Origin of the sequence: Bacillus sp. FJAT-42376 (assembly GCF_003816055.1) — a bacterium.
Taxonomy (GTDB): Bacteria; Bacillota; Bacilli; order Bacillales; family Bacillaceae; genus Metabacillus_B.
The window spans coordinates 3,324,444-3,382,114 of the sequence record NZ_CP033906.1; the positions used below are offsets into that span (position 1 = coordinate 3,324,444).

Sequence of the window (57,671 nt, forward strand, 5' to 3'; positions counted from 1 at the left end):
GATTCAGCTGCTCGAGAGCATCCGCTCCGGGCTGTACATCGCCCGGGAATACGAAAATTCCCTCTGCATATTCCTTTGGCACAAGCTTTCCTTCTACCCCAAGCTCCTGCAGAGAACAGATCATGCCGTTCGATTCTTCTCCGCGAAGCTTTGCTTTTTTAATTTTAAAATTACCCGGCAGAACCGCCCCAACTGTTGCCACCGCTACTTTCTGGCCTTTATCCACGTTAGGGGCTCCGCAAATAATTTGAACCGGTTCTTCCCTGCCGATATCAACCAGGCATTTATTCAATTTATCTGCATCCGGATGCTGCTCTTTTTCAAGCACATGACCAATCACAACTCCGCTGATGCCGTCATTCAGAACGTCAACACCTTCGACCTCGATTCCGCTCCGGGTAATTTTTTCTGCGAGTTCCTCCGCAGTGATTCCGCTTAAGTCCACATAGTCCTTAAGCCATTTATAGGAAACGAACATGTTTTTCCCTCCTGTTACGCTCTTTTGAATTGTTTAAGAAAACGAAGATCATTTGTATAGAAGTGACGGATATCATCAATGCCGTACTTCAGCATAGCAATTCGCTCAGGTCCCATACCGAAAGCAAATCCCTGGTATTTTTTTGAATCGAATCCTGCCATCTCGAGCACGTTCGGGTGAACCATTCCTGCGCCGAGGATTTCAATCCAGCCCGTCTTTTTGCAGACGCTGCAGCCTTTTCCGCCGCAGTTAAAGCAGGACACATCTACTTCTACAGATGGCTCGGTAAACGGGAAAAAGCTTGGGCGCAGGCGGATTTCGCGTTCATCACCAAACATTTTTTTCGCAAATACTTCAAGTGTTCCTTTTAAATCGCTCATGCTGATTTTCTCGTCAATGACAAGACCTTCAATTTGAGTGAACTGATGGGAGTGCGTCGCATCATCATCGTCCCGGCGGTATACTTTACCCGGGCAAATAATTTTTACAGGACCTTTTCCTGCGTATTTTTTCATCGTTCTTGCCTGAACAGGTGAAGTGTGGGTGCGAAGAAGAATTTCGTCTGTAATGTAGAATGAATCCTGCATATCGCGTGCCGGATGCCCTTTCGGGAGATTCAGCGCTTCAAAATTGTAGTAATCAATTTCGACTTCCGGTCCTTCTTCAATGGAATAGCCCATGCCGAGGAACAAGTCTTCGATTTCTTCTACAACCGCTGTAATTGGATGACGGTTCCCCGTTTTGACCGGACGGCCTGGAAGCGTCACGTCAATGGTTTCGGCAGCAAGTTTTTTCTCAACCTCTGCTTTCTCCAGACCTTCCTGCTTTTCAGTGATTTTTGCTGCGATCGCTTCGCGGACTTCGTTCGCAAGTGCGCCCATTTTTGGACGTTCTTCAGCAGAAAGCTTTCCCATCCCTCTTAATGCTTCCGTAATCGGCCCTTTTTTCCCGAGATAGGCAACACGGATGTCGTTCAGGCTTTTTAAACCATCTGCCTCTTCAATTTTTTGAAGTGCTTCTTGCTGCAATTCTTTTAATTGCTCCTGCATGGAAATCCTCCTTTTATACGGCTGTTTGGAAAATAAAAAAACCCCGTCCCCGGTAAAGGGGCGAGGTTTGAATTCGCGGTACCACCCTTGTTCAAGACTTTTGCTCTGCAGCAAAAAAGCCTGTCGCTTTGGAACGGATAACGGTTTTATACCGGGGCACCTTTACGCACTTCTGCGGTCCCGGTGCCGGCTAAGGAGGTGAATTCATTTGCGCCGTCCAAAAAAATGCTTCCAGTCTAAGGCATTTTCTCCCTGTTTGGCTGATTTCTGCAAACTACTGTTCTCCGTCAACGCCGATTCTGATATTTTTATTTTACAGCTTGAATAGCTTTATTATATTGAAAACAAGCGTGCTTCGCAACCTTATCCGCGCAAATGGTACAGAAGAATACCGGCTGCAATCGCGACATTTAAAGATTCTGCTTTTCCGTGTATAGGAATATACAGATTTTGATCCGTCTTGGCAAGATGTTCAGGTGAAACGCCATTCCCCTCATTTCCAAGAAGCAGGGCAAAATGAGGCTGCGGCTGAACCTCCCTAAAAGCAAGGGAATCGTCAAGTGCCGTTCCGTATACAGGAATCTCCATGCTTTTCAGTTTATCTGTCCACTCTCCAATTTTCCCCCGCAGTACCGGAATGTGAAAGATGGAACCTTGACTGGAACGAAGTGTCTTTGCATTAAAAGCATCAACGGTGCCATCTCCAAGCACGATGCCGTCCATTCCTGCAGCATCGGCGGTACGTATGATCGTACCAAGGTTTCCCGGATCCTGAACGGCATCAAGCAAAAGCACTCTTTTCCAATGCTTCCACTCATCTGCAGAGTCGTGCTGTCGGTATACGGCGAAGACTCCCTGTGTCGTTTCTGTTTCCGCCAGAGAATGTACGATTTCATCCGTTACGAAATACAAATCCACTTCATCGAGATTCCAATAGTTCGGAAGGCTTGTTTCTTCTCCCACAATCAATTCAAGGATTTGCTGTTTATTTTTAAGCGCTTCTTCAATGAGGTGGAACCCTTCAATAAGAAATGTTCCGGTTTTATCGCGCTCTTTTCTTGTATGTAATTTTCGCCACTGCTTCACTCTTGTATTTTGGACCGATTCAATTCTTTTCAATGGTTCATACTCCTTTTTTAATGCTTTCTACATTATATCCTTTCTTCCGTACATAATAAAATTGAATTTAGCAAAACCTACGGTCAGATTGATAATCCAAGGAGGAAATCTCGATGAATTTAAATTTGCGCAATGCCGTACTGCACAATGTAACCGGCAATTCACAGGATGAGCTAGAACATACGATTGTCGATGCGATCCAAAGCGGCGAAGAAAAAATGCTCCCGGGACTCGGAGTCCTTTTTGAAGTGATCTGGCAGCACGCCGACCAATCCGAAAAACAGGAAATGCTTGAAACCCTTGAAAGCGGATTGAAAAAGTAAGGTTGACCACTAGACTTGTTATGGCTGATTTCCGTTCTAATCAGCCTGTACCAGATTTGTTCAAAAATCCCCCTGGATGCTCACAGCGCTCAGGGGGTTTTGGTGTCCATTTTTTTCAACTTTTTAGAATACCTCTGTTTTGCTGTCATCCATTTCTCTTCATAGACTTTTCCCTCTTTGCCTCTGCCTGTTTACTCAATCCGCAAACGAAAAGCGCCCATCCTTTAATAGGCGGGCGCTCTTTTCAATCAGTCAAACGTAATGGAATCAACCGTGCTCCGGTCAAGACGTTTAATCACTTCTACAAGCAATTTAACCGTATTTTCATAATCATCGCGGTGAAGCATCGCTGCATGGGAATGAATGTAGCGGGTTGCAATGGTAATGGATAAAGCCGGTACGCCATTTGCCGTTACGTGGATGGCTCCCGAATCTGTTCCGCCGCCTGCAAGAGAGTCATACTGATAAGGAATTCCGCATTCATCAGCTGTATCTGTTACGAGTTCGCGAAGACCTTTATGGGAAACCATAGAAGCATCGTAAAGAATGATTTGAGGTCCGTCTCCCATTTTGCCAAGTGCTTCTTTTTCTGTAACGCCCGGAGTATCTCCTGCGATTCCTACATCAAGAGCAAATGCAATATCAGGCTGAATAAGCTGAGCGGATGTTTTCGCACCGCGCAGTCCTACTTCTTCCTGAACGGTTCCTACTCCATAGACGATGTTTGGATGCTGTTCTTCTTTCAGCTTTTTCAGGACATCAATGGCAATGGCACAGCCGATGCGGTTGTCCCATGCTTTGGCAAGAAGCATTTTTTCATTTTTCATCACCGTAAATTCGAAATAAGGAACAATCTGGTCTCCAGGACGGATTCCGAATTCCATCGCTTCTTCCTTGCTTGAAGCACCGATATCCACGAACATATCTTTAATGTCGACCGGTTTTTTTCTCACTTCAGGAGGTAGAATGTGAGGCGGCTTTGAACCGATAATCCCCGTTACGTCTCCTTTGCGCGTTACAATCGTAACACGCTGTGCAAGCATCACCTGTCCCCACCATCCGCCTACCGGCTGGAAACGGAGGAATCCTTTATCATCAATGCTCGTCACCATAAAGCCTACTTCATCCAGATGTCCGGCAAGCATAATTTTCGGACCATTTTCATCTCCGGTCTTTTTCGCGATTAAACTGCCGAGTCCGTCGGTTGTAACTTCTGTTGCATATGGAGCTATGTATTTCTTCATGACTTCCCGCGGTTCACGTTCATTTCCGGGAATTCCTCTCGCGTCGGTTAAATCCTTTAGCATTTGCAATGCATCATCCAATTGTGCCATTGTACTGCCCCCTTTTTTGATGGTTCACCTTATTATACTCAATAACTGGGCAAAACAGCAAAAAATCCCTAATAGCCTTTATGCTGTCTTTCATGGTTGATTTCATTTTTTAAAAGATAGGCCTTCTCTATATCATCTGCTGAAAATCCAAGCATTTGTCCAAGATACAGGTATTCCCCGAAAACGGTCAGATAGGCAGATAAACTCTGGTCTTTATCAAATCTTGAAATGGATTCATATACCATCATAAACTGATGAGTCAGAGAAACATCCCTGCTGTCTTGTTTTACATCGATGACTGTCTGCTCCGAAAAGTTATGTTCCAGACCGAGTGAAAGAATAAAGTGAATACCGTCCACGTATTCCTCAAGGATGACTTGTTTTTCAGAAGGCTTTTTCGTACTCCAGAATTTGAAGCACCTTGTTTCATTCGCAAGTTCTCCAAGTTCCACAAGCAGGGCTAATGTTTTTCTCTGAACGAGATTTTCGCGTTCCAAATGGTGCTGGCGTTCAATTTTCCCGTCTAATTCCTTTTGCATGGAAAATAGGGCAGATAAGTTCATTCGGTATTCCCCTTTCGAAAAGATTTTTTCATTAATATGAAACCTTATGAAATGCATAAACGTATGTAAGAAAAAACAGCTGGAGGCCTGAACATGTTTGTCTTGCTCATTCGACTCGCCCTTATTGCCTTGATCTTCTTTCTCCTTTACCGCGGAGTTAAATTTATCCTTAATCCAAAACGAAAGCTTGAGCTCGCACAGGAAAGAAAAGAACTCTTTTTTCTTGATGACCGGGAGAATGTAAGGAAAAATTTTCTGCTCACCTATAAAGGAGCTCTGTTCGAAGGCGAAAAATATCTTGGCACAACCGAGAATTCCTTTGAAGTCATCTCCATTTTCATCTGGAGCAGCACGGTTTCAAAGCTTCAGGGGCTCAGCATCGAAGATTTCCGCTATCTGGAGAGCTTAGTAAAGGACCGGTATCCATTTGCAAAAATTGACTGGAAAAGCCCGATTCATGAATTTCTCGGCGAAAAGCCATCCGGTCAATCGATCAGGCCCAGCAGATAGACAGCGAGAACGGCATGGCCTGCGGCAAGCAGCGGCATGCCGTATTTAAATGCGGCATGTTTTGTTTTATGTCTGACACTGTACATGCCGATAAGGGAGCCCCACGCGCCTCCCGCAGCAGATACGAGCCACAGGGTGCGTTCACTGATTCTCCACTGCCCTTTTTGGGCTTTTCTTTTATCCGCTGCCATCAGGATATACCCTGCAGCGGTAAGTACAGCATAAAAAAACAGCAATGCTTTCATCATGATTCCCAAGCCTCCCGTTATGCAAAAAGAGGCCGATTCCTGACAGAGAGATTTCACCGCATGCCCCTATTTTAAAGATATAGGAGATGAAGCAATCTGTCACTCTGTCATAGAATCAGCCTCTTGCTATTCAGCTTACTTGTCTAGTTTCGCTTTAGCAGCATCAGCAAGCTGAGCGAATGCTTTTGCATCTGCAACAGCAAGATCAGCAAGCATTTTGCGGTTTACTTCGATGCCGGCAAGCTTCAATCCGTGCATTAGACGGCTGTAAGAAAGACCGTTGATGCGCGCAGCTGCGTTGATACGAGTAATCCATAGTTTGCGGAAGTCACGTTTTTTCTGGCGACGATCGCGGAAAGCGTAGTTGTAAGATTTCATTACTTGCTGGTTCGCTACTTTGTAAAGCGTGTGTTTGGAACCGTAATAACCTTTTGCTAATTTAATGACCTTTTTACGACGTTTGCGTGTTACTGTACCGCCTTTTACTCTTGGCATGTCATTTACCTCCTAGTTTTGTTTCCGATCTATTTTGAACTTATTTAATGTTATCAAGCATGTGGCGAATACGTTTGAAATCGCCTTTGCTAACCAATGAACCTTTACGAAGCTTACGTTTCGCTTTTGTAGATTTGTTAGCGAACAAGTGACTTGTGTAAGCATGGGAACGTTTAAGTTTACCAGATCCAGTCTTTTTGAAACGTTTAGCAGAGCCGCGATGAGTTTTCATTTTAGGCATAGGGGTTTCCTCCTCGTGTGATTACTTTTCGAATTTCGGTGCTAATACCAAGAACATGCTGCGTCCATCCATCCTAGGCGAAGACTCGATAGTTGCCACGTCAGCACAAGCTTCAGAGAAACGATCCAGAACGCGCTGTCCGATTTCTTTGTGGGTAATAGCACGGCCTTTAAAGCGGATAGAAGCTTTTACTTTATCGCCTTTTTCAAGGAATTTGCGTGCATTTCTTAGTTTCGTATTAAAATCATGCTCGTCAATCGTCGGACTGAAGCGAACTTCTTTAATACTGATGATTTTTTGGTTTTTGCGTGCTTCTTTATCTTTCTTCTGCTGCTCGAAGCGGAATTTACCATAGTCCATGATGCGGCATACAGGGGGTTTAGCTCCTGCAGCAACCATCACTAGATCCAGGTTCGCGCGGGTAGCAATTTCCAATGCTTCCTGACGTGATTTAATTCCAAGCTGGTCACCATTTTGTCCGATTAGACGCACTTCACGAGCACGAATGCCATCGTTTACCAACATGTCTTTGCTAATAGTTAGCCACCTCCATGGTTTATTACTGAATAGTGTTTGGTGACAGCACAGCAAGCTGTCATCCATCCTGAACGTTTCTTTGCGATTTTTAAGCATATAAAAAGTGCGGGCGCATCATACACCCACACTACGAATTCAAATAACCATGTTTTGATCTCGTCATACCTGCTAACTGCAAATTGCGTCAATCAGGTGAGAAGCGGGTGCTTCTGCTTTTTCATCAAACAACTATTCAATTAACCTCAAACATCATATCACCTAAGTGACAGGAAGTCAAGGACCAGTACTGAATCACTGTTTTTGATTCTAACAGACAGATGCAGCATTTGCAATAGAATTTTTCGCTTTGTTTCAGCCCCTGCAGATAAAACCGTTCTGCATCTGGGTTTTTCAAACAGGCTGGCTAAGAATCAGCATCATTCGTCCGCCATTCCTTTTACCGGCTGCCCTCATTTTTCAGGAACAGACGCTGCCGCCGTCTTTTGCCGAAGCGCCTGTTTCATGAAATTACCTGTTTACTTCTTTTGAAATCATTTCAGCAAACTGCGCGTAAGGAATCGTCTCAGATTTCTGCTCTCCGTATTTACGGACATTGACTGCCTCTTCCGCTGCTTCGTTGTCTCCAAGGACAAGCATGTAAGGAATCTTTTGAATTTGTGCTTCACGGATTTTATAGCCCATTTTTTCATCGCGTGTATCAAGTTCTGTGCGAAGACCCAGTGCCTGCAGCTGCTCCTGTACCTTTTTCGCATAATCCAAATGCACGGTCGGTGATACAGGGAGAATCTGCACCTGGACAGGGGCAAGCCAAGTCGGGAAGGCACCTTTGTATTCTTCAATCAGGAAGGCAACAAAGCGTTCCATCGTAGAGACAACTCCGCGGTGGATGACAACCGGGCGGTGCTGCTTGCCATCTTCCCCTACATAGTTCAGGTCAAATCGTTCCGGCAGAAGGAAGTCAAGCTGGACAGTCGAGAGCGTCTCATCCTTGCCAAGAGCTGTTCGTACCTGTACGTCAAGCTTCGGACCATAGAATGCCGCTTCTCCCTCTGCCTCGAAGTAATCATGCCCAAGATCGTCCATCGCTTCTTTCAGCATGCTTTGCGCTTTTTCCCACATTGCATCGTCATCAAAGTACTTCTCTTTATCCTCAGGATCTCTGTAAGAAAGACGGAAAGAATAATTTTCAAGCCCGAAGTCCTTATAGACTTCCTCCACAAGCCTTACAACGCGGATGAATTCTTCTTTGATTTGGTCAGGGCGGACGAAAATATGGGCATCGTTCAGTGTCATTCCTCTTACACGCTGAAGTCCTGACAGAGCTCCAGACATTTCGTAGCGGTGCATCGTTCCAAGCTCCGCAATCCGGATCGGAAGTTCACGGTAGCTGTGAATATCATGCTTGTAAATCATCATGTGGTGCGGGCAGTTCATCGGACGAAGGACAAGGTCCTCATTATCCATGCTCATCACAGGGAACATATCGTCCTGATAGTGATCCCAGTGACCGGACGTTTTGTATAAATCCACGCTTCCCATTACAGGTGTGTACACGTGATCATATCCGAGGCGGACTTCTTTATCGACGATATAGCGTTCAATAATGCGGCGGATTGTAGCTCCTTTTGGAAGCCACATCGGCAGACCCTGGCCGACTTTCTGGGAATTTGTAAACAAGCTTAATTCCTTGCCGAGTTTACGGTGGTCACGCTCTTTTGCTTCTTCAAGAATTCTCATGTGTTCATCAAGGTCTGCTTTCTTGAAGAAGGCTGTTCCATAAATACGCTGCAGCATTTTATTGTTGCTGTCGCCTCTCCAGTAAGCTCCCGCTACGCTCAAAAGCTTAAATTCCTTCAGCTTGCCTGTGGAAGGCACATGGACACCGCGGCACAGGTCAAAAAACTCACCCTGTTCATAAATGGTCACCGTTTCATCTGCAGGAATGGCTTCAAGAAGTTCGAGCTTCAGCTCATCGCCGATTTCTTCAAAGCGTTTCTGTGCTTCACTTCTTGATACTTCTTTGCGGACAATCTCAATATTTTCGTTTATGATTTTTTGCATCTCTTTTTCGATTTTCGGCAGGTCTTCCGATGAAATGGATTCTTCCATATCGATATCATAGTAAAATCCGTTTTCAATGACCGGTCCCACACCGAGCTTCACATCTCCGTAAAGTCTCTTGATGGCTTGAGCCAGCAAGTGGGCAGAGCTGTGGCGAAGAATTTCAAGTGCATCCGGAGAGTCCTGAGTAACGATTTCAATCACACCATCTTCTTGAATCGGTGTGCGGAGATCAATAAGTTTACCGTCAAGCTTTCCTGCTAAGGACTTCTTTTTAAGACCCGGGCTGATCGATGCCGCTATGTCTTCTGTTGTGGTTCCTTTCACAAACTCCTTCACTGCTCCGTCTGGAAATGTAATGTGTATGGCTTCTGACATCCTGATCACTCCTCTTGTTTTTGGGAAAATAAAAAACCCGTCCCTGTAAAAGGGACGAGTTATGTATACGGAATTATACAAAGCTTCATCGCGGTTCCACCCTAGTTCCCGGCCAGGCTAAAAAAACCTGTACTCGGCTCTATCATCTGTAACGGGAAAACCCGTCAGTCCTTAGTGGGGGGGAAACCTGTTCACGACTGAAGTTCGGAGGTGGTAAGGTGTGCGTTTCCGGTTAAAAAGGTTTCAGCCAGTGCCTTTTTTCTCTGGGAACCATTCATGCATCCTCATATCCTCGTCAAAACTGTTCAAGGTTTGAATTTGATTCGATTATAGTCTTTTTCTGTATGGAAATCAAGAAGCTTCAGGGGATTTTTTTTGAGTTTAAATAAAAGGACACCTCTGGATGGAGAATGACTCTTTCCTGAAATACATTTTGAATGGTCTGGATCATTCCGTGGTCCGGATCATCTGAATAGACACATATCCGTTTCGGCGCGATGCTGACAAGGGGTGCAAGCAGGGCTGTGTCAATATAAACGGGATGATGGTAAAGCAGCTCTCTATCGGTCATTCTGCGCAGCTCTGAATCAGTCAGCTCGCTGTAATCTTCATTAAACAAAAGGAAATGCCTGCGGTGAAATACATGAATTTCCGGCATCACAGCGTGCTTCTGATGCAAGTAGTCTCTCAGAAGCTGAATGAAACTTTGATACTCCTGCTCAAGTTTATATTCCTCGATTGCAGCTTCTACATAATTTTTTAACCGCTGCAAATAGTTTTGGAGTCTGAAAAGGATAAACGATTTAAACGAAAACTTCAGGTCCGGTTTTATAAAGTCGAGCAGCGCTTCTTCAATACAGGCCTTTTTATCCGAAAATCCCCTTAAGTTCGGGATTTCCGTTCTTTCCCCCTCCATAATCGAGTGGGCAATGCTGAGGATCTGCTGCTGTTCATCTTCGTCTGTAAAATAAAATTGTGTTCCCATAATGGAGACGATCAGGGCATCCTCCATGTTTCCGGCAATATAGTCAGCAACAGCAGGAACAAGGAACCGCACCAGCGCTTTCTCATCTGCCGGCAGAACAATTTGTACGGACATCGTTTGTCCCTGCCGGATGAGCACTCCGGCTTTTTCTTTCATGCTGTTCAGCCAAGTATAGAATAAGTGCGCTTCTTTTTCCGATTCAAAGAATATCTCGAGCAAAGTTTGTCCCCCCTCAATAGCGAACATCTGCTTTATGTATATGGAAGGAGCTGAGGGTTTAGAAGATTTTTTTCTGATTTGCAAAAATTATTTCTCCTCCGCATGCAAGAAAAAAAACTGCCCCTTCAGGACAGTTTACTGGCGGCGGTTTGATCCTTCGAGCTTGAAAGGAGTAGCCAAATATTTAATTCTTTCGATGATTCTTGCAGCCTTCACCTTTTCTTCTTCTCCTCTTTGCGTATAAGAAAGATGATGTTCAAGCTCTTTCAAATCAAAATTCGAAGTAAAAAACGTTGGAAGGTTCTCTGTCATTCGATATTGAAGAAGCACTCCGAGTATTTCATCTCTCGTCCAGCTGGACATGGATTCAGCTCCTATATCATCCAGCATAAGCACCTTTACTTTTTTCACTGCGTCCATTTTTTCATCCAGAGTGGAATCCTGAATGGAGTTTTTCAGTTCCCGCATAAACTCCGGCAGATACACGAGCATGGACGGAATATTTTTATGAGCCAGTTCGTTAGCAATAGCACCCATAATATAGGTTTTCCCTACCCCAAAAGAGCCGTGAAGATAAATGCCCTTTTGTCTCTTTTTCTGATCGGCTGCATTTACAAACTCCTGAATTAATCCAAATACATTAATCCGGCTGCGGTCATCAAATTCAATATCCTGAAATTGGGCTTGAAGGACATCCTTTGGAATATAAAGACTTTTAATCAATGACTCATGCTTCTTCCTTTGATCAGAAATGATTTTAGTAGGACACTGATCGTATTGCAAATCAATTGTTTTTCCCTGCAGCACCAGTTCAGGATGATACCCTTCAATGATATTTTTGCATTGGGCAAGGCTCGGGCAATCCCTGCACTCTTTGCTCTGCTGTGTATATTCATAAAGTTTAATAAGACTTCTCTCAATCACTTCATCATCGATTCGGCTGCTGTTTGCAGAAAGGAAGGCCTGAATATCAGGATTTTCCATTACTTGTTCCTTTATCGAACTCAGCCTTTTTTGAAAATCAGGCCGGTTGGTTACATTTTTCATTGATTTTCCTATGGGCTCCATTTGCTTCACCTCTTATCCGGATTCAGAATTCTTTAAGTACTCGGGTTTTTAAAATTTTTAATCCATTCGGCAATTTTTTCTTTTTCGGCTTCAAGGTCTGCATCCGATTTGGCTTCAGGCTGTTCACCCGCAGCATTCTGACCCTTTTCCTGTTCTTTCAGCCAATCAGGCACAATTTCGCTCCTGATTGGTTTTCTCCGGTTCGAGGCCGGTTTACTCTTGGCTTCCGCCCATTCGAGATACTTTTTATTTTCAGTTTTAGCGAGCTCCATCGCTTCTTCAACGGTTGTTATTTTTTTTCTGGCCCAGTGACCGGCTATTCGCTGAACGTATCCTTTTGACAGTTTCATGTCTGATTTGAGCATAACATAATAAATAAGGACATTCGCGACGCCGGGAAGCAGTTTCTGCTGAATCATGACCTCTTCAATGATTTGCATATCAGCAAGTGTAGGCTCGACCCCTTCATACAAATCCTTCATGAACTGGTATGGGGAAATCGTTTCCAGCTGGCGGATGATCATTTGCTCCTTCGTCAGCTCGCTATCCTCAGGCACCGTTCTCTTCATGACCGGCTGAATTTTGTTCATTTCAATAAGCTTCGGAGTCTTTTTCCCGTATTGGAAATCATACCAGTCTCTTGCACATTTGCGCAAAAGCTCCGTGTCAATCGTTTCATTCGGCAGGAGCGAGTCCATAAGGAGGTTTTGCATATTTAACGGATCAATTCCGTAAACGTATGAAAGCTTTACAATGGTTTCCTTAACCGGCTCTGTAATGGATTTTTTCGAAACAACGGATTCGGAGAGTCCTTCAAATAGCAGCTCAAAGTCAAATACAGCCTCCGACAGCTTCGGTTCAGAAGCGGGTGCTTCACCGATGTATTCATTCGCAAATCCTGGTCCTTCTTCACTCTGTATACTCATCTCACTTGGCTGAAGAGATTGAAACACTTCATCAAAGGAACGCGTCACATTTTCTGCTGTTTTCCGTTCTTCGTCTATGAAATAGCGTTTCAGCTGCATATACGTGGTATGCCCCACCCGATTATATAAATAAATGTTCAGCATCCCGTCATTGAAAAACTCAAGAGGCTTCAACGGGGCTTGGAGTTCATAAATAAAGCTCCGTGCATCATCCGCTTCCTGAACAAAAGTCGTGAGAAGCCCGATTCCCTCAAGCTTAATTCTCTCCGAATAAAAGCTTTTCAAATTCATTTGGGTCAGGGTCATAAGACGGTGGTGTGTGTGTTCTTTTCCCCATAACCGGTCCTGTTCAAGCTCTGCCCATAGAGTCATATACAATCCGAGAGCAGCTGTTCCGAGCAGAGGCTGATACAGCATCGTGACAAGCTTGCGGTCGTATTCATGCAAAATCCCGCTGCCTCGTGCCCGGTAACGGTCTCCGGGTATCAATTCTTTCCAATGATAATCCTTCACTCCGATTACCTCCCCATTTATAGGATAACGATGGGGAAAAGGAGCCGGAAAATCAGTGTTCCGAACTCCTAATTGCTTTCCCTCTTAATCAAATCTTTTAACTCATCTATAAAGACATTAATATCCTTAAACTGCCTGTATACGGAAGCAAAGCGGACATACGCGACTTCATCCACCTGTGCAAGGCGGTCCATGACCATTTCTCCAACACTTCCGCTTTTCACTTCAGACACTCCGTTATTTCGAAGTTCTTTTTCAATATCCTGAACAATTTCCTCCAGTTTAGTCAGAGGAACCGGTCTTTTTTCGCATGCTTTAATCAAGCCCCGCAGCATCTTTTCTCTGCTGAACTCTTCGCGCGTTCCTTCCTTCTTCACTACAATGAGCGGAATCTCTTCCACTTTTTCGAAAGTAGTAAACCGATATTGGCATTCCTCACACTCTCGCCTCCTCCGGATGGCTTTGCCTTCCTCCACTGGACGGGAATCAAGCACCCTGGTACCTTGATTATGACAAGTAGGACACTTCATCTTTTTAACAGCTCCAATCCTTACATGGTAACCGGGCATAGCCCTTTAAATTAGCGTTTCTTTATTTGCCTGAATTCAATCCGGACCCTACAAATTTTAATTCACTGTCTAATTTATTATAAAATTCGCTTATGACCTTTCTGCTGTATCCAAAGTCGGTTGGAAGGGCTGTGTCCGAGGAAACTGAAAAGTCGATGGCCGTTTCGAAAGGCCTTACCGAAATGACGGTTGCAACCAAGAGGGCAGACTTTGGTTTTTTAACCTGCACACTAATTTCTCCGCGTTCTTCGGAAACCGACGTTACCTGACACCCGCCTCTTGAGGATGCGGCTGCCTGTACAGCTTCGATTGCTTTTTTGGCAGTCGTTTTATAGTACCGGCTTCTCATATCAGGATTCTGATGATTTTCGGACGTCTCACTATGTGCTGAAAAGAAAGCTTGTACTCTTTTTAATAGACTCATAGGAAATCTTCTTCTCCTCTTATGTATGTATTTATCTCTATCATACTGTTTTTTCCGGATAATCAAAAGAGGTGTGAAAGAATCTTCACACCTCTCAAACCAATGACTTTATCAATCTTGAAATTAAATTACTGAGCTTTTGCCTGAGACTGTTTTACTTGAACAGGTCCCATGCCGCGAGGAATTTCAATATTCTCGCGTGTTTGTGCACTAAGTGCCTCAGCAATGTAGTCGGCAGCAATATTCGGATTTAAATCTCCGCATGTATACACGTCAATACTCGCATATCCATGTTCAGGAAAACTGTGAATGGTTAGGTGGGATTCAGAAATAATGACAACCCCGCTCACACCTTGTGGAGCAAATTTATGAAAAGCTACCTCTCTAACTTCTGCACCAGACTTTAAAGCAGCATTAACAAACGTTTTTTCAATATAATCCATGTCGTTCAACTTATCGAAATCACAGCCCCATAGTTCTGAGATTACGTGTCGTCCCATTGTTTCCATAGTCATGGATCCCCCTTATTCGTATTTGGCATTGAATGAAGTTCTCCGCACATTGGCACGCCATACTACCACGGGGGAAAGTTAGTCCTAAGAGGTCCTAACCCTTTAAGTAGCCACATTGCCTTGCTCTCAAGAAGTTCACGAAAAATAGTATACTTCCTTTGAAACGTTTTTGCAACACACTTCCGCAAAAAATATTTTCCTGATTTTGAGAACATCTATGTCCCCTTTTATTCTTGACGTCTTGCATTTCGCTGCAGCAGGGAGCCAGCCTGCAGAAAGTAAAAAAACGCCTTCACTGATGCTCGTTAACAGGTATCCGCATAAATTGGACCAAAAAAAAAGCTTCGCGAAGAATTCGCAAAACGTTTCAGCAATACGTTCAGTTAAGGTTACCCTCTGAGAAGGCTTTCCGGATTAAAGCAGAGGAAAGCCTACAAGAATGCCTCCCCCGCCTTTCACTTAATCCTCCGGTGCCCTGCTCTTCATCCATTCAACTACAAATCAGACGATTAAAGGCTTTCTCAAACTTACTGCAGCAAGCTTAACTAAATCCACTACCCTGCAGGAATAGCCCCATTCATTATCATACCAGGCCAAAACCTTTACTTTTCTGCCTTCCATTACGATTGTGGAGAGCCCGTCAATGATCGCAGAGTGGGGATCGGTATTAAAATCCACAGACACTAAAGGTTCCGCCGAGAACCGGATAATTCCTTCCATGGAGCCTGCTGCGGCTGTTGAAAAAGCTTCATTTATTTCACTTGCCGTTACTTCCCGTTTTACATCGACTACAAGATCCACCAGCGACACATTAGGGGTTGGCACGCGAATAGCCATACCATGAAGCTTGCCTTTCAGGTGAGGGAGAACAAGCGAAAGGGCTTTTGCCGCTCCTGTGGTAGTCGGAATAATTGATTGCGCACACGATCTGGCACGGCGCAAATCTTTATGAGGATTATCAATATTATTCTGGTCGTTCGTATAAGCATGAACCGTTGTCATCAGACCGTTCTCGATTCCGAATTGTTCATCAAGAACTTTTACGACAGGAGCCAGGCAATTGGTTGTGCAGGAGGCATTCGAGATGATTTGATGTTCATCCTTCAGCATATGTTCATTTACACCCATGACAATCGTGATGTCCTCGTCTTTTCCAGGAGCGGTCAGCACGACCTTTTTGGCTCCTGCTGTAATATGGTCCATTGCTTTTTCCTTTGAATTGAACTTCCCTGTTGCCTCAATGACTATATCAATATTCAGCTCCCCCCACGGAAGCATTTTAGGATCGCGATTGTTTAAAAGCAGAATTTTGTGACCGTTTACAATTAAATGGTCACCAGCCGGTATAACTTCGCCTTCAAATTTCCCGTGATTGGTATCATATTTGATGAGGTGTGCAAGCGTTTCTGCGGGGTAGCTCGCATTGATTGCAGCAATACGGAAATGTTCCCCCATAATCGCTTTGCGAAATACCATTCTTCCAATTCTCCCAAACCCGTTTATGGCTACATTTACGTTCATATAAATGACCCCTTCCGCCTTTGTGTTATACTAGAAGTGTTTATCATATAAATAGTATATCACATTTGGAGGTTTTGGAAAGAAGGAAACCACCTATTTTTTTGCGATTTTCGGAATTTTTACAGACATATTTCAGATTCATGCCATACTAAAAAAGAAACCGCTGCATTTCGTGATGTCTTCCCTTAACAGGCCGGTTGTTTTAATAAAAAAGCTCTATTGTACTTGGCTGTTGATTTCCGTTACAGGCGCTCAGCGGCCAGCGGGGCGGGCGGTGAGCCTCTTCGCCGCTATGCGCCTGCGGGGTCTCACCTGTCCCGCTCCCGCCTTCCACTTCAATCAACTGGTGCTAAAAATCAACAACTTGTTTTACATAGCCAATAAAAAAACCCCCCGGTATGCTTCAAATTGACGCATACCGGGGGGTTTCCAGTCCACTATATCCTTCTGGAAGGGATTTTTCCGACTTGCCCCTTTAGAGAATCAAAGGGTGCGGAAAAGGGTCAATCGCTTAATTTCCATTTATCCATAATTGCCGACAGCTGGTTTTTCGTTTCTTCGACTGTTCCATTGTTATAAAGAACCTCATCTGCCAGGTGTTTCTTTTCTTCAAGCGGCATTTGAGAATCGATCCGCTGCCGTGCCTCTTTTTCATTGTATTGGTTTCTCTTCATCAGGCGATTTACCTGAACGTCCGGTGTCACATAAACAAGAAGAATCTTATCCGCAAAATGGGTGAGCTTGCTTTCAAAGAGAAGCGGGATATCAAGAATAACCGCTTTTTTCCCTTGTTGGATATATTCATCTCTTTGTCGGACCATTTCTTGTCGGACCTGCGGATGAACAATCCCATTCAGCACTTTCCTTTTCTCGCTGTCTCCAAAAATCAGACTGCCGAGTTTCGCCCGGTCAATCGAACCATCATTTTGAAGGATGGAATCCCCAAACGCTTCAACAATCTGGGTATATGCCGGCATTCCCGGATCTACCGCTTCCTTCGCCAGGATATCCGCATCTATAATCGGGAACCCATATTCCTTTAATATGGAGGAAACCGTACTTTTACCGCTTGCAATTCCTCCCGTTAAACCAATTACGAGTGTCACGTAAATCTTCTCCCTTACAGCTTCCAAACTCCGATTAAAATCAAAAGAATACCAGGCAGACAGTTAAACTTTTCAATCCAGGACCACCGTGAAAAAAGATGTCCGGAATGAATGCCGCAAAGCAGAAAGCCAGAGCTCATCAAAGCAGCTGCCGCACTCATTACATACGGAGAAAAACCAAGGAGTGCCGCCCCAAAGCCGGCTCCGAAAGCATCAAAGGACAAAGCTGCTCCAAGCAGCAAAGCTTCAATTCCTGTAATATGCCCCGAACCGTCCAAGTCTGCTGTGGATGGCCGTTTAAGTATATGGATGACAATTCCCAATGATTTAATTTCCAGATTAAAAAGTGTTTTCTCCCGCTCTTCTTTTGTAAGGTCTTTGGAAGGCCTGAAAAATTGATAAAGCACCCAGGCTCCGATTCCAATCAGAATGAGTCCGCCCATTCTCTTCGTCCATTCTGGATCAATAAATGAGCTCAGCAAATGCCCTGTAAGCATGGCTGCCAGCAAACTGAAGGCGGAGCACAAAGCAATAATCAGCAGCGACTTAAATGGAATTTTCATTTTCTTTAATCCGTAGCTGAATCCAACTGAAAAACTGTCCAGACTAACGGCAAAAGCCATGATAAAGAGGGATATGGATGTCATAGATGGCAGAGGCCCCTTCCGTTCGGTTCTTCTGCATTATATGACATCCGCCCATCAAAAGTGACGACAGCTTATCTCTTTAAGTATTCGCACTGATACCGGGATCAAGAAGCTGACAGTTCGGACAGTAATGGGTCCCTCTTCCGCCCACTGTCTTTTTCTCGATGGCCGTTCCGCATACTTTGCATGGCTCTGCTTTTCTTCCGTAGACGAAAAGCTGAAGCTGAAACATGCCGGTTTTCCCCTGAGAGTTAACATAAGACCGTATCGTGCTCCCGCCTTGTTCCACTGCTTCCCCCAAAGTGGAAATGATGCTCTCTTTGAGATCATGAACTTCGTTTATTGACAGTTCCTTTGCGGGCTTTTCCGGATGGAGCCGTGCTCTGAACAAAGCCTCGTCCACATAGATATTTCCCAGTCCTGTCACTACACGCTGATCAAGAAGCACCACTTTGATCATCCGGTTCGTCCTTGAAAGTATATCTGCAAGGTAATCTGCAGAAAATTCATTTGAGAATGGTTCAGGTCCAAGCTGGGACAGCGGGAGATCGTGCTGCTCCTTTCCTTTTTCAAAAAGATGCATCGTTCCGAACTTGCGGACATCGTCATAGCGCAAATGGGTACCATCCCCAAACCGGAAGATGACGTGTGTGTGCTTGCCTGGCTCTTCTTCGTCCCTGTAAAGGCCGTATTTCCCTTCCATTCTCAGATGGGAAACGAGCACATAATCATCGAGGGAGAACATCAGAAACTTCCCTCTTCTCCCTATATCGCGAATGACTTGTCCTTTCAATGCATCCTGGAATTGAAAGACATCATCCGGTTTTTTAATCATTTTAGGCCACCGTACATCAATCTCTGCGATGGTTTTTCCTTTTACTAATTCTATAAGCGTTCTTCTGACGGTTTCAACTTCCGGCAATTCAGGCACAGTCTCACATCCTTTTGTTACTTGGCATCATACCAGGAATCTCCGTATGCATAGTCCACTTTCAATGGCACGTCCAATTCCACAGCATGCTCCATCACTTGAGGGACCAATTTTTTCAGCACTTCAATTTCCTCCGGCGGTGCTTCAAAGATCAATTCATCATGAACTTGAAGAAGAAGATTCGTTTGGAGTCCCTGTTCGTCCAATTCTCTCGCCATATCGATCATTGCTTTTTTTATAATATCCGCTGCACTTCCCTGTATCGGTGTATTCATCGCTGTCCGTTCGGCGAAACCGCGGAGATTGAAGTTCCGGCTCGTAATTTCAGGAAGGTAGCGCCTGCGCTGAAGCAATGTGGACACATACCCTTTCTGCTTCGCTTCCCTTACAATATCATCCATATACTCTTTTACGCCTTCAAAGCTTTCCAGGTATCGGCTGATGAATTCGCCCGCTTCTTTCCTTGTTATCCCCAGGCTTTGAGAAAGGCCGTAATCACTGATTCCATATACAATTCCGAAGTTAACGGCCTTTGCCTGTCTTCTCATATTGGAAGTCACTTCATCTACACCTACATGGAAAACATCCATCGCTGTTTTTGTATGGACGTCCATGTCATTCCTGAATGCTTCCATCAGATTCTTATCCTGGGCTATGTGGGCAAGCACCCTTAACTCAATCTGAGAATAATCGGCAGCAAAGATGACCCATCCTTCTTTTGAGGGAACAAATGCTTCCCGTATTTTTCTCCCCTCTTCCAGGCGGATGGGGATATTTTGCAGATTGGGATCAGTCGAGCTTAAACGGCCTGTTTGTGTCAGAGCCTGGTTGAAGCGGGTATGCACTTTATGTGTATCCTCGTGAACAACTTTCAGCAGCCCCTCTATATAAGTAGACTGGAGTTTCCCCAGCTGTCTGTATAATAAAATTTGCCCGACGATTTCATGGCGGTCAGCAAGCTTTTCCAGGACATCTGCTGACGTAGAGTAACCCGTTTTGGTTTTCTTCACCGGCGGCAGTTCCAATTTTTCAAATAAGATGACACCAAGCTGTTTAGGAGAGTTGATATTAAACGATTCCCCTGCCAGGCCATGTATTTTATTTTCAAGCGCCTGCAGCTGCTGGGTTAAATCCGCCCCCATCTCCTTTAATTTGCTGACATCCACTTTCACACCGAGGGCTTCCATTTTAGCAAGAATAATGGCAAGCGGCATTTCCAGATCATGATAGAGCTCATATTGGCCATTCTCACGAAGGCTGTCTTCCAGAGAACTGCTCAGTTTGCGGATGGCCTCCCCTTTGCGGACGAGATGATCCGCCAGTACATCCTCATCAGGCAGCTTGCGTTTGGCCCCTTTGCTGTAAACGGATTCATCCGTTCTCGCTCCGGTAATTCCCTTCATTTTAGCCAAACCGGCTACATCTTCAATCGTTTGAGAAGCATCTAGGATATAAGAGGCCAGCAGCACATCGAAATCTATCCCTGCAAGCTCGATTCCTTTCCATTTGAGAGCAACAGCCGAACGCTTTGCATCGAATACCGTTTTCCTCATCGTCTCATCTTCCGCCCATTCTTTAAACGCTGCGGAATTCATAGCCAGTTCAAAAGGAAGATAGAAACGGCCATTTTCGTTAATGATGGCAAAGCCTGCTATATCGCTGCGGTGATAGTTTTCATTCCATACCTCAACGATTAAAACAGAATCCTCAACAAGCATCTCTCCTGTAACCTCATCTGCTGCCGTATAAGAGAGCTCTTCCACTTCCTCCTGTTCTTCCGTTTCCAATCCCGTATCAAACTTGTCGATCAGCGTTTTAAATCCAAGCTCCCGGAATACAGGCAGCACCTCCTGTGGATTATAGCCGCTGTAGCTGATATCCTCCAGAGAAATCGTGATCGGGCTTTCCCGGTTAATGGTTGCGAGCTGCTTGCTCATAACCGCCTCTTCCCGATGGGTTTCAAGTCTCTCCTTCAGCTTTCCTTTCAGCTGATCAAGTGAATCCAGTACATTTTCGACCGTGCCGAATTCCTTTAGCAGCTTAATGGCTGTTTTTTCCCCTACTCCCTGAACACCCGGTATATTATCGGAGCTGTCTCCCATCAGTCCTTTCATATCAATAATCTGGGCTGGAGTCAGACCATATTTTTCTTCAATAAACGCTGGAGTGTAGGAGTCTACATCTGTAATCCCTTTTTTAGTTATGGAAACGGTCACACGAGGACTCGAAAGCTGTGTTAAATCCTTGTCCCCCGAAATAACCTTCACTTCAAAGCCTTCTTCTTCCGCCGCTTTGGAAAGGGTGCCGATAATATCGTCCGCTTCATAATTCTCCAGCTGATAGCGGGGGATATGATAGACATCAAGAAGCTCATGAATAAACGGGAACTGTTCTGACAGCTCAGGCGGTGTTTTTTGTCTGCCGCCTTTGTACTCCGAATACGTTTTGTGGCGAAATGTCGTTTTCCCTGCGTCAAACGCCACAAGCATATGCGTAGGATTTTCTTCTTCTAAAATTTTCATTAAAATCATCGTAAAGCCATAGATCGCATTTGTATGTACACCTTTATCGTTATTCAGAAGAGGCAAGGCAAAAAATGCCCGGTATGCAATACTGTTTCCGTCAATGAGGACTAGTTTTTTCCTGTCCAAATTTCTTCCTCCTTAAAGCGCTAGCGCCTTGAATGTAATAATCAGCTACAGAAAAAAGCCGCCTTATTCTTCCTCATATTCTATCATGAGTGTATGCGGAAAGAAAAATGGCGGCCTTGTATTCAGTTGGTCTTTCCTAAGAGTGTTTGCGCATAGGGAGAATCAAACGGGATAATGATGACCGTTTCTCCGTCAATTGTTTTCTTATACGATTCCAATGTGCGGTACAAGCCGTAGAAGCCTGAGTCAGCGGAGTACGCTTTGTTATATATTTTAGCGGCTTCCTGTTCTCCCTGGCCCCGGATTACATCCGCTTCTGATTCGGCCTTGGCAATGGTCTCTTTGACGAGCTTATCTGCTTTCGCTGTCATTCTGTTTTTATCCGCATCGCCTTTTGATAAATACTCCTGCGCCGTGGAATCCCGCTCTGAAATCATTCTCGTATATACCGATTTTTCATTTGCCTCCGGCAGGTCCGTTCTCTTGATCCTTACATCGGTTACGGTAATTCCGTATTGGTCCCGCTCAAGCGCCTCATTGACTAGTGCGGTTACTTTATCGTTCAGGCTCCCTCTGGAAGATTTCTCATCGTTGATGATTTCATCATAATTCAGCTGACCGAGTTCAGAACGAATGGAGGAAAAAACAAACTCCGCCATTTTCGCTTCTGCATTCACCATGTTGCGGGCATTCGAAATCATTTTCTTTGGATCTTCTATTTTCCAAACGGCATAGTTGTCAATAATCATCCTCTTTTTATCCTTCGTATTGATTTCCGCTTCTTTTACATCATAGGTCATCTGATATTTCGGGAGAGAAGAAACACTCTGGACAAGCGGAATTTTTGTATGCAATCCCGGTTTTTCAATAATATTGACAACTTCGCCGAATTGGCGGACGACTTTGTATTCATTTTCCTGAACAATAAAAACACTTGAGAATACCGCAATAAGGAGGACGATGCATCCTATCAGAAACAATCCAAACCGGATGAATTTTGAATAGCCGCCCGGCAGTCTTTCTTTAAAGTTCACAATGTTCTCATTGGCCATTTGTCTCACTTCCTTTCGCTGGTGCCGGATTCTGCTCTGCAGCCGGAGGAGCCGTCTGCGCCCCTTTGCCCGGATCCATAATCGGAAGATACTTCATTGTATTGCCGTCATCTTTCATAATATAGATTTGAGCCCCAGGGAGAACCTGGTCAATCGTCTCCAAGATAAGCCGCTTTTGGGTGATTTCTTTTGCATTGCGATACTCGGAGTAAAGCGCGTTAAACTTTGATGTTTCTCCAATCGCTTTCTGAATTCTCGCCGTTTTATCTCCCTGAGCCTTGGAAATGATGGCATCTTTTTCTCCAAGTGCTTCTTCCCGTTTCTGATTCTCATATTTTTTTGCTTCATTTATCTTCGTATTCATTGTTTCGCGGGCATCCGTTACATTGGTAAAGGATTTTCTTACTTCTTCATTCGGCAAATCAACATCCTGGAGCTTTACCGCTAAGATGGATATGCCGATATCGTATTTCTTCATCAGCTCTCCCAGCAGCTTCTGTACTTCTTTTTCAATGTCGGCTTTCCCTGAAGTAAGGGCATCATCAATTTTTGATCCGCCGATGATGCTTCTCAGTGAAGAGGAAGTAGAATCATACAAAATTTCCTCCGGTTCTGCTGACGAAAATAAGAACTTTTTCGGATCGGAAATTTTCCACTGAACCACCATATCAGCAAGAACAATGTTCTCATCGCCTGTAATCATCTTTGTTTCTGCAGGAAAATCCTCTACTTTCCCATCCTTTTCCTTGTACCCGAACTGCAGACTGAATGTTTCTTTCGAAAGTTTTTCCACCTTTTGAATCGGCCACGGCCATTTCATGTGCAAGCCGGATTCGGTGACGGTTTCCTGAACTTCACCGAGCGTCATAATGACGGCCTGGTCCGATTCATCTACAGTGAACCATGTCGTAAAAGCGAGGATCAGTGCTGCTGCAATCGCTGCTGCCAGACCCGTCAGTGCATACAGCCTTTTAAGTGTCATGCCTAGTGCCCCCCTGTCATTCTGTGTATACATTACTTACGTTTATGTAACACAAAAGTTTCATATTATGGAATTTTGTGTGAATCCATAAAAAAAAGGGACGAAAGCGTGTATGCTTTCGTCCTAAAAAATTGGCTCCTTGGATGAAGGGGTTTTCACTAATTATCTTATCAGTAATATGTTAAGAAAGAATAAATACCTTGTAAAGGTATTGTAAAACTACTCTGTTATTTCTCTTTTATTGAACTTAACAGTGAAGGTCGTGCCTTTGCCAACTTGGCTCGTTACATGGATTTGTCCCCTGTGTGCTTCGACAAGATGCTTAACGATTGCCAGTCCAAGCCCGGTTCCGCCAGAGTTTCTGCTTCTTGCTTTATCCACTCTATAGAAGCGCTCAAAGATTCTCGGAATTTCATCTTCGCTGATTCCGATCCCCGTATCTGCGACCGTAACGATGGCGTGATCTTTTCCATTCCGGAGCGTAATATGGACGGACCCGCCTTTTGGCGTGTAAGTTAAGGCATTGTTAATCAGATTGATAAAGATTTGCTTAATCCGGTAAACATCCCCGATGGCTGGAATTACGTCTGCTTCACTTTCAGCCAGCAGCGTAATTTCTTTTTCTTCTGCCTTACTTGATAGAATGGCAACAATATCATCCATAATTTCGTGAAGATTGCAGTCATTGAAGGTAAGCTTAAATGCCTGCTGTTCAATTTTGGACAAATCAAGCAAATCCTGAATAAGGGATTGAAGCCGGTCGCTTTCCTTCAAAATAATGGAAAGGAAATATTCCAGAGTCTGCTTGTCAGACATCGCACCGTCCAATAGCGTTTCAGAAAATCCCTTGATGGATGTGATAGGGGTTTTAAGCTCGTGCGATACATTTGCGACAAAGTCCTTCCTCATCTGTTCCAGCTTCTTCAATTCGGTAATATCATGGAAAACAAGGACAATCCCTTTCCACTCATCATTCGTTCCGATAATGGGGGCCCCGTATATTTCAAAATGCCTCCGGTCAATTCCGATGGACATATGAAGCTGTCTTCGCAAACGTACTTCCGTCATGAAAATTTCTTCCACGATATCTACAATTTCTTTATGCTCAAAGGCGTCATAATAGAGCCTGTAAAGAAAATTTTCTGCATCAGCATGAAACGTTTCCTTATAGGCACGGTTGACTAGATTGATATAGCCTCTTCCATCAATTAAAATCAGCCCGCTCCCCATATTCTCGATCAGCGTTTCAAGACGGTCCTTCTGCATCTCCTGGGCACGTGTCATGTCCTGAAGGTTCCTTGCCAGAATATTGATCGACTGGCTGAGCATGCCTGTCTCATCCATATGGTCCTCAAACGTCCTCGCTTTATAGTTCCCTTTAGCAAGCTCCATTGCAACCTTTGTCGCACTTTCAATCGGCTTTGTATACTGCGATGTAATCCTGAAGCCCAGGAGCAGGATGACGATAAGAGAAAGGCCGAGGCTTGTGGCAAGAAGACCCCAGATCTGCTGATTCACCTGTTTAAGCGATTCAATCGGAGTGCTTAGAACGAGATAAGCATTTTTTTTACCCTGGTCCCCAATCGCGACGCCATAATAATAAAGACCGTCTCCCTGTCCGCTGATGCGGGGGTCCTTCTTCACTTTTTTTAATTTGGCCAGGGCTTCCTTTGCCAGCTGTTTTTCATTCCCGTTCGTTTTTCCGGCGTCATACAGTACCCTTCCGCTCTCATTTAATACAGTTATATGTGCGCCTGTATGGCTGCTCGCCTGCTGAAGAAGGGCCGGCATGTTGTCCGATTGGATACCTGCTTCAGAAATTAGAAGCTGCATCAGTCTTGTTTCTTTTTCAATTCTTTCTTTAAATGTATCCACGTAATAGCTGTTGAAAATCTGTCCAAGAAGAAGCCCCAGCCCCACTAAAACCGAAATGATTAAGGTTATGAGTGCAAATAGCAGGCGGGAACGGAACTTATTCATCCGCCTTTGGCTCCTCAAGCTTATACCCAAGTCCCCGAATCGTTTTAATATAAAGAGGTTTCTTCGTATTTCGTTCAATCTTTTCTCTTAGATGGCTTATATGTACATCTACAATCCGTGTATCACCGGCAAAATCATAGTTCCATACCGCACTGAGGAGCTGATCCCTTGTTAAAACCCTGCCTTTATGGCGGGCAAGATAAACAAGAAGTTCAAATTCCTTCGGTGTAAGTTCTAAACGCTCCTGGCTATAGTAGGCCTCATAGTGCTCCGGAAGAATTTTAAGATCGCCAATCCTGATTTTCTCCGAGGATTCAGGTTCTTCCTTCGTCTCAGTCTCCGTTAAAAATTGGGTCCTCCTTAAAATGGCCTTGATTCTCGCTACAACTTCTCTCGGGCTGAAAGGTTTCGTCATATAATCATCGGCACCAAGCTCAAGACCCAGAACTTTATCAAATTCATCATCTTTGGCAGTCAGCATCAAAATCGGCACCATCACTTTTTGCTGACGGAGCTGCTTGCACACTTCAATGCCATCCATTTTAGGAAGCATCAAGTCAAGCACCATTAAGTCCGGAGATTCCGTCAGACCTTTATGAAGGGCTTCACTGCCATCCATGGCCGTCATAACTTCATAGCCCGATTGTTCAAGATTATATTGAAGTAAAGTTAAAATGGAATGTTCGTCATCCACTACTAGAATCTTCTTACTCATAAAGGCCTCCAAATCGTATTTTCCTCCATGGCTTACTGCCATCCCTTCTATTATAGTCAAAGAAACGGTTCCTACAAAAGGGGCAGATGCAAGTTGGACAGATATTTTTTGCATAAGGAGGGCTTAAGACTAATAAAAAGCAAAAAAAAACAGCCTGATATCGTTTCATCAAACTGTTTTAATACGTCTTATTCTTTTTTGCTCTGTTATATTTTGGCTGTTTGATTCCCGCTGCAAACGTTCGCTTTCTGCTCCCATTGCCTGGTGCGGAAGATCAGCACCGCGATTTAAAAATTTTCAAAAGCTTGTCCATGATCCGAATTGGAATAGGCAGGAGGAATAACTTCCAGCGTCCCCGATAATGCAAGACTTTCTTTTTCATTGAAGCCTTCGACCGATACAAGAATTCTTCCTGCATCCAGATTAGAATCCTTCACCTCGAAGAAAAACTTCACGTTTTCATAATGATAGACAGGCAAGTGAAAATCGAGCTGCTGCTTTGTAACATGACTGCCTGGTCCGGGAAAATATTTTGAAATAGCGGATGTTACAAAACCGGAGAGCATAACGGCCGGAACAATCGGCTTTTTAAAGGGCGTCTGTGAAGCATAATCATGCTGGATATAGAGCGGATTGGCATCATTGGTAAGCCCCAGATACAGAAGGAGATCTTTGTCTTCCATTTTTTCACTTAAAGTCAGCTTTTCCCCTGCTTTAATTTCTTCAATCGGTCTGCCAAGCTTTCTTTTTTTGCCTAAAACCATAACAGATCCTCCCCCCTAAAAAAAAAGAAATCGCTTACATTTTAGTGCTGGCTGGCTGAATCTGACTGCTTACTCCCGCGATCGATTTCCCAGAACCCGGCAGGCATGAATCCTTCTCATCTATACCCGCCAGAGGGTTTCCGCTGGCTCTTTCCGGGAGGCTGCCTTCTTTGCTAAAGAGCTGAATAGCAAGTTTCCGCCATCTCCATTTAATAAAAGGAATTGGGGTTCCCCCAATTCCAGCTATTATCTATTAATCTGCTAAAACTTTCATCACGTTTTTAACCGATTCAGCCGATTTGTTCAGGGCTGCCTTTTCTTCTTCTGTCAGTTCCAGCTCGATAATTTTCTCTAATCCGTTCTTGCCTAGGACTGCCGGAACCCCAAGATAAATTCCATCATAGCCATATTCGCCTTCCAGATAGGCAATAGCGGGGATTACACGGCGCTGGTCTTTTACAATTGCCTCTGTCATTTCAACAAGGGAAGCTGCCGGAGCGTAATAAGCGCTGCCGTTCCCTAAAAGATTGACAATCTCTCCCCCGCCCTTGCGCGTTCTTTCCACGATTGCATCCAAACGGTCTTTGGAAAGGAGTGTTTCGAGCGGAATGCCCCCCGCATAAGAGTACCTTACAAGCGGAACCATATCATCTCCATGGCCTCCAAGAACAAATCCTGTTACATCCTTAACTGAGAGCTTCAGCTCCTGTGCTACAAATGTCCGGAAACGAGCTGTATCCAAAACGCCGGATTGCCCGATTACCCGGTTTTTAGGAAAACCGGATTCTGTAAATACCGCATATGTCATAGCATCAACAGGGTTCGTTAACACAATAATCGTACACTCCGGAGAATATTTCGCAATTTCCTTTGTCACGCTTCTCATAATCTTTTCGTTTGTGGCAACGAGATCATCTCTGCTCATACCGGGTTTTCTTGCAATTCCTGCAGTAATGACAACTACATCAGAGTCTGCCGTATCTTCATAGCTGGATGTTCCCGTAATATTTGCATCAAATCCCATGACCGGGCTCGCTTCGAGCATATCAAGAGCCTTCCCTTTTGTAGGGTTTTCCATCTGCGGAATATCTACTAAGACAACATCACCCAGTTCTTTGGCGGCAAGAAGGAAAGCCGTTGTTGCCCCGGTAAAGCCTGCTCCGATGACGGAAATCTTTTTGCGTTTGTTCATTTTACCCATCTCCTATACGATAAAGTATTCAGAACGATTAGTGTATCATATAAAACCAGGCAATACCCTGATTGGTATTGCCTGGCTCTATTTATTTATTTATTACCCCATGTTTTTAATGAGCTCGTCTCCAAATTGAGAACATTTCACTTCAGTGGCACCATCCATAAGGCGGGCAAAGTCATATGTCACAACTTTAGAAGCGATGGTTTTTTCAACAGATTTGATCACAAGATCCGCTGCTTCGTTCCAGCCAAGGTGTTCAAGCATAAGCACTCCTGAAAGAAGAACGGATGAAGGATTCACTTTATCCAGGCCTGCATATTTTGGTGCTGTTCCATGTGTAGCTTCGAAAATTGCATGTCCAGTTTCGTAGTTGATGTTGGCTCCAGGAGCAATACCGATTCCTCCCACCTGTGCAGCAAGTGCATCAGAGATATAATCTCCATTCAGGTTCATCGTTGCAACGACATCAAATTCGCTTGGACGAGTAAGAATTTGCTGAAGGAAAATATCCGCGATGGAATCCTTCACAATAATTTTGCCTGCCGCCTCTGCTTCGCTTTGAGCTGTATTCGCAGCATCCTTGCCTTCTTTTTCTACAATTCTATCATATTCAGCCCAAGTGAATACTTTATCGCCGAATTCTTTTTCTGCCAATTCATAGCCCCAGTTTTTAAATGCGCCTTCTGTGTACTTCATAATGTTTCCTTTGTGTACAAGAGTTACAGATTTGCGTCCCTGGTCCAAAGCATACTGGATGGCAGCGCGCACCAGACGGGAAGTACCCTCTTGGGAAACAGGCTTAATTCCAATTCCTGAAGTTTCAGGGAAACGGATTTTATTTACACCCATCTCATTTTGCAGGAAAGAAATCAATTTTTTCACTTCATCAGAACCGTTTGCATATTCAATCCCTGCATAGATATCTTCCGTATTTTCACGGAAAATCACCATATCCGTATCTTCAGGGCGTTTAACCGGAGAAGGCACACCGTTGAAATAGCGTACGGGTCTTAGGCACGTGAAAAGATCAAGCTCCTGGCGAAGAGCAACGTTAAGAGAACGGATTCCTCCTCCAACCGGAGTTGTAAGCGGTCCTTTAATAGCAATCATGTATTCACGGATGGCATCAAGTGTTTCTTCCGGAAGCCAGCTGCCTGTAGCATTAAATGCTTTTTCCCCTGCCAGTACTTCCTTCCAGACGATTTTCTTTTCGCCGTTGTATGCTTTTTCCACAGCTGCTTCCATTACGCGGGATGCAGATGCCCAGATGTCCGGACCAATTCCGTCTCCTTCAATGTAAGGGATAATCGGCTGATCAGGTACGTTCAATACACCATTAGATACTGTAATTTTTTCACCGTTTGTCATGTTTCTTACCTCCAGTTTATGTATTGTGCCAACAATAAAATGGTAAAAGAGGTTAACTTTTCAGTCAACCTCTAAACCTCTTTCCGGCAGCTGAATGTATGAAATTCAGTTCCCGTCTTCCGGTTTACTGCTTAATTAACGCTCTTCAATTGGTACATACCGCTGTTTATCAGGTCCGATATAATCAGCGCGCGGACGGATTAAGCGGTTGTTTTCATATTGCTCAAGGATATGTGCAAGCCATCCTGAAACACGGCTGACTGCAAAAATTGGCGTAAACAGATCATGGTCAATTCCAAGACTGTGATACACAGATGCAGAGTAGAAGTCCACATTTGGAGGAAGATTTTTTTCTGAAGTGACAATTTCCTCCACTTTAAGGGACATATCATACCACTTGCTCTCTCCTGTAAGATTTGAAAGCTTTTGAGACATTTCTCTCAGATGCTTGGCACGCGGGTCACCATTGCGGTATACGCGATGCCCGAATCCCATGATTTTCTCTTTGCGTGAAAGTTTAGCCTGGATGTATGATTCTGCATTCTCCACATCCCCAATTTCGGTCAGCATCTTCATAACAGCCTCGTTTGCTCCGCCGTGAAGAGGACCTTTCAGTGCACCGATTGCAGCGGTTACGCCGGAGTAAATATCCGACAGGGTGGCTACACATACACGTGCTGTAAAAGTGGAAGCATTCAGTTCATGATCAGCGTGAAGCACCAGTGCTTTATTGAATGCTTCAACCGCCACGTGGCTTGGCTCTTCTCCCGTAAGTGTATAAAGGAAATTCGCTGCAATTCCGTAATCCGGGCGCGGTTCAACTGGTGAAAGACCTTTGCGGATTCGGCTGAATGCCGTTACAAGAGTCGGAAGTTTAGCCTGAAGGCAAATTGCTTTCCGGTAATTCGCTTCTTTGGACATATCGTCCGCATCCGGATCAAAAAGACCAAGCATGGAAACAGCCGTACGGATCGCTGCCATCGGATGAACCTCAGAAATCGGATACTGTTTAAAATGTTCAATGATTTGATGAGGGATGCCTGCGTTATCAGCAAGCAGTTTTTTAATGTCAGCCAGTTCTTCCTCTGTGGGAAGCTTCCCATGCCATAACAAATAAATAACTTCTTCAAACGTTGCATTTTCCGCCAAGTCATCAATGTTGTACCCCACATATGTAAGGGTATCATCGATGATGGAGCTTACTGCTGAAGTAGTCGCTACTACCCCTTCGAGACCGCGAGTTGCTGTCATATCCAATCTCTCCTTTGCGCAATTTTCCCTAAATGCTAAAATTGTTTAAGATTAAAAGAAAGGAATTCCTTCTCTTATTCTATCAAACATAAATGAATGAGCGCTTGCTCAGCAAACGGCCATTAATGAAAGCGATTCACACGGAAAGTAAATGCTTACATTTTCACATAAGCAAATAATCAGAAATCTCCCATTAAATCCTCTCTCTTTTGAAAAGGCATACATTCATTTAGTAGCCTATTGCTATTATAAACAATAATCAGACTTTTGTGAATCGAAAGCATCTAAATGCGAATAAAAAAATTTGGCGGAAAAATTTTAAAAAAGGGAAATGACTGTTTTAGAGCCATTCCCCTTTGTTCAAAATCATTTATTTGCTATATTACGAACAAAAGAGCTAGTTCGGGTAAAAGATCCTTTTCCCGGCGCTTTTAGAAGGGGTCCCTGCTGGCATTACCCTCCAAAAAGTTTAACCAGCTGCATAGCAAGATAGGCAATACCAGCTCCGATTAATGGGCCTACAGCCACCCCGTTAAATAATGCGACAGCCAGAATGGTGCCAAGGACAAGCGCAGCCGTAATATGAGGATCCTGCGCCAGCAGCGTGACACCGTTTTTGGCAATCAGGGCCACTGCGATTCCTGAGCCCAGGGCAATCCACGCATAGTAGGATTTCAGCGCCTCTCCCATCTGTTTAAATCCGATATCACCTGTCGCAATTGGAACCAGAACGGCAATCGTAATCACCGTCACGCCCCAATTGATTCCTTTTGACTGAAGAAGCGGGAATAGCCTGGCATCAAGCCCCGTCCATTTGACAGCAAGCAAAAAGCCGACTGCGATCATCAGCGACTGATTTTTGGCAAAAATGCCGATGCCTAATAATATGAGAAGAAAAAGACTCGCCTGATTCATTTGCATCTCTCCTTACTTTTTGACATGTTTGCAAAATACCGGAGTAAGTATAAAGTACAACCTTCCTTTAAAAGGAGGACCGCTCATTGAATGGACTTCGGACCGCTATAGGAAGAGGATTGTTTGCTGCAGGGACGGCAGCTGTCATCATTCTTTTCATTTATCTCACATTTCCTGTCATGTATCCCTTTATTCTGGCCTTTCTGCTTGCCTGGTTTATTAAAAAACCGGCTGATTATCTACATCGCAAGACCGGTCTTCCGATTGGAATTTCCTCGGGTACGATCTTGCTTATCCTGATTATCATCGTTTCAGGAGTAACCGCCCTTCTGACGCTTCAGTCGATCTCGTTGATACAGCGCTCGGCTTCGCTGCTCCCCGCCTGGCTAAATCAATTGTCAGGAGCATTTAACGATATTCTCTCCTATCAGGTTTCCCCGCTTATCGGGAAGATCTCAGAGCAATTTTCCGCTTTGAACCCGAGTCAGCAAAGCACCATCATTGCGGAGCTTGAGCAGGCGGGAAATGGTCTCATCAGCGAAGCAGGAAACATACTAAGGGCATTATTAAATGCAATACCGGCAATTATACTATGGATCCCCAATGCTGCAAGTGTCCTCATCATTATTGTCATTGCTGCGTTTTTTATTTGCAAGGATTGGGATCGTGTCATTCTTTTTTTGAACAGGAAGCTTCCCCAGAAGGTCACCGACCGGCTGTATCTTTTCGGATTGGAACTCGGCCGGGCACTAAATGGACTTCTCAAAGCCCAGCTTTTGTTAAATACCGTTACAATGGCTGCTGTCTATCCCGGACTGCTTATCCTTGGCGTCCCGCACGCCGTAACAATCAGTCTGTTTATAGGCTTGGCAGACTTTATCCCTTACGCCGGAACAGGAACCATTTTTGTTCCATGGGTCCTGTATTTGCTGCTCACAGGACAAACGAAGCTTGCAAGCGGCCTCACTGTTTTATTTCTTATTATTATGATAGCAAGGCAAATCCTTGAACCGAGAATCTATTCCCGCTCAGTAGGACTAAATCCGCTCCTGACGCTAATGGGAATTTATGCAGGATACAAATGCTTTGGACTCCTGGGAATGGCGCTTGGCCCGATCATCCTTGTGGTGATCCAAAGCATCTATAAAATGAGGCTTTTTCATGATGTATGGAAATACATCACACAAAAATAACCGGCAAACAAAAGAACAGGCCTCATGCAGCCCGTTCTTTTTTCATTCACCTAATAATGGTAATCCGGTTTCTGTTCATTCTTTTTTGAACGGCCCGGTATATGAAAGGCCTGAGCCTTTTCCTCGCAGCAGGAAACAGCAGTAAAAACCCTGCTGCATCTGAAAGAAATCCCGGGGCCATGAGCAATATCGCACCTAATAGAATGCAGATGCCATCAACCAGCTCTTCTCCTGGAATGAAGCCTGCGTTCATATTAAGCCGGGCTTTTTTCCATGTTTCCAGGCCCTGTCTTCTAGCCAGCCACACCCCGGCAATTCCTGTAGCCAAAATGAAACATATTGTCGCAAAAAGACCGAATGTTCTCTCAGACCAAATTAGAAAAACCATTTCAATAGCTGTTACAGCAATAAGCAAAAGCACCATTTTTCTCAATTGCTTCTCCTCCTAACAAGACCGGGATTTCCGCTCCGGGAAAGCAAACGTTTCAGGTTCCTGTAGATCCCTTCACTCCACAATAGGGACACGTTCCGTTAACCGCTTCTTAAGGCGGCAGAAAGAAATTACCTGCTGCGGCCACTTACAAGACTGGCGCTTACTCCACTCCAGTGGACCATAAAAAAAGAGAAGGAACGATTGTCCTTCCCTTTTTTCTTCAATTTAGATGACGCTTGCGTGTCCTTTGTAAATCGCACCGCGTGTTCCATCTACTGTAATTTCCATGCCGTCTTCAAGAATGGAAGCAGCGTTTTCAACGCCTACAATCACAGGAATGCCCAAGCTTAGCCCCACAACGGCTGCATGGCTTGTCAGTCCGCCTTCTTCTGCAATAAGAGCAGAAGCTTTGTTTAATGCATCCATCATATCACGGTCAGTTCCTCTTGTTACAAGAATGGCGCCTTCTGTCATTTTTGCAGAAGCTTCCTCTGCATTATTGGCAATTACCACTTTTCCAAATGCAGATTTACGGCCGATTCCCTGACCCTTCGCAAGAATGTCGCCTACAATATAAACCTTCATTAGGTTCGTAGTCCCGGCTTCTCCAATCGGAACACCAGCAGTGATGACGATTAGGTCTCCGTGTTTTACAATGCCTGTCTGAATAGACTCTTGTACCGCGTTTTCCAGCATTTCATCAGTAGAGCCTGCTTTTGTGCCGGTTTTAGAGAAAACACCCCATACAAGTGCAAGTTTTCTCGATACAGAATCACATGAAGTAACGGCAACAATCGGTGCCTGCGGACGGTATTTCGAAATCATTCTGGCGGTATGTCCGCTCTCAGTCGGTGTAACAACGGCACTGACATTCAAGTTCAACGCAGTATGCGCCACTGATTGGCCAATTGCATCTGTAATCGTCATTCCCGTTTGCTCACGGCGCTTTGAAAGCGTTCCTTTATAATCAAGTGCTGTTTCAGCTCTCGATGCAATGTTATGCATCGTTTGAACGGCTTCAACCGGATATTGTCCTGCAGCCGTTTCACCTGAAAGCATGATAGCATCTGTGCCATCAAAGATTGCATTTGCCACGTCACTTGCTTCCGCACGTGTAGGACGCGGATTGCGCTGCATGCTGTCAAGCATTTGAGTAGCTGTGATAACCGGCTTGCCAAGCGCGTTGCATTTTTTGATCAGATCCTTTTGAACAAGAGGAACTTCTTCAGCAGGGATTTCTACACCTAGATCTCCCCGTGCAACCATCAGTCCATCTGATACTTCAAGGATTTCGTCAATGTTGTCGACGCCTTCCTGATTCTCGATTTTAGGAATGATTTGAATGTCTGTTGCTTTATGCTCTTCAAGCAGTTCACGGATTTCAAGCACATCAGATGCACGGCGTACGAAAGAGGCAGCAATGAAATCTACGCCCTGTTCGATACCGAAAACGATATCCTTTGCATCTTTTTCTGTAATACCAGGAAGATTAACGCTAACCCCTGGAACGTTAACGCCTTTTTTATTTTTCAGCGTTCCGCTGTTCATAATTTTCGTTCTGATTTCACCGGCCGATTTGTTCACATCAATTACTTCCAAGCCGATCAATCCATCATCAAGAAGAATGGTCGATCCGGGATGCACATCATCCACAAGACCCTCATAGGAAATCGAAAATTTCTCAGTGGTTCCTGTTACTTCTTTCATTGAAACAATAATTTCTTTGCCAGTCTCAAGCTCAATCGCGCCATCCTGCATAGAATGGGTGCGGATTTCAGGACCTTTTGTATCCAGAAGAATTGCCACTGTCTTACCTGTAAGTCTGGATGCTTCGCGGATATTTTTAATACGGTTTCCGTGCTCTTCAAAATCACCGTGTGAAAAGTTCAGACGGGAAACATTCATTCCGGCATTCATCAGATCAGTAAGCTTTTCAACGGACTCACTTGCAGGGCCAATTGTACAAACTATTTTTGTTTTACGCATTCAGATAATTCCTCCTAGTTCTATTATGGAAACGATACCAAAACGGCTGCATTAAATAGATAATTCCTGAGAAAGCTGATACAATTTCGGATCAACGGTATGCTTCGTTTCAAGGATTTCAATGATGTCGTGATCAACAAGTTTGTTGTTCTGGATTCCTACACATCGTCCGCCTTTTCCTTCAAGCAAAAGCTCAACAGCATAAGCACCTAAACGGCTTGCGAGCACCCGGTCTGCAGCAGTAGGCGAGCCCCCGCGCTGAATATGTCCAAGAACGGAAACCCTCGTCTCAAATTGCGTAGCTTCTTCAATCTTTTTGCCGAATTCCACTCCGCTTCCAACACCTTCAGCCACAATAATAATACTGTGCTTTTTGCCGCGCTCATGGCCCCTTTTCAATCGGGCAACCACATCATCCATATCATGGTCCGCTTCTGGAATCAGAATGGTTTCTGCTCCTCCTGCAAGACCGGACCATAGAGCGATATCCCCGGCATGCCGGCCCATTACTTCAATAACATACGTGCGTTCATGGGATGTGGCTGTATCGCGGATTTTATCAATCGCATCGATTACTGTATTCAAGGCCGTATCAAATCCAATGGTCAAGTCCGTTCCAGGAATATCATTGTCAATTGTTCCGGGAACACCCACACATGGGAAACCCATTTCAGTAAGTTTCTTTGCGCCCATATAAGAACCGTCTCCGCCTATAACAACAAGGCCTTCGATTCCATATTTTTTTAACTGTTCAATCCCTTTTTCCCGTCCTTCAACTGTTTTAAATTCAGGACAGCGGGCTGTATACAGCTTCGTACCTCCGCGGTGGATGATATCTCCTACAGAGCCAAGTTCTAATTTCTCAATATTTCCGGCAATCAATCCGGAATAACCATGATAGATGCCAAATACCTCAACGTCATGGTAGATCGCTTTACGGACAACAGCGCGTACCGCTGCATTCATCCCTGGGGAATCTCCTCCGCTTGTCAAAACGCCGATTCTTTTCAATTTCCTCACCCCAATAGGTAATATGTATGTGTTTTAAAGATAACATGTAGAATTTGTAAGGACAAACCTTAATCGACTTTTGTCGAAATTTCTCCATGTCCAGCTAACCGTATTCATTATACAATACTTTTTTCCAGAAAGAAAAACTTTGTTGGATATTTTCAAAACCTTATTTTAACAGTTTTCCTGAAAGCAGAAGAGGCTGTCCAAAAGATCCCTTCCCATATGCGGGCGGGCTGTTCTTGCAGATTTCCACTCCATGCTGCCTGGGACGGAGGTAAAACTTTTTCACGCCTTCGGGACGGGGAGTCTCCACCTGCCCGCTTTCCTAAGCCGGATCCGCCTTCCCAGCCTGACCCACTGCTTTGAAGCAAACCATTTTCACAAAGAAAATCCCCGTTATGCTTACCGGGGGTTTTCCATTTTATTATTTTCTCTGAAGAAGAACCTTTTTAGACAGATGTTCCTTAATGCATACCAAGCATTTCTTCCGCAAATGAAACTTCGCCGATTGATTTATACTTTTCGTAGCGGTGCTCGATGAGACGGTTTTTATCCATTTTAGATAATGCGGCCATCGATTTGACAAGCTGCTGCTCGATAAAAAGAGCCTGTTCGTTTACATCTCTGTGAGCCCCGCCTTTTACTTCGCTGATGATTTCGTCTACAACACCAAGTTCTTTTAAGTCCGGTGCCGTAATTTTCATGGACTCCGCTGCCCTTTTGGCCTGACTCGAGTCCTTCCAGAGAAGGGCTGCTGCGCCTTCTGGAGAGATCACGGAGTATGTTGAATTTTCAAGCATGAGCAAATGGTTGCCCACTCCAATACCAAGGGCTCCTCCGCTCCCTCCTTCACCGATAACAACACAGATTACCGGAACCGACAGGCCGGCCATTTCAAACAAATTCTTCGCAATGGCTTCACTTTGGCCACGTTCTTCGGCTGCTTTTCCCGGATAGGCACCTTTCGTATCAATAAAAGTAATGATCGGACGTCCAAATTTATCGGCCTGCTTCATCAATCTGAGCGCTTTTCTATAGCCTTCAGGATGCGGAGATCCGAAGTTTCGGCGGATATTCTCTTTCGTATCCTTTCCCCGCTGATGGCCGATAACAGTTACCGGAGTCCCTTTAAATTTTGCAATTCCTCCAATTATCGCTTCATCATCACCGAAATAGCGGTCTCCGTGGCATTCAAAGAAGTCCGTAAAAAGAATTTCGACGTAGTCCATCGTAGTCGGTCTTTTCGGATGCCTTGCGATCTGCACCCTGTCCCATGGGCTAATATTTGAATAGATATCTTTTTCCAGCTTCTCCAGACGGTTTTCAAGCCTCTCAATTTCTGCCGAGAGGTCAACATCAGCCGTTGCCGTAAAATCCTTCAGTTCCGCTATCTTTTTTTTCAGTTCCAAGACGGGTTTTTCGAACTCAAGCTCTCCAACCATTATTGCCTGCCTCCTTGATGAAGATCCAAAATTCTGGCGAGCGTTTCTTTAAGCTGAAGACGGGAAACAACGGAATCCAGCTGGCCGTGTTTCAGTAAAAATTCTGCTGTCTGAAAGTCTTCAGGAAGCTCTTCACGAATCGTTTGCTCAATGATTCTTCTTCCAGCAAATCCAATAAGCGCACCAGGTTCCGCCAGATTATAATCACCCAGTGAAGCGAAGCTTGCAGACACTCCTCCAGTAGTGGGATGGGTCATCACAGAGATAGCAAGTCCCCCTTCATTGCTGAACAACTTAAGGGCAGAGCTCGTTTTAGCCATCTGCATAAGGCTTAATACACCCTCTTGCATTCTTGCACCGCCGGAAGCTGTAAAAATAATGAATGGCAATTTTTTCTCTTTCGCCTGCTCCACAGCCCGTGTAATTTTTTCGCCTACTACTGAACCCATGCTCCCCATCCTGAAGCTCGCATCCATTACTGCTACAACCGTACGCAGTCCGTCAATTGTACCTTCTCCCGTAACAACTGCTTCATTTTGAGAGGTCTTTTTGCGGTCTTTTTCCAGCTTTTCCTGATAGTCAGGAAAATGGAGAGGATTCTCCGAAATCATATCCGCGTCATATTCTTTAAAAGACTGTTCATCAAACAGGCTTTTAATTCTTTCTTTCGCATTCATTTGAATGTGGTATTCACAGTTCACGCATACCTTAAGATTTTTATTTAATTCTTTAGTCAAAAGAATTTTTTTACAGTTCGGACACTTTGTCATAATACCTTCAGGAACATCCTGCCTTGTCTGTTCAGAAGGAATAGAAGCATATTTCTTTTTCTTTGAAAAAAGATCCTTAAGCAATCTGAGTACCTCCCTAACGAGTCTTTCTTTAATTCTTTAGCTCTGAAACTTGGCTGTTGATTCCCGTTACAGGCGCTTTTCTTTCCTTCGGCGGGCGGTGAGACTCCCCGCCGCTTTGCGCCTGCGGTGTCTCACCTGTTCCGCAGCTCCCAGCTCGGAGCCTCGCGCCTTTCACTTCAATCAATTGGTGTTAAAAATCAGCATCAGGCTTGAACAGAGCCAATTCTTTATAAGAGCATCAAGTATTTATAAGTTACTTTATCGAAAATGATATGCATAATATGTAAAACGGTGTCAGCTGGAGATAATTTTGTACTTGCTGATGCGATCATATGCCTGAAGAACCAGACTTTTATTATTGAGGACAAGTCCTGACATCAGCTCTTCGTATACCGGAACGGGAGGTTCCTGAAAATCGCTCCCTGCCTTCAGGTAGTCAGCAAGAACCGACCATGTCCGGAAAAGCAGGTGATTCCCCGCCATATGAATCAGTTTGCCCATCAGCTCCTGAGGACTATCAATTCCTTTTCTGAAATCCCGTTCAAGCTGAACAAGCTTCTTTTCGTCAGAGGATTGAAGAATTTTTAACAAAGCATGTTTTTCAATTAACTCGCTCATTTCCAGAATATCTTCAACCGCCTTTGAATCTTCCAGAACAAAAAGCCCGAGAACATTTACGAGATGATTTTCCTTAAAATCCTTAATAAAGGTTCCTTCTCCTCTTCTTGTCTCAATCATGCCAAGAAGCTCCAGCGCCCTCAACGCCTCACGGACAGAAGAGCGGCCGACGTTCAACCGGTCGGCCAGCTCTCTTTCAGATGGAATTTTATCTCCCGGCAACAGGCCGTCCTTCTTTATAATCAGCCGGATCTGCTGAAGTGTCGCTTCATAGACTCTTGACTTTGGACCTTGCATGCCATTCACCGTACTCAATTTTCGCCGATAATCGCAAGCTGTCTCGTTTTTTCAGCTACTTCTTCAGGTGATACTTTTATTCTGGCAACTCCTGTTTCCATCGCAGCCTTCGCTACTGCTGCTGCCACTGCAGGCGCAACACGAGGATCAAAAGGTGCCGGAATCACGTAATCCGGACGAATTTCATTTTCATTTATCAGTCCGGCAATGGCTTCGACTGCCGCCATTTTCATCTGTTCATTGATATGAGTAGCTCTTACATCCAAAGCCCCCCTGAATATTCCAGGGAATGCCAGCACGTTGTTGACTTGATTCGGGAAATCCGAACGCCCTGTGCCGATGACCATAGCCCCGGCTTCCCGCGCATCTTCCGGCATAATCTCCGGCACCGGATTGGCCATTGCAAAAATAATTGGATTTTCTTTCATGCTCTGCACCATTTCTTTTGAAAGAGCTCCTTCAACTGAAACACCAATAAAGACATCTGCATCCGTCATTACATCAGCAAGGGAACCGGCTGCTTTTTCACGATTCGTGAATTTGGCGACCTGATCCTTCACTTCGTTCATGCCGGCTGTCCGGCCTTCATAGATGGCTCCTTTGGAATCACACATAATGATATCCCGCACACCATAGCGGTATAATAGTTTAATAATCGCAATTCCGGCAGCTCCTGCCCCGTTTGCAACGACTTTAATGGAAGACATTTTCTTCCCGGCAAGCTTCAGTGCATTTAAAAGGCCGGCAGCTGTCACAATAGCTGTACCATGCTGATCATCATGGAATATTGGAATATTCGTTTCCTTTTTCAGCCTTTCTTCTATGACAAAACAATTAGGAGCCGCGATATCCTCGAGGTTCACTCCCCCAAAAGTCGGCTCGAGAAGCTTGACGGTCTCCACGATTCGATCAATGTCTGTTGTGTTAAGACAAATAGGGAACGCATCCACTCCGGCAAAGCTTTTAAAAAGAACAGCTTTTCCTTCCATGACTGGGAGAGCTGCCTCCGGTCCGATGTTCCCAAGGCCAAGTACCGCAGTCCCGTCTGAAACAACCGCTACCATGTTGCCTTTCATTGTATAGTCATACACCTTATTTTTATCATCATAGATGGCTTTGCACGGCTCAGCAACACCAGGAGAATAGGCAAGACTTAAGTCCTTTGCATTTCTGACCGGCACTTTTGATTTTGATTCAAGTTTCCCTTTGTTAACGCGGTGCATATGCAGCGCTTCTTCACGTAAAGACAATACACTCACTCCTCATTAAAATCCTATCGAGTGGTCTGACCACCTATGTAATATAAAAACTATAACATACGGGAGGGAGGCAGACAAAAATTTTTTATTTAACCTTTTAGGATTTTTTCAGAACGACATGATCAGCACCGAGCAGATCTTTCAGCTCCCGTATGCACTGTTCTGAAGAGGAAGCCGTTTTATAATCATGTAATTGTATCGTTTTTTTATCTTCCGGGTAGTACAGATAAACAGGTGAATGGCCTTTATTCCGATTTAAAATGGCTTTCAGCTGTGACATCCGCTCAGGATTGCGGTCACTGCTTTCAATTTTCAGAAATAGTGTCGCAGGCACATTATTTTTCACTTTTTGAAGGGGCTCCGCTTTTTGCAGGATGAATTGGATAGTATCGTCACGCCGCTCTGCTTTTCCTTCTGCCAGCAAGAGACTTCCTTCTTGAATCCACTCGGAAATTTTAGCATACTGCCCAGGAAAACAAACGCACTCCACATCACCGGTTTCATCACTTATCGTCAGAAATGCCATTAAATCTCCTTTTTTCGTTCGGATTGACCTGACTTTTGATACATAGACACCAATTTTCATATATGTGCCGGCTTTTTTATCAAGCTGGTCAAGCTTGACAGCATGGAGTGATGAAAGGAGGTTTTTATAGGCGCTGACTGGATGGTCCGAAAAGTAAAACCCCAATGCTTCCTTCTCAAATTGGAGCTTCTCGGCAATGGAAAAAGGCTCTACTATAATATATTTCGGCTTGAGAGTAAATTCATCCTCAAAGCCTAAGTCCATCTGTCCATCCGAAATCTCCGGCCTCATCAATTCTGCATGTTCAAGTGCCACATCAAGTGTGGCCAGAATCGATTCTCTCCCGATTTCAAATTCATCAAAAGCACCGGCAAAAACAAGGGCTTCAAGTGTTTTCCGGTTAGCTGTCTTCGCTGATACCCTCATGCAGAAATCGAACAAATCATTAAAAGGCTTTTGTTTCCTTGCTCTGAAAATATCTTTGACTGCCGCTATTCCCACATTTTTAATAGAGGAAAGACTATATCGGATGGCTCCATTTTCAAGCTTAAACGGCACTTCACTCCGATTCACAGAAGGCGGCAGTATGACAAGGCCTTTGTTTCGCGCTTCCTTTACATATTGGGCAATTCGATCATCGTTTCCAATCGAACTTGTCAGAAGGGCGGTCATAAAAATAGCGGGATAGTGAGCTTTTAAATAAGCGAGCTGAAACCCAATCATGCTATAGGCGACAGCATGGCTGCGGTTAAATCCGTAATCAGCGAAACGGACAATCAAATCATATACTTCATTTGCAGCAGCACTGCTGTATCCTTTATTTTTACACCCTTCTACGAAATGAGCCCGTTCTTCATCCAAAACACTTTTCTTTTTCTTTCCTACGGCTCTTCTAAGTAAATCGGCATCCCCCAGCGAGAAGCCTGCCATGACAGATGCAATCTCCATAATCTGCTCCTGGTACACAATGATTCCGTAAGTCGGCTCCAGAATTTCTTTCAGATCCGGGTGGGGATAGCCTATGGGTGCTTTTCCGTGCTTTCTTTCTATATAATTCGGGATATTCTCCATTGGACCCGGCCTGTATAAAGCATTGACCGCCGCAATATCCTCAAGGCTTTCCGGCTTCAGCCTTCTCAGCACACTGCGCATCCCTTCCGATTCCAGCTGAAAGACGCCTGTAGTATCCCCTTCACTAAGCAGCTGAAATGTTTTTTGATCATCATAGCCAATCTCTTCGAAGGATGGGGCTGCCCCTTTCTGTGCCATAACCATCTTTAAAATAGATTCGATGAGGGATAGATTCCTGAGTCCAAGAAAGTCCATTTTAAGAAGTCCAAGTTCCTCTAGATGATCCATCGAATATTGAGTTAAATAAACGTCCTGATGACCCTCCCTGAGCGGGATCACTGATGTAAGCGGTTCTTCGCTGAAAACGACACCCGCCGCATGGGTGGATACGTGCCTTGGAAGCCCTTCGATCTTACCGGCAATTTCAACTATTTGAGCGGCAACAGGCGAATTTTGGACTTCCTTCAGGAAAGCGGGAGACTCCTTCAATGCCTTTTCAAGCGTAATCCCCGGACCAGAAGGCACCTTTTTCGCAAGCTGGTCCGCTTCTTTAGGGGAAATCCCCATTACTCTTGCCGTGTCCCGAATGGATGCCCTGGCGGCAAGTGTTCCAAATGTAATAATCTGAGCTACCCGGTTCGCTCCATACTTTTCTGCCACGTATTCAATGACTTCATCTCTTCTCGTATCCGGAAAGTCAATATCAATATCCGGCATACTGATTCTGCCTGGATTTAAAAACCTCTCAAACAGCAGTCTGTGCTTAATTGGATCAACATCGGTTATTTCAAGGACATATGCAACAAGCGAACCGGCGGCAGAGCCCCTCCCCGGTCCTGTCATAATATGACGTTCATGGGCAAATCTCATAAAATCCCAGACGATTAAAAAGTAATCGCTGAATCCCATTTTTTTAATCACATCCAGCTCGAACGTGAGCCTCCGGTATACATTCTCTCCAGGATCGGAGTATCTTTTTTTCAGTCCTTCCAGACATAGCCTTTCCAAATATAAATCAGCCTGCTCCCCTCCGGGTGCCGGGAAAGAAGGAAGTCTCGCTTTTCCGAGTTCAAGCTCCACGCTGCACCGTTCAGCAATCAGCAGCGTGTTCTCAAGTGCCTCCGGATAATCCTTGAAAAGCTCTGCCATCTCCAGAGCCGACTTGAAGTACCTTTCCTTCGATGAACCGGATGATTCCTGCTCAAGCTTTTCCCCCTTCCGGATGGCCGTAAGGGTTTGATATGCACGGTAATCGTCTTTTTCCAGGTAATGCACATCATTTAACGCAGCAAGACTTCCTCCAGTTTTTGAAGCGGTCTCTACGATTCTTTTATTCAGCTCGCCTTCTTCATCTGTAAGGTCCGTTCTCTGAATCCCGAGGTAAAAAGAATCCCTTCCAAACAAATCGAGATAGTGTCTGGCTGCCAGCTCTGCTTCCTCCTCTTCCCCGTTCTCCAAAAGGGTTTCAATCCAGCCGCCTTTTCCAGGGGAGATAGCAATCAGACCTTCACGATAACCATTCAGCCATCGGTCAGGTATTCCATCTGAAGACTTCGTTTGAAGGGCACTGCTGATTTTCAGCAGATTTTGATAGCCTGTGTAAGTTTCAGCAAGAAGCAGGAGCGGATACCCGTGAGGAATGGTTTCATTGTGGGGGAAAACAACAGCAGTCAAGCCGAATATCGGTTTAATCCCGCTGCTTTTGCACTGTTTATAAAAAGCGACGGCTCCATACATTACGCCCTGATCTGTTAGGGCAAGAGATTTAAACTTTAATTCAGAAGCTTTGCGGACAAGCCGGTCCAGCCTCACAGAACTATCCAGAAGACTATAAGAACTTTGTATTTGAAGATGTACAAACGGCATCTTAATCCCATCCTAACGACATTCATTATAATTATTATAGAACAAGCGTGCGCTCTTCACAAATTTCCCCCTCTTCCCTTTGCCTCCTGAACATACTTTGAACAGTCTGTCCATATATTGAAGCAGGGGGATGATGGACGAATGGAAAAAGCTTTTTTACCTGCTTTTATCGATAGCTACTTCATTGCACTCGGCGTTCTTCTGGGAGGCAGTATCATTGGAGGCATCGGTGCCTATTTATCAGGGGAACCGCCGATGACGACCATTGTCGAATTCGCCAACCGCCTTAAAATATGGGCCCTGGTTGCAGCCATCGGCGGAACGTTTGATGCTTTTTACAGCTTTGAACGCGGGCTTTTTAACGGGGAAACAAGGGATATCTTTAAACAGGTGATGCTGATTGTCTCGGCCATGGGCGGCGCTCAAACCGGATGGATTCTGATTACTTGGCTTACACAGGAACATTTGTCATGAGAATTCCCCCATATTATGAAAAGCCCGGCTGGCAGCGTTTTTTTGCAGGAATGATGGCCGGGGCTCTGGCAAGCTGGTTCGTATTTCTTTTCACTTATGGAGTGCTTCAGGAAAAACAGGTGAAAATTATAGAGAAACAGGAATCTGCCATTCATGACCTTGCCCGCAAAAACAGCATTTATCAGGAAGATTCGAGAGAGCTGAACGAAGAGGTATCGAAGAAACTCGTGGTTCAGGATTTAAATGTAAAATTGACAAATGCCGAGCGGTTTAAACTGAGTCCGCTGACAGTTCATAAAATTGAAATTGAGGCGAAAGAAGATTTATCCGATTTAATTGAAAGGGATCTTGAGAGCATCTTCGAAAGCAGGAAAGTGATTAAAAAAGCGATTGAAAACAAGGTGTATGCCATTGATGATAAAGATTATAGGCTTGTAGTAAAGGAAATGACTATTTATACAACCATCTATATAGAAGTCGAGGTTTCTTTCGTTAATTGAGGAATTTTTTTGAATTTTTATTCATTATTATCGCAAATTCCCTCTTCCTTGGATACAATGGATTTACAGAAGCAGCTATAAAGGAGGAGTTGAACGTGGAGGTGCTGAGCCAGAAAATGTTTGTGAAAGAAAAGGTGGAAAGAATGAAAAGCGGATATTCTGCATACGCAGAGTCACCGGAAATGGCAAGCCTGCTGAAAAAAGAAATCAGCAAGCTTAAACTCCGGGTGTACGAGGACGTAACCGAAATCGGATCCTGGTTTATCCCCGAGATATCCGAAGATCAGGAGATAAAGCGGCAGCCTAAGACACCGTTATAGATTACCGGTTCTGATATTCCCTGCAAATCGCTTCCAATTCCGCAACGACTTTTTCCGCTTCCTCCCACTTATGAATGGAGGCTCCGGCAGCCATGGGATGCCCGCCTCCCCGGTATCTTTTTGCCAATTCATTAATAACGGGGCCTTTGGAACGCAAGCGCACACGGATCTGATCCTCTTCTTCTACGAAAAAGACCCAAGCGACCATGCCTTCAATATCTCCAAGCACACTGACAAGCTGAGATGCCTCTGAAGCCGTTGTTCCGTATTTTTCAAGCAAATCCCTGCGGATAATGACGCTGGCTGCTCCAGACGGAGAAACATCGAAATTCTGAAGTACATATCCGCTTAACTTCGCCACATTTATTTTGGTTTTGTATAATTCACTATAGAGTTTATGAAGAGAGAAGCCGTAATCAATTAAATCACTGGCGTATTTAAAGGTACGGTCCGTTGTACTCGGAAATAAAAACCGTCCTGTATCCCCTACAATCCCTGCGTAAATTAATTCTGCTCCCTTTTTGGTCATTTTCAGTCCCTTATTGGAGCCTGCAAGAAAGAATTCATAAATCATTTCACTGACTGAACTTGCCGATGTATCGACCCAAAGAAGGTCTCCATATTGGTCCTCGTTTGGATGATGGTCAATTTTAATGAGCATCTTTCCTTTTTGATAGCGCTGATCGCTCACTCTTTCCTGGTTTGCTGTATCACACACAATAACGAGGGCACCCTCGTAATCTTTGTCTGCAACAGAATCCATTTTGTATAGAAATTCAAGAGACGGCTCCGTTTCTCCCGTTACAAGGATCTTTTTTTCAGGAAAAGACGATTTTAAAATTTCCGCCAGTCCGCATTGGGATCCGAGTGCGTCCGGATCCGGCCGGACATGTCTATGAATAATGATGGTTTCGTATTCTTTAACCGCATCTAAAATTTTTTCTTTCATCGCTATCTCCTTTAGTCTGTTTATACCATTTATTAAAACACAACCGGTCGGGAAACTAAAGAAAGCTTTCCTGTTTTCAAAACAATGATGGAAATATCGGATAGACAAAGATATGATTAGAAGGAACTGACCATGTTGGGAGCTGAAACCATTGCCCATTATCGCATGTTTTATCGTGATTTCATTTGCTTTCTATTTCTTTTACAAACTTAAGTACTACCGTTCCAGGAAACCGATGGAGCGCGCCTTTCTGTCAGGGAAATCAAGTATGGCCCTTGGAATATTTGTTTTTCTGTTTGGATTGAATCAGTTTTTCCTTTATCCTTCCGCGCTATCGGTGACCATCGGAATTATTTTCATTCTGATCGGCCTGGGAAGTCTGTGGGCCGGTCAAAGAGCTTTCCGGCATTACAAGCCTCTCGCCGAAAAAGAACACAAAAATCTTTCTATGTAAAAAGGGTTCTGCCTGCTGACCAGAACCCTTTTTTGTCAGCTGCGCTCCATAATTTGCACCATCATCATCGCTTTCCCGACAATCACGCCCTCATTGAAAACATCCACATCCATCTTTCCGAATTTTCTTCCAACCTCAAGAATACGGGGATGGATCTCAATCAATGTCTCCATTTGTACAGGCTTCATAAAATAGATGGAAAGGTTCTCGACAACCAGATCCCCTTTTTTCTGAGAACGGAGAAGCCTGTTCGCCGCTTCCGTTACGAGCGTCGTAAAAACTCCATAAGAGATTGTTCCCAGATGGTTGGTCATCTGAGGGGTAACACTGCATTTGTATACGTGGGCATTTTTGGACTCATCAGAATCTACAAACTGGTTCGTCACAATATCATCAAGCTTTTCGCCGATTTGAGGCTGTCTCTGAATGACCTGCAGGGCTTTTAATACATCCTGCCTCGAAATCATGCCCTCCAGTCTATTTTGGCTGTCCGTTACCGGCAGAACCTCAATCCCCTCCCAAACCATCATTTGGGCTGCAGATGCGACCGAGGTTTTGCCATTTACTGTAACAGGATTGCGGGTCATCACTTTTTCAACTGCACTTCCCTTTTCATGCCCCATGATATCTTTCGAAGTGACCATACCCATTACTTTCTTGTTCCGGTCAATGACAGGGAACCTCCCGTGACCGGTATTCTGGTTATATTCATACCACTTCTCCACTTTATCTGTCCCGTGCAGACAAATGGTTTCTCCGGCCGGTGTTAAAATATCCTCCACAAGCACGATTTCTTTTTTAATCAGCTGATCATAAATGGCCCGGTTGATCATTGTGGCCACTGTAAAGGTATCGTAGCTTGTCGAGATTACCGGAAGCTCCATCTTATCCGCCAGCTTCTTCACATGGTCGTCTGTATCAAATCCGCCTGTAACCAGTACAGCCGCACCCGCCTCCAAAGCAAGCTGATGGGCATTTGTCCGGTTACCCACAATTAAAAGATTGCCTGCTCCCGTGTACCTCATCATCGCTTCTAGTTTCATTGCGCCGATGACGAATTTATTGAGCGTCTTATGAAGACCGGAGCGCCCTCCAAGAACTTGTCCTTCTACAACATTCACTACTTCCGCAAATGTGAGTTTCTCAATATTTTCTTTTTTCTTCCGTTCAATCCGGATGGTTCCCACTCTTTCAATCGTGCTTACAAATCCTTTATTCTCCGCTTCTTTGATTGCACGGTAGGCGGTTCCTTCGCTTACATTCATTTCCTTTGCAATTTGCCGGACCGAAATTTTTTCACCGACTCCAAGCGAATCAATATATTTTATTATTTGCTCATGCTTTGTCGCCAAGCTTTTCACCCTTTGTCTGCTCATATTTCCAATATTTATTATAAGCCTGCCATGGCCGCAGTTTCAACGAAGGTTATCCAATTGTTAGATTTTACAATAGATAGCAGGCTTAAGCAGACGGTTTGCTATCCCGGCATGTCTCTTATAACTGCCTGTACATGTTCCATTGCCGTTATCATGCACCATGCAAAAAAGAATTCCCATGATTCGGGAATTCTTTTATTGGACTTCTTCTATAGAGTTAATTTTTCTCCTGTGCGCAGGATCTGTCCTACTCCATCCGGGAGCAGAGAAACAAATTTTTCAGGATCCTGCTCAATTAGAGGAAAGGTATTGTAATGGACTGGAACAACCTTTTTTGCTTTCAGCCATTCTGCTGCTGCGGCCGCATCTTCAGGCCCCATTGTGAAGTTATCACCAATCGGAAGGAAAGCTGCGTCGATGTGATGGCGCTCACCATACATTTTCATGTCGCCAAACAATGCTGTATCCCCTGCAGCATAAATGGTTCTATTATCTGCTGTGAATAGAATACCAGCCGGCATTCCGGTATACACAATCGTACCGTCTTCTTCCTCATAGCTTGAGCCATGGAAAGCCTGAGTTAGTTTTACCGTTCCGAAATCAAACTCATGGGATCCTCCGATATGCATCGGATGAACATTTAATCCCTTCGTTCCCAAATAATTAGCCAGTTCAAACGGGGCTACAACAAGCGCATCATTATCTTTCGCCAGCTGAATCGTATCTCCTACGTGATCGCTATGCCCGTGAGTCAGTAAAATCACATCAAGCTTCACGTCTTCTGCTTTTAGCTCGCATTGTCCATTTCCTGTGATGAATGGATCGATAAAGATCGTTTTTCCATTTGCCTGAATTTCCAAAACCGAATGTCCATGAAACGTAATTTCCATTTAAAGCACCTCACTGTCATAGTCTTTCTCTTCCAAACTATATCATATTGAATGGAAGCAAGGCTCTCTATACACCTGTATATAGCACATTTTGAAGCTATGTAAACATAAAAAGAGGATGAAGGTTCATCCCCGTTGCCTATCTTCGTCTTTTTTACAAAGGCTATGTTAAAGCATAGTGTTGATTTTTATGAACACTTGAATGGAGCGGCAGGCTCACCGGCCGCCCAGGAATAAGCGAACCCTGCAGTGGAAATTAACAGCCCAGTTTAACAGAGCTTTTACAATAGACATTCATCTGCTTTCTTGTATGGAAAATTCCCTTCAGCCGCTACTGCTGGAATTGTGACAAATCCACCGAATGTATTAAGACCACTTTTAAGCGCTTGATCATCTTTTAGCGCCTTCATCAGCCCATTATTTGCAATCTTCAATGCGTATGGACAAGTTACATTGGCAAGTGCCTGTGCAGATGTTCTCGGGACGGCACCCGGCATATTTGCTACTGCATAGTGCAGAACTCCATATTTCTCATAAACCGGATGTTCATGTGTGGTCACACGGTCCGCCGTTTCAAAGATCCCGCCCTGATCTATAGCTATATCTATAATTACAGAACCTTTTTCCATTCTTTTCACCATTTCTTCCGCAACTAATTTTGGAGCTTTGGCACCCGGAATCAGCACCGCGCCTATGACTAAATCAGCCCATACAACTGACTCTGAAATGTGGCCCGGATTGGACATTAACGTTCTGACTCTCCCGCCAAATATATCCTCAATCTGCCTCAGTCTCACAGCATTTATATCTAATATCCGCACCTCTGCTCCCAGACCCGCGGCAATTTTTGCCGCATTGGTTCCAGCCATTCCCCCGCCTATAATTGCAACCTTTCCGCGGTGAACCCCCGGGACTCCTCCAAGCAATATGCCTTTGCCCCCTCTATGTCTTTCTAAATATTGCGCCCCAATCTGTGCGGCCATGCGGCCGGCAACCTCACTCATCGGGGCAAGCAGCGGAAGAGTTCCATTATTTAGCTGAACGGTTTCATAAGCAATCGCTGTTACCTTGCTTTTAAGCAGTGCTTTTGTTAACTCCGGTTCTGCTGCAAGATGAAGAAAGGTAAACAAAATGAGCCCTTCTCTGAAATAATGGTATTCGGAGGGGACCGGTTCCTTCACTTTCATAACCATCTCCGCTTTCCAAGTCTCCGCGGGACTGCTTACAATGATGCCTCCCGCCTCCTCATATTGCCGGTCTGAAAAGCCTGCTCCCTCTCCTGCAGCCGCTTCTACTATGACCTGATGCCCGGCTTTCACAAAGCCATAAACATCTGCAGGAGTCATTGCGACCCTGTTTTCATTGTTTTTAATTTCCTTCGGGATCCCGATTTTCATTTTTGTCCCCTCTTTTTGTCGGCTTGAATGTCTCGCATTGCTCTTTTTTAGGTGTTGACTGAGATCAAAAACCCCCATCAGCATTCTTTCCGCTTTTACTCATCTCTCACTTCTTCACGGCCCGGTACTGCAGGTACTATACTTTATCTTATGATTCCTGGCTGCTATTGGAAAAGCTGCTTACAAAAAAAGGCTCAAGACGACTAGGGAAATGTTTTAGAACCTGCTGGTTGGAGCCTGGCGCGGGCGACTCCTCCTTAGGAAAAGTCAGGCAGGTTCATAGCGCATCATCACTCAGCGCAGGCCAATACCTCCCTGAAAATCAGCATCCGATTATAATAGATTTAATAAATAAGCTCTGTTAAACTTGGCTGTTGATTTCCGCTGCAGGCGTTCGCTTTCCGCTGCAATTCAACAGGTGTTAAAAATCAACTTTATGCTTTAACATAGCCAACAAGAGGCTGGGACATAACTGAAACAACTATTCTCAAAGACGAACAATGTCTAAGTGATTTATCCTAAACTTTGTTTCTTACGAATGAGTGGTGCTGAAGAAACAAGTTCGCTCCATTGCGCTGCAGCCACTCTGAGGAAGGCTTAAGCCTCCTCGGCTGCGCCTGCGGGGTCTTAAGCGTCCTCTACTTCCCGCAGGAGTGGAGTGGCTTCCGCTCCATTCCACTAAAGTATACGATTCTCAGGAAGAATAAACTCTTCATAAACCAAATAAAAACCCGAACAATTAGGGGAATGAATTACTTACATCCACCTGATCGTCCGGGTTTTTCATTATCTGAAATACTTACGTCCCAGCCTCTTTTAGTTTCCAGATTTCCTGCCCAGAACATCTTCTCCGCCATTTGCGTCGATGATGGCCCCGGTAATAAAATCAGATTGCTCCTCACATAAAAAAGTGATGATGCGTGCAATGTCCTCCCCGGTTCCAGAGCGTCCGATTGGTGTATGGGAACCGTGCTTGCTGCGGGCGTTCTCGATGCTTGATTCTTTCATGGCGCCGACAATATTTCCCGGGCAAACCATGTTGGCGGTAATCCCATTTTCCGCTTCTTCATAAGCAATCGATTTTGTCAGGGAAGCAAGTCCTGCCTTTGAAGCGCTGAATGCAGACCGGTAAAGCCAGCCGGGTGTACTGCCCGCATCCTGAAACCCATAAGTGATAATACGGCCAAACTGCTGTTTTCTCATAATGGGAACAGCTTTCCTGAACAAGTGAAATACGGCGCTCAAGTTTCCTTCAATCATGCTGTACCATTCCTCATCCGAGTAGTCCGCTAGTTTCTTCTTTTCAAAAATATAGGGTCCGGCATTATTGATAAGACAATCCAGTCTCCCAAACGTTTTAAGTGAAGTATCCACAATCATTTCCATATCGCTTTTTTTCGTTACGTCTCCTTGAAGAAGAAGCAGCCGTCCGGAAAGATGCGCAAACTCTTTTTTAAAAGCTTCTGCCGCTTCCAAATCGCTTCTGTAAGTGGCGGTAACCGCATATCCTTTTTGCAAAAACGCTTCGGTCACTTTTTTGCCGAGTCCCTTTGTTCCGGCAGTAATGATGGCATGCTTCATCGTCTATGCCCCTTTCAAACATTGATTCGTATTGTATAGTTCTGGTATTGCTGTAATAATAAAGACTGTCGATAATTTATCAGGAAGCAGGTAAAAAATATGATTCCCATTGAAAAGAAGCCGCTGCAGCGTCTTGAAAGATTCGGACTCGAAGCGGTTCCGGCAGAATTAAGAAAAACTGGATGGGTGGAATATTTCATTATTCAATTTACGTTTTCTTTTAATGCCGGAAATGTTTTGCTGCCGGCCCTTGCCGTTATGGAAGGCGGCCTGCGTTTTTCGGAAGCGCTGCTCAGCTGTCTCGCCGGTGCCTTCTTTGCCTTTCTGCTTGTATCCTTTTTATCACTGCCCGGTTCTCTAAACGGATTGCCTGCCCAATATGCTCTTCGCACGATTTTAGGGAGCCGTCTCAGCCAGTATGCTGCCTCCCCTGTCCGCTCGCTTATTTCTGTATATTGGTTTTCTGTACAAACCATTGGCGGAACATGGATGATTATTGAAAGTCTAAAAAGATTTGGAGTGCAGCATGTACCCTTTTCTATACTGGCAGCCGGGCTTGGAGCGGTCATGATCGGAATCACGGTTATCGGTTTTCACGCAGTGAAAAAAGCCACTGCTTATTTCCTTCCCGTCTTGCTCGCGGGAGAAGGAATTATTTTATATTTATACTTTACTACAAATACGTCCGCACCTGCATCTGTAAGTACTCAAGCAGGCGGAGCAAGTGAAGGACACGTTTGGACTATGCTTCTGTTTGCCAGTCTTGTATTTGTCCAGTATGTAGCCGGTGTAAGTGCTTCAGCTGATATGACACGATATGCGAAGTCTCCAAATCATGGATTTTGGGGAATGTTTGCAGGGAATTTTATAGGATTTTCAATTACGGCCTTTTTAGGCATTTTCAGCGCTGTTCACTTCTCTGAAGTAAATCCATTTTTATCTGCATCAAAACTTACAGGATCGACTGCCCTATTTTCGATTATTCTGGCTGCTTCTGTTTTATCGCTGATTTCCATTAATTTAAGCAATGCCTATACCGGAAGCTTCAGTTTGTTAAACATTTTCCCTGCTCTGGGAAGAATAAAAAGTGCGGTTTTGTTTGGGTCAGCGGGCATTATTCTTAGTACAATCCCTTCCATTGTAACCGAAGCAAAAGTTTGGATTACGATGCTTGGGAGCCTTTCCATCCCATTGTCTGCCGTCATCACTTCTGATTTCCTGATTGTCAAAAGAAGAAGAATTTCCGAGATGGATCTGCTGTCGATGAGGCAAGTAAACCGTGATGCGGTTCTATCCATGGCATCAGGCATTCTGTTATACTGGGTCATTCCATCAGGAGCCGCTCCCGGATTCATTAGTTTTATCTGCACCTTCCTGCTTTACACAGCCATAACAAAATTCCGCAAAAAGAGGCTGGGACAAAAGGTTTCCAGCTAATAAAAAAGCTCTGTTAAACTTGGCAGTTCCGCTGCAGGCGCTCGCCTTCCGCTTCAATCAACAGGGTTTAAAAAATCAACAGCATGCTTTAATTGAGCGAATAAAAAAACCGAACGATTATTTGAACCTCTGGTATAGAGGTTCGTAATCGTTCGGTTTTATTGTTTTTCATGCTTTTTTCAAAAGAAATATTCGGCTAAAGGAAAACAATTTTAGTTTTGTCCCAGCCTCTCTTACTATTTACAATTCGTCCGTTTTTTTTGCCTGATCTGCTGTGAAATTCTCATCAAAATTCTGCTCTACCACTCCGCTCTCATAAGCATTTTTAATTTGCTGAGAGGTTTCCTGATCGGCTGCAGAATCGTACTGCATGGATGCATGACCCGGTTCTTGCTTTTTCATGAGACAGTCCTCCTTATAGAAAATAGGTTCCTGCCCTAGTGTTTGCTTCAATTGAGATTCGTTTACAAGGTAACATTTTCCTTCCGTAGTTTCGCACAGGCTTTTTGAATGGCGTCTTTCACCATTTCAAAACCGGTGCCGCCCTCGCTCATCCGCTTTGAAACTGCCTCGTAAGGATCTATGGCTGAATAGAGATCTTCACTGAACAACTCTGATGCTTCCCTGTATTCTTCCATAGACAAATCTTTTAAATAACAGCCTTTTTGTATGCACTGAAACACCAGTTTACCGGTTACTTCATGCGCTTCACGGAACGGCAGGCCCTTTTTGGCAAGGTAGTCGGCAAGTTCTGTTGCATTAGAGAAATCCTTTTGAACAGCCATGCCCATGTTTTCTTTTTTTACCGTCATCGTATCAATCATTCCAGCAAAGATTTTCAGACTGCCTTCAACGGTTTTAACCGTATCAAACATCCCCTCTTTGTCTTCCTGAAGGTCCTTATTGTAGGCAAGCGGCAGGCCTTTCATAACGGTTAAAAGGGAAAAAAGGTTCCCATATACACGTCCGGTTTTTCCTCTGATCAGCTCCGCCATATCCGGATTTTTCTTCTGAGGCATCATTGAGCTTCCCGTTGCATAAGTGTCATCAAGCTCAACAAATTGAAACTCCTGCGAACACCAAAGAATAATTTCCTCGCAAAATCTGGAGAGATGCATCATCATCATGGAACTGCCGTTTAAGAACTCAAGGATAAAATCACGATCACTGACGGCATCCAGACTGTTTTCATAAATCCCCTCAAACCCGAGAATTTCCGCTGTATAGGCACGGTCTATTGGGAAAGTCGTACCTGCCAGCGCACCGGCGCCAAGGGGGGATAGCCGAATTCTTTTGAGGGAATCCTCAAATCGTTCTTTATCTCTTTCAAGCATCCAGTAATAAGCAAGCAGATGGTGAGCAAAAGAGATTGGCTGGGCTCTTTGCAAGTGAGTATAGCCCGGAAGAACGGTATACACATGTTCTTCTGCTTTGGATACGAGAACATGCTGAAGAGCCTCAATTTCTTTGATTATTTTCTGAACATGGTCATTCAGATAAAGATGCATATCTGTTGCAACCTGGTCATTTCGGCTTCTTCCTGTATGAAGCTTGCCTCCTGCCGGGCCGATTTCATCGATCAGGTGTTTTTCAAGGTTCAAATGGATGTCTTCGTATTTCGCCGAAAAAGAAAGTTCTCCATTTTTTATTTTTTTCTGTAAAGTATGAAGCCCTTTTTTGATAAGCTCTGTTTCATTTTGATTCAGTATGCCTGTTCTGCCAAGCATTTGAACGTGAGCGAGAGAGCCTTTAATATCCTCTTCAGCCAGCTGCTGATCAAACTCTATAGAAGCACCGAATTCGTCCACCCACTCTTCAGGGGTTTTTTGGAATCTGCCTCCCCACAGTTTGGTCATGCTTTCACCTTCTTTTTATTTTGAACCATACTGCTGACCTTAGTAGGCAATCCGTAAAGGGAGATGAATCCTACGGCAGCCTGATGATCAAAAGCATCGTCAGCTGTATACGTAGCAAGCTTTTCATCGTATAGGGAGAATTCCGATTTTCGCCCTTCGACAATTGAATGGCCTTTAAACAGTTTTACACGAACCACTCCTGTGACATGCTTCTGGGTTTCTTTCAGAAAAGCCCCGAGTGCCTGTTTAAGCGGTGAAAACCATAGTCCGTTGTAAATCAATTCTGTCAGCTTTTGGCCAATGACCGGTTTAAAATGGGCCACATCTTTCACAAGTGTTAAATCTTCCAGTTCTTTATGGGCTTTAAGGAGGGTCACAGCCCCCGGACATTCATAAATTTCTCTGGACTTTATACCGACTAAACGATTTTCTACGTGATCAATTCTCCCGATTCCATGTTTGCCTGCTAATTCATTTAAGTTCAATATGATCTCGGAAACCGGATAAGCCACTCCGTTAATGGCCGTTGGCACTCCCTTTTCAAAGCTCAGTTCAATCACATCCGGAACATCAGGCGTTTTTTCCAGCGGTGCTGTCAAATCATAGGCCTCTTCCGGCGGCGCTGCCCAGGGATCCTCGAGAACGCCGCATTCATTGCTGCGTCCCCACAGATTCTGGTCAATGGAAAATGGGCTGTCTAATTTAATTGGAATTGGAATATTGTGTTTTACCGCATATTCAATTTCCTCTTCGCGCGACCAGCTCCACTCACGAACAGGCGCAATCACTTCTAAATCCGGATTTAACGCCTTGATGGAAACTTCAAAACGCACTTGGTCATTCCCTTTTCCTGTACAGCCATGGGCGACAGCAGACGCTCCTTCTTTTTCAGCCACTTCCACTAGCTTTTTGGCAATGAGAGGGCGTGAAAGGGCTGATACGAGCGGATACTTTTCCTCATAGAGGGCATGAGCCTGCAGAGCGAGCAGGGCATATTCTTCTGCGAATTCGTTTTTTGCATCAATCACATAAGATTCGGAAGCCCCGACCTGTAACGCTTTGCTCTGAATGAATGCAAGGTCTTTTCCTTCTCCTACGTCGAGGCAGCAGGCAATCACATCATAGCCGCGCTCCTGGAGCCATTTTATCGCAACGGAAGTATCCAAACCCCCGGAATAAGCTAAAACTACTTTTTGTTTCATTTCAATCTCCCTCTCTCTATATCTTTGTATAAAAATACTTTTAAATTCATAAAAATACATCTTAGAGAAGACTTTAACAAGGATTCGAACCTTTTTCAACCCTTAAATGCAATCTTTTAATGAATTTTTATATAAAAAAATGTATGCTCATACAAAGGGAGGGATTTCAGCTTGACACCAGATTTTATTTTTGATCACCGTCTTGGCATCAGCGTTCCTTCCGCTGTCCCATCAATAAAGGATCATTCCGCTGCAATGGCACAATGGGAAAAGGAAAGGAGCAAAATTCCGGATCGGATTGCGGAGCTCGAGGATGTGATACGCGCAAAGCAAAGAAGAATGGACCACGAGGAGAATTTTGAAGCAGCGTGCCTGTACAATGCAGCAATAGCGGATCTCGCTTCTGTCATTAACGATCTCTGGCTTTGGTACAGAGCTTTCGATCCATTTGGAGAAAAAACTCATCAATAAAACGGAGCTGCCCATAACCTATTTTAAGATGTCTTACGTGATAAGCAACTTAGATTTGTTTGGGCTTCTTTCCGCTTTAGGGCTCCCTCATCCAGGGGCGGACGGTGAGCCTACAAAGCTTAAGTGCGGGCGGGGTCTCACCTGTCCCGATGCTCCCGCCGGATTGCCGCCCTTCCGCTTCAGTCAGCATGTTTCAAACTTCAAACAAAAACAGGGAAACGCTTTGAATGCGTCTCCCTGTTTTGAGTGAATAAGGCTTACAGCCCTGTTTTCATTATGTTAAACGTACAACGTCACGTGCAATCATAACTTCTTCATTCGTAGGAATAATCATGACTTTTACCGGAGAATGAGGGTAGCTGACGAAACGATCGTCACCGAACGTATCGTTAAGCGCCGGATCCCAGTAAATGCCCATGAATTCCAGACCGCGAAGGACACGTGCACGAACTTCTGCACTGTTTTCACCGATTCCGGCAGTAAAGATAATCGCATCGACTCCGCTCATGCGGGCAGCGTAAGAACCGATGTATTTATGGATACGGCTTGCAAAAACTTCAAGCGCCGTCTCC

At 44.5% G+C, this 57,671-nt stretch carries 56 protein-coding genes and 1 other annotated feature (2 of these 57 cut by a window edge); of the genes, 9 read left to right on the forward strand and 47 right to left on the reverse strand.

Annotation, left to right across the window (positions count from 1 at the left end; genetic code table 11):
- From pheT to CEF21_RS16690, 3 genes are all read right to left on the reverse strand, one after another.
- Nucleotides 1–478, reverse strand: the start of a protein-coding gene (gene pheT, locus CEF21_RS16680) for a phenylalanine--tRNA ligase subunit beta (protein ID WP_123918314.1). Its footprint begins 1,937 nt before the window's first position; 478 of the gene's 2,415 nt are visible here — the first part of the coding sequence; its start codon is at nt 476–478; its stop codon lies beyond the left edge, outside the window.
- 14 nt (nt 479–492) lie between these two features.
- The gene (pheS, locus tag CEF21_RS16685; protein WP_123918316.1) at nt 493–1,527 is read right to left on the reverse strand and encodes a phenylalanine--tRNA ligase subunit alpha; all 1,035 of its coding nucleotides are present in this window, start codon (nt 1,525–1,527) and stop codon (nt 493–495) included.
- Nucleotides 1,528–1,890: 363 nt separating this feature from the next.
- On the reverse strand, nt 1,891–2,646 hold the full coding sequence (locus CEF21_RS16690; RefSeq protein ID WP_123918318.1) for a TrmH family RNA methyltransferase: 756 nt from the start codon (nt 2,644–2,646) through the stop codon (nt 1,891–1,893).
- Between the two features lie 113 nt (nt 2,647–2,759).
- On the opposite strand from CEF21_RS16690, the gene sspI reads away from it, so the two are divergent.
- Entirely contained in the window at nt 2,760–2,969 is a 210-nt protein-coding gene (gene sspI / locus CEF21_RS16695; RefSeq protein ID WP_123918320.1) for a small acid-soluble spore protein SspI, read from the forward strand.
- Between the two features lie 248 nt (nt 2,970–3,217).
- Here the strand turns inward: sspI and CEF21_RS16700 are convergent, their stop codons facing one another.
- Together CEF21_RS16700 and CEF21_RS16705 are read right to left on the reverse strand one after the other, a co-directional pair.
- Nucleotides 3,218–4,303: a M42 family metallopeptidase gene (locus CEF21_RS16700; RefSeq protein ID WP_123918322.1), complete on the reverse strand. Its 1,086-nt coding sequence runs from the start codon at nt 4,301–4,303 to the stop codon at nt 3,218–3,220.
- Between the two features lie 68 nt (nt 4,304–4,371).
- Complete coding sequence (locus CEF21_RS16705) at nt 4,372–4,866, reverse strand: dUTP diphosphatase (RefSeq protein ID WP_123918324.1); 495 nt, start codon at nt 4,864–4,866, stop codon at nt 4,372–4,374.
- Between the two features lie 93 nt (nt 4,867–4,959).
- Here CEF21_RS16705 and CEF21_RS16710 point away from each other — a divergent pair, with 93 nt between their 5' ends.
- Nucleotides 4,960–5,376 carry a sigma-w pathway protein ysdB gene (locus tag CEF21_RS16710; RefSeq protein ID WP_123918326.1) on the forward strand — a complete coding sequence of 139 codons (417 nt, stop codon included), beginning with the start codon at nt 4,960–4,962 and terminating at the stop codon, nt 5,374–5,376.
- On the opposite strand, the gene CEF21_RS16715 is transcribed toward CEF21_RS16710, so the two are convergent.
- The 25 genes from CEF21_RS16715 to CEF21_RS16835 form a co-directional block, all read right to left on the reverse strand.
- Complete coding sequence (locus tag CEF21_RS16715; RefSeq protein ID WP_346773355.1) at nt 5,352–5,624, reverse strand: DUF1294 domain-containing protein; 273 nt, start codon at nt 5,622–5,624, stop codon at nt 5,352–5,354. The genes CEF21_RS16710 and CEF21_RS16715 overlap by 25 nt on opposite strands.
- A 135-nt stretch (nt 5,625–5,759) precedes the next feature.
- Nucleotides 5,760–6,119 (reverse strand): 50S ribosomal protein L20, encoded by a 360-nt coding sequence (gene rplT / locus CEF21_RS16720; protein WP_035410911.1) that lies wholly within the window; start codon nt 6,117–6,119, stop codon nt 5,760–5,762.
- Between the two features lie 40 nt (nt 6,120–6,159).
- Entirely contained in the window at nt 6,160–6,360 is a 201-nt protein-coding gene (gene rpmI / locus CEF21_RS16725; protein WP_035410913.1) for a 50S ribosomal protein L35, read from the reverse strand.
- A 21-nt stretch (nt 6,361–6,381) separates the two neighbouring features.
- Nucleotides 6,382–6,885, reverse strand: a complete 504-nt coding sequence (gene infC, locus CEF21_RS16730) for a translation initiation factor IF-3 (RefSeq protein WP_123920337.1) — start codon at nt 6,883–6,885, stop codon at nt 6,382–6,384.
- 103 nt (nt 6,886–6,988) lie between these two features.
- Nucleotides 6,989–7,118 (reverse strand) — a sequence feature (ribosomal protein L20 leader region).
- A 286-nt stretch (nt 7,119–7,404) separates the two neighbouring features.
- Nucleotides 7,405–9,336 carry a threonine--tRNA ligase gene (gene thrS / locus CEF21_RS16735; protein WP_123918328.1) on the reverse strand — a complete coding sequence of 644 codons (1,932 nt, stop codon included), beginning with the start codon at nt 9,334–9,336 and terminating at the stop codon, nt 7,405–7,407.
- 361 nt (nt 9,337–9,697) lie between these two features.
- A complete protein-coding gene (gene ytxC, locus CEF21_RS16740) occupies nt 9,698–10,540 on the reverse strand; it encodes a putative sporulation protein YtxC (protein WP_164462228.1) in 843 nt (280 codons plus the stop codon).
- Nucleotides 10,541–10,675: 135 nt separating this feature from the next.
- Nucleotides 10,676–11,608: a primosomal protein DnaI gene (gene dnaI / locus CEF21_RS16745; RefSeq protein ID WP_123918332.1), complete on the reverse strand. Its 933-nt coding sequence runs from the start codon at nt 11,606–11,608 to the stop codon at nt 10,676–10,678.
- Nucleotides 11,609–11,640: 32 nt separating this feature from the next.
- Nucleotides 11,641–13,047 (reverse strand): replication initiation and membrane attachment family protein, encoded by a 1,407-nt coding sequence (locus CEF21_RS16750; RefSeq protein WP_123918334.1) that lies wholly within the window; start codon nt 13,045–13,047, stop codon nt 11,641–11,643.
- A gap of 68 nt (nt 13,048–13,115) precedes the next feature.
- Complete coding sequence (gene nrdR / locus CEF21_RS16755) at nt 13,116–13,577, reverse strand: transcriptional regulator NrdR (RefSeq protein ID WP_123918336.1); 462 nt, start codon at nt 13,575–13,577, stop codon at nt 13,116–13,118.
- A gap of 61 nt (nt 13,578–13,638) precedes the next feature.
- Nucleotides 13,639–14,040: a cytosolic protein gene (locus CEF21_RS16760; protein WP_123918338.1), complete on the reverse strand. Its 402-nt coding sequence runs from the start codon at nt 14,038–14,040 to the stop codon at nt 13,639–13,641.
- A 128-nt stretch (nt 14,041–14,168) separates the two neighbouring features.
- Nucleotides 14,169–14,549, reverse strand: coding sequence for an adenosylmethionine decarboxylase (gene speD / locus CEF21_RS16765; RefSeq protein WP_035410928.1), 381 nt, complete (start codon nt 14,547–14,549; stop codon nt 14,169–14,171).
- 504 nt (nt 14,550–15,053) lie between these two features.
- On the reverse strand, nt 15,054–16,073 hold the full coding sequence (locus CEF21_RS16770) for a glyceraldehyde-3-phosphate dehydrogenase (RefSeq protein ID WP_123918340.1): 1,020 nt from the start codon (nt 16,071–16,073) through the stop codon (nt 15,054–15,056).
- Nucleotides 16,074–16,576: 503 nt separating this feature from the next.
- Nucleotides 16,577–17,179: a dephospho-CoA kinase gene (gene coaE, locus CEF21_RS16775; RefSeq protein ID WP_123918342.1), complete on the reverse strand. Its 603-nt coding sequence runs from the start codon at nt 17,177–17,179 to the stop codon at nt 16,577–16,579.
- Between the two features lie 14 nt (nt 17,180–17,193).
- Nucleotides 17,194–17,826, reverse strand: coding sequence for a sporulation membrane protein YtaF (ytaF, locus tag CEF21_RS16780; protein WP_123918344.1), 633 nt, complete (start codon nt 17,824–17,826; stop codon nt 17,194–17,196).
- Nucleotides 17,827–17,905: 79 nt separating this feature from the next.
- Complete coding sequence (mutM, locus tag CEF21_RS16785) at nt 17,906–18,757, reverse strand: DNA-formamidopyrimidine glycosylase (RefSeq protein ID WP_123918346.1); 852 nt, start codon at nt 18,755–18,757, stop codon at nt 17,906–17,908.
- Between the two features lie 17 nt (nt 18,758–18,774).
- Entirely contained in the window at nt 18,775–21,408 is a 2,634-nt protein-coding gene (gene polA / locus CEF21_RS16790) for a DNA polymerase I (RefSeq protein WP_123918348.1), read from the reverse strand.
- A gap of 122 nt (nt 21,409–21,530) precedes the next feature.
- On the reverse strand, nt 21,531–22,460 hold the full coding sequence (hflC, locus tag CEF21_RS16795; RefSeq protein ID WP_123918350.1) for a protease modulator HflC: 930 nt from the start codon (nt 22,458–22,460) through the stop codon (nt 21,531–21,533).
- The gene (gene hflK / locus CEF21_RS16800; RefSeq protein ID WP_123918352.1) at nt 22,450–23,442 is read right to left on the reverse strand and encodes an FtsH protease activity modulator HflK; all 993 of its coding nucleotides are present in this window, start codon (nt 23,440–23,442) and stop codon (nt 22,450–22,452) included. The genes hflC and hflK overlap by 11 nt, the downstream gene beginning before the upstream one ends.
- A 219-nt stretch (nt 23,443–23,661) precedes the next feature.
- On the reverse strand, nt 23,662–25,422 hold the full coding sequence (gene pnpS, locus CEF21_RS16805) for a two-component system histidine kinase PnpS (RefSeq protein WP_123918354.1): 1,761 nt from the start codon (nt 25,420–25,422) through the stop codon (nt 23,662–23,664).
- Nucleotides 25,415–26,137 (reverse strand): response regulator transcription factor, encoded by a 723-nt coding sequence (locus tag CEF21_RS16810; RefSeq protein WP_123918356.1) that lies wholly within the window; start codon nt 26,135–26,137, stop codon nt 25,415–25,417. Before CEF21_RS16810 ends, pnpS begins: the two co-directional genes overlap by 8 nt.
- A gap of 287 nt (nt 26,138–26,424) precedes the next feature.
- Nucleotides 26,425–26,901 carry a MaoC/PaaZ C-terminal domain-containing protein gene (locus tag CEF21_RS16815; RefSeq protein WP_123918358.1) on the reverse strand — a complete coding sequence of 159 codons (477 nt, stop codon included), beginning with the start codon at nt 26,899–26,901 and terminating at the stop codon, nt 26,425–26,427.
- A 253-nt stretch (nt 26,902–27,154) separates the two neighbouring features.
- On the reverse strand, nt 27,155–28,093 hold the full coding sequence (mdh, locus tag CEF21_RS16820) for a malate dehydrogenase (RefSeq protein ID WP_123918360.1): 939 nt from the start codon (nt 28,091–28,093) through the stop codon (nt 27,155–27,157).
- 102 nt (nt 28,094–28,195) lie between these two features.
- Nucleotides 28,196–29,467 (reverse strand): NADP-dependent isocitrate dehydrogenase, encoded by a 1,272-nt coding sequence (icd, locus tag CEF21_RS16825; RefSeq protein WP_123918362.1) that lies wholly within the window; start codon nt 29,465–29,467, stop codon nt 28,196–28,198.
- Between the two features lie 135 nt (nt 29,468–29,602).
- Nucleotides 29,603–30,718, reverse strand: coding sequence for a citrate synthase (gene citZ, locus CEF21_RS16830; RefSeq protein WP_123918364.1), 1,116 nt, complete (start codon nt 30,716–30,718; stop codon nt 29,603–29,605).
- A gap of 453 nt (nt 30,719–31,171) precedes the next feature.
- Complete coding sequence (locus CEF21_RS16835) at nt 31,172–31,633, reverse strand: DUF441 domain-containing protein (RefSeq protein WP_123918366.1); 462 nt, start codon at nt 31,631–31,633, stop codon at nt 31,172–31,174.
- Nucleotides 31,634–31,719: 86 nt separating this feature from the next.
- Here CEF21_RS16835 and ytvI point away from each other — a divergent pair, with 86 nt between their 5' ends.
- Complete coding sequence (gene ytvI / locus CEF21_RS16840; protein ID WP_123918368.1) at nt 31,720–32,826, forward strand: sporulation integral membrane protein YtvI; 1,107 nt, start codon at nt 31,720–31,722, stop codon at nt 32,824–32,826.
- 46 nt (nt 32,827–32,872) lie between these two features.
- Here the strand turns inward: ytvI and CEF21_RS16845 are convergent, their stop codons facing one another.
- The 8 genes from CEF21_RS16845 to dnaE all read right to left on the reverse strand — a co-directional run bounded on the left by CEF21_RS16845 (nt 32,873) and on the right by dnaE (nt 44,192).
- Nucleotides 32,873–33,250, reverse strand: a complete 378-nt coding sequence (locus tag CEF21_RS16845; RefSeq protein WP_241156885.1) for an FxsA family protein — start codon at nt 33,248–33,250, stop codon at nt 32,873–32,875.
- A gap of 234 nt (nt 33,251–33,484) precedes the next feature.
- Nucleotides 33,485–35,245, reverse strand: coding sequence for a pyruvate kinase (gene pyk, locus CEF21_RS16850; RefSeq protein WP_123918372.1), 1,761 nt, complete (start codon nt 35,243–35,245; stop codon nt 33,485–33,487).
- 51 nt (nt 35,246–35,296) lie between these two features.
- Entirely contained in the window at nt 35,297–36,256 is a 960-nt protein-coding gene (gene pfkA, locus CEF21_RS16855) for a 6-phosphofructokinase (protein WP_123918374.1), read from the reverse strand.
- 467 nt (nt 36,257–36,723) lie between these two features.
- Nucleotides 36,724–37,701: an acetyl-CoA carboxylase carboxyl transferase subunit alpha gene (gene accA, locus CEF21_RS16860; RefSeq protein WP_123918376.1), complete on the reverse strand. Its 978-nt coding sequence runs from the start codon at nt 37,699–37,701 to the stop codon at nt 36,724–36,726.
- The gene (gene accD, locus CEF21_RS16865; protein ID WP_123918378.1) at nt 37,701–38,555 is read right to left on the reverse strand and encodes an acetyl-CoA carboxylase, carboxyltransferase subunit beta; all 855 of its coding nucleotides are present in this window, start codon (nt 38,553–38,555) and stop codon (nt 37,701–37,703) included. The genes accA and accD overlap by 1 nt, the downstream gene beginning before the upstream one ends.
- 294 nt (nt 38,556–38,849) lie before the next feature.
- Nucleotides 38,850–39,470, reverse strand: a complete 621-nt coding sequence (locus CEF21_RS16870) for a FadR/GntR family transcriptional regulator (protein ID WP_123918380.1) — start codon at nt 39,468–39,470, stop codon at nt 38,850–38,852.
- A 14-nt stretch (nt 39,471–39,484) separates the two neighbouring features.
- The gene (ystJ, locus tag CEF21_RS16875) at nt 39,485–40,720 is read right to left on the reverse strand and encodes an NADP-dependent malic enzyme (protein WP_123918382.1); all 1,236 of its coding nucleotides are present in this window, start codon (nt 40,718–40,720) and stop codon (nt 39,485–39,487) included.
- A 106-nt stretch (nt 40,721–40,826) separates the two neighbouring features.
- Nucleotides 40,827–44,192: a DNA polymerase III subunit alpha gene (gene dnaE / locus CEF21_RS16880; RefSeq protein ID WP_123918384.1), complete on the reverse strand. Its 3,366-nt coding sequence runs from the start codon at nt 44,190–44,192 to the stop codon at nt 40,827–40,829.
- A 141-nt stretch (nt 44,193–44,333) separates the two neighbouring features.
- On the opposite strand from dnaE, the gene ytrH reads away from it, so the two are divergent.
- The 3 genes from ytrH (at nt 44,334) to CEF21_RS16895 (ending at nt 45,486) form a co-directional block, all read left to right on the forward strand.
- Nucleotides 44,334–44,666 (forward strand): sporulation membrane protein YtrH, encoded by a 333-nt coding sequence (ytrH, locus tag CEF21_RS16885; protein WP_123918386.1) that lies wholly within the window; start codon nt 44,334–44,336, stop codon nt 44,664–44,666.
- The gene (ytrI, locus tag CEF21_RS16890) at nt 44,663–45,166 is read left to right on the forward strand and encodes a sporulation membrane protein YtrI (RefSeq protein ID WP_123920339.1); all 504 of its coding nucleotides are present in this window, start codon (nt 44,663–44,665) and stop codon (nt 45,164–45,166) included. The genes ytrH and ytrI overlap by 4 nt, the downstream gene beginning before the upstream one ends.
- A 95-nt stretch (nt 45,167–45,261) precedes the next feature.
- Nucleotides 45,262–45,486: a YtzJ family protein gene (locus CEF21_RS16895; RefSeq protein WP_164462230.1), complete on the forward strand. Its 225-nt coding sequence runs from the start codon at nt 45,262–45,264 to the stop codon at nt 45,484–45,486.
- A 1-nt stretch (nt 45,487) separates the two neighbouring features.
- Here CEF21_RS16895 and CEF21_RS16900 read toward each other — a convergent pair whose 3' ends face one another.
- Nucleotides 45,488–46,435, reverse strand: a complete 948-nt coding sequence (locus tag CEF21_RS16900) for a DHH family phosphoesterase (RefSeq protein ID WP_123918388.1) — start codon at nt 46,433–46,435, stop codon at nt 45,488–45,490.
- Between the two features lie 151 nt (nt 46,436–46,586).
- On the opposite strand from CEF21_RS16900, the gene CEF21_RS16905 reads away from it, so the two are divergent.
- Nucleotides 46,587–46,889 (forward strand): YtpI family protein, encoded by a 303-nt coding sequence (locus CEF21_RS16905; RefSeq protein ID WP_123918390.1) that lies wholly within the window; start codon nt 46,587–46,589, stop codon nt 46,887–46,889.
- Between the two features lie 35 nt (nt 46,890–46,924).
- On the opposite strand, the gene CEF21_RS16910 is transcribed toward CEF21_RS16905, so the two are convergent.
- The 4 genes from CEF21_RS16910 to CEF21_RS16925 all read right to left on the reverse strand — a co-directional run bounded on the left by CEF21_RS16910 (nt 46,925) and on the right by CEF21_RS16925 (nt 52,133).
- A complete protein-coding gene (locus CEF21_RS16910) occupies nt 46,925–48,241 on the reverse strand; it encodes a CBS domain-containing protein (protein WP_123918392.1) in 1,317 nt (438 codons plus the stop codon).
- 233 nt (nt 48,242–48,474) lie between these two features.
- Nucleotides 48,475–49,155, reverse strand: coding sequence for a metal-dependent hydrolase (locus CEF21_RS16915; RefSeq protein WP_123918394.1), 681 nt, complete (start codon nt 49,153–49,155; stop codon nt 48,475–48,477).
- Nucleotides 49,156–49,436: 281 nt separating this feature from the next.
- Nucleotides 49,437–50,552, reverse strand: coding sequence for an alanine dehydrogenase (gene ald / locus CEF21_RS16920; protein ID WP_123918396.1), 1,116 nt, complete (start codon nt 50,550–50,552; stop codon nt 49,437–49,439).
- Nucleotides 50,553–51,368: 816 nt separating this feature from the next.
- On the reverse strand, nt 51,369–52,133 hold the full coding sequence (locus tag CEF21_RS16925; protein ID WP_123918398.1) for an SDR family oxidoreductase: 765 nt from the start codon (nt 52,131–52,133) through the stop codon (nt 51,369–51,371).
- Nucleotides 52,134–52,232: 99 nt separating this feature from the next.
- Between CEF21_RS16925 and CEF21_RS16930 the strand changes: the two genes are divergently transcribed.
- A complete protein-coding gene (locus CEF21_RS16930) occupies nt 52,233–53,570 on the forward strand; it encodes a purine-cytosine permease family protein (RefSeq protein WP_123918400.1) in 1,338 nt (445 codons plus the stop codon).
- A 240-nt stretch (nt 53,571–53,810) separates the two neighbouring features.
- Here the strand turns inward: CEF21_RS16930 and CEF21_RS21390 are convergent, their stop codons facing one another.
- The 3 genes from CEF21_RS21390 to CEF21_RS16940 all read right to left on the reverse strand — a co-directional run bounded on the left by CEF21_RS21390 (nt 53,811) and on the right by CEF21_RS16940 (nt 56,628).
- Nucleotides 53,811–53,972, reverse strand: a complete 162-nt coding sequence (locus CEF21_RS21390; RefSeq protein WP_164462231.1) for a hypothetical protein — start codon at nt 53,970–53,972, stop codon at nt 53,811–53,813.
- A 62-nt stretch (nt 53,973–54,034) separates the two neighbouring features.
- Nucleotides 54,035–55,426: an argininosuccinate lyase gene (argH, locus tag CEF21_RS16935; protein WP_123918402.1), complete on the reverse strand. Its 1,392-nt coding sequence runs from the start codon at nt 55,424–55,426 to the stop codon at nt 54,035–54,037.
- Entirely contained in the window at nt 55,423–56,628 is a 1,206-nt protein-coding gene (locus CEF21_RS16940) for an argininosuccinate synthase (RefSeq protein ID WP_481747602.1), read from the reverse strand. The genes argH and CEF21_RS16940 overlap by 4 nt, the downstream gene beginning before the upstream one ends.
- Before the next feature lie 171 nt (nt 56,629–56,799).
- On the opposite strand from CEF21_RS16940, the gene CEF21_RS16945 reads away from it, so the two are divergent.
- Nucleotides 56,800–57,099 (forward strand): hypothetical protein, encoded by a 300-nt coding sequence (locus CEF21_RS16945; RefSeq protein ID WP_123918404.1) that lies wholly within the window; start codon nt 56,800–56,802, stop codon nt 57,097–57,099.
- Nucleotides 57,100–57,373: 274 nt separating this feature from the next.
- On the opposite strand, the gene CEF21_RS16950 is transcribed toward CEF21_RS16945, so the two are convergent.
- Nucleotides 57,374–57,671, reverse strand: the end of a protein-coding gene (locus CEF21_RS16950; RefSeq protein WP_123918406.1) for an acetate kinase. 887 nt of this gene lie beyond the right edge of the window; the window shows 298 of its 1,185 coding nt (coding positions 888–1,185); its start codon lies beyond the right edge, outside the window — the gene reads right to left on this strand; the stop codon is at nt 57,374–57,376.

Bases quoted from the DNA above. Each gene is read 5' to 3' on its own strand.
- pheS (WP_123918316.1), bottom strand. From the start codon at position 1,527: ATGCAGGAGCAATTAAAAGAATTGCAGCAAGAAGCACTTCAAAAAATT.
- sspI (WP_123918320.1), top strand. From the start codon at position 2,760: ATGAATTTAAATTTGCGCAATGCCGTACTGCACAATGTAACCGGCAAT.
- CEF21_RS16700 (WP_123918322.1), bottom strand. From the start codon at position 4,303: ATGGCACAATTGGATGATGCATTGCAAATGCTAAAGGATTTAACCGAC.
- CEF21_RS16705 (WP_123918324.1), bottom strand. From the start codon at position 4,866: ATGAACTTATCTGCCCTATTTTCCATGCAAAAGGAATTAGACGGGAAA.
- CEF21_RS16710 (WP_123918326.1), top strand. From the start codon at position 4,960: ATGTTTGTCTTGCTCATTCGACTCGCCCTTATTGCCTTGATCTTCTTT.
- CEF21_RS16715 (WP_346773355.1), bottom strand. From the start codon at position 5,624: ATGATGAAAGCATTGCTGTTTTTTTATGCTGTACTTACCGCTGCAGGG.
- rplT (WP_035410911.1), bottom strand. From the start codon at position 6,119: ATGCCAAGAGTAAAAGGCGGTACAGTAACACGCAAACGTCGTAAAAAG.
- rpmI (WP_035410913.1), bottom strand. From the start codon at position 6,360: ATGCCTAAAATGAAAACTCATCGCGGCTCTGCTAAACGTTTCAAAAAG.
- infC (WP_123920337.1), bottom strand. From the start codon at position 6,885: ATGTTGGTAAACGATGGCATTCGTGCTCGTGAAGTGCGTCTAATCGGA.
- thrS (WP_123918328.1), bottom strand. From the start codon at position 9,336: ATGTCAGAAGCCATACACATTACATTTCCAGACGGAGCAGTGAAGGAG.
- dnaI (WP_123918332.1), bottom strand. From the start codon at position 11,608: ATGGAGCCCATAGGAAAATCAATGAAAAATGTAACCAACCGGCCTGAT.
- nrdR (WP_123918336.1), bottom strand. From the start codon at position 13,577: ATGAAGTGTCCTACTTGTCATAATCAAGGTACCAGGGTGCTTGATTCC.
- CEF21_RS16760 (WP_123918338.1), bottom strand. From the start codon at position 14,040: ATGAGTCTATTAAAAAGAGTACAAGCTTTCTTTTCAGCACATAGTGAG.
- speD (WP_035410928.1), bottom strand. From the start codon at position 14,549: ATGGAAACAATGGGACGACACGTAATCTCAGAACTATGGGGCTGTGAT.
- CEF21_RS16770 (WP_123918340.1), bottom strand. From the start codon at position 16,073: ATGAACGTAAATGTAGCCATAAACGGGTTTGGGAGAATTGGAAGAATG.
- ytaF (WP_123918344.1), bottom strand. From the start codon at position 17,826: ATGACATCCATATCCCTCTTTATCATGGCTTTTGCCGTTAGTCTGGAC.
- hflC (WP_123918350.1), bottom strand. From the start codon at position 22,460: ATGGCCAATGAGAACATTGTGAACTTTAAAGAAAGACTGCCGGGCGGC.
- hflK (WP_123918352.1), bottom strand. From the start codon at position 23,442: ATGACACTTAAAAGGCTGTATGCACTGACGGGTCTGGCAGCAGCGATT.
- pnpS (WP_123918354.1), bottom strand. From the start codon at position 25,422: ATGAATAAGTTCCGTTCCCGCCTGCTATTTGCACTCATAACCTTAATC.
- CEF21_RS16810 (WP_123918356.1), bottom strand. From the start codon at position 26,137: ATGAGTAAGAAGATTCTAGTAGTGGATGACGAACATTCCATTTTAACT.
- CEF21_RS16815 (WP_123918358.1), bottom strand. From the start codon at position 26,901: ATGGTTTTAGGCAAAAAAAGAAAGCTTGGCAGACCGATTGAAGAAATT.
- mdh (WP_123918360.1), bottom strand. From the start codon at position 28,093: ATGAACAAACGCAAAAAGATTTCCGTCATCGGAGCAGGCTTTACCGGG.
- icd (WP_123918362.1), bottom strand. From the start codon at position 29,467: ATGACAAACGGTGAAAAAATTACAGTATCTAATGGTGTATTGAACGTA.
- citZ (WP_123918364.1), bottom strand. From the start codon at position 30,718: ATGACAGCAACTCGCGGTCTCGAAGGGGTAGTAGCGACTACTTCAGCA.
- CEF21_RS16835 (WP_123918366.1), bottom strand. From the start codon at position 31,633: ATGAATCAGGCGAGTCTTTTTCTTCTCATATTATTAGGCATCGGCATT.
- CEF21_RS16845 (WP_241156885.1), bottom strand. From the start codon at position 33,250: ATGGTGCTTTTGCTTATTGCTGTAACAGCTATTGAAATGGTTTTTCTA.
- pyk (WP_123918372.1), bottom strand. From the start codon at position 35,245: ATGCGTAAAACAAAAATAGTTTGTACAATTGGCCCTGCAAGTGAGTCC.
- accA (WP_123918376.1), bottom strand. From the start codon at position 37,701: ATGGTTGGAGAGCTTGAGTTCGAAAAACCCGTCTTGGAACTGAAAAAA.
- CEF21_RS16870 (WP_123918380.1), bottom strand. From the start codon at position 39,470: ATGCAAGGTCCAAAGTCAAGAGTCTATGAAGCGACACTTCAGCAGATC.
- dnaE (WP_123918384.1), bottom strand. From the start codon at position 44,192: ATGCCGTTTGTACATCTTCAAATACAAAGTTCTTATAGTCTTCTGGAT.
- ytrH (WP_123918386.1), top strand. From the start codon at position 44,334: ATGGAAAAAGCTTTTTTACCTGCTTTTATCGATAGCTACTTCATTGCA.
- ytrI (WP_123920339.1), top strand. From the start codon at position 44,663: ATGAGAATTCCCCCATATTATGAAAAGCCCGGCTGGCAGCGTTTTTTT.
- CEF21_RS16900 (WP_123918388.1), bottom strand. From the start codon at position 46,435: ATGAAAGAAAAAATTTTAGATGCGGTTAAAGAATACGAAACCATCATT.
- CEF21_RS16915 (WP_123918394.1), bottom strand. From the start codon at position 49,155: ATGGAAATTACGTTTCATGGACATTCGGTTTTGGAAATTCAGGCAAAT.
- ald (WP_123918396.1), bottom strand. From the start codon at position 50,552: ATGAAAATCGGGATCCCGAAGGAAATTAAAAACAATGAAAACAGGGTC.
- CEF21_RS16925 (WP_123918398.1), bottom strand. From the start codon at position 52,133: ATGAAGCATGCCATCATTACTGCCGGAACAAAGGGACTCGGCAAAAAA.
- CEF21_RS16930 (WP_123918400.1), top strand. From the start codon at position 52,233: ATGATTCCCATTGAAAAGAAGCCGCTGCAGCGTCTTGAAAGATTCGGA.
- CEF21_RS21390 (WP_164462231.1), bottom strand. From the start codon at position 53,972: ATGAAAAAGCAAGAACCGGGTCATGCATCCATGCAGTACGATTCTGCA.
- argH (WP_123918402.1), bottom strand. From the start codon at position 55,426: ATGACCAAACTGTGGGGAGGCAGATTCCAAAAAACCCCTGAAGAGTGG.
- CEF21_RS16940 (WP_481747602.1), bottom strand. From the start codon at position 56,628: ATGAAACAAAAAGTAGTTTTAGCTTATTCCGGGGGTTTGGATACTTCC.